Genomic DNA, 57,671 nt, shown 5'->3' on the forward strand with positions numbered 1-57,671 from the left:
GGCTTGGTCTTGCGCGCTCCACCGTGCAGGCGCGGATTGAACGGTTGGAAGAAAAGGGGATCATCGCGGGATATGCCTTGCGTCTGGGCGACGCGGCGCGCGGCGACCGGATCCGCGCTACCGTCTTGATCGCAATCGAACCGCGCTCGACCCCGGCTGTATTGGCGCGGCTCAAAACGATGCCGCAGGTCGAAACGGCCCATACGGCCTCGGGAAGATTTGACATGATCCTGCAAATTGCAGCGGCCTCGACCACTGTGCTCGACCAAAGTCTTGATGCTATTGGCGAAATCGACGGGGTCAAAAGCTCAGAAAGCCTTATCCATCTCTCGACGCGGATCAATCGGCTAGGTTAACATGTCGCCATTCTATGCCGACTGAATTCTGGACGAGGTTCCCCAATGCAAATTTCCACCTGCACGACCAAACCGATCGACGGGCAGGTCCCCGGCACCTCCGGGTTGCGCAAGAAAGTCGAGGTGTTTTCGCAGCCCGGCTACCTTGAGACCTACGTGCAGGCGATCTTTGACGCGATCGACCCCGCAGGCAAGACATTGGTGATGGGCGGCGACGGGCGGTATTTCAATCGCACCGCGATGTCGACGATCTTGCGCATGGCGGCGGCGAATGGCGTGGCGCGGGTGATCATCGGTCAGAACGGCTTGCTGTCGACACCAGCCGCCAGCCACCTGATCCGCAAACGTGCAGCCGATGGCGGGTTGATCCTGTCGGCAAGCCACAACCCCGGTGGACCCAAGGGCGATTTTGGCCTGAAATACAACGTCGCCAATGGCGGCCCCGCCCCCGAGGCCGTTACCGACGCCATCGTTGCCTGTGCAAAACAGATCACCCGCTACCAGATTGCGGATATGGCCGCCCCATCTTTGGATCGGATCGGCGAAACCACATTGGGCGATATGGAGGTCGAGGTGGTGGACCCGGTTTCGGACTACGCGGACCTGATGGAGACCTTGTTCGACTTCGACGCAATCCGCGACCTGATCGCCGGCGGGTTTACACTGTGCTTTGACGCAATGCATGCGGTGACCGGCCCCTATGCCACGGCCATTTTAGAACATCGGCTTGGCGCGAAAAAAGGCAGCGTGGTCAACGCCGAACCAAGCGAGACCTTCGGCGGCGGGCACCCCGATCCCAACCCGGTCTGGGCGAAACCGCTTTTTGATCTGATGCATAGCTCCGACGCGCCCGATTTTGGTGCAGCCTCGGATGGCGATGGGGATCGCAACATGATCGTGGGGCGGGCTGCCTATGTAACCCCTTCCGACAGCCTGGCCATTCTGGCGGCCAACGCACAGCTTGCGCCGGGCTATGCGCAGGGTCTCAAGGGCATTGCACGCTCGATGCCAACCTCGGCGGCAGCCGATCGGGTTGCCGAAGCTTTGGGGATCGAGATCTTCCGCACACCAACCGGCTGGAAGTTTTTCGGCAACTTGCTGGATGCCGGGCGCGTGACCATCTGCGGCGAAGAAAGCGCAGGCACTGGTTCCGATCACGTGCGTGAAAAAGATGGCCTGTGGGCGGTGCTGTTGTGGCTGAACATTCTGGCCGCGCGCAAGGAACCGGTCGCAGACATCCTGAGGGCGCATTGGGCTAAATATGGTCGCGACTACTATTCGCGTCACGATTTCGAGGCGATCGAAAGCGAAAAAGCCCAAGCCTTGATGGATAGACTGATTGCCGCGCTGCCCAATCTACCCGGTCAAAGCGCCGCGGGGCTGTCCGTTAAATCGGCCGAGAATTTTGCCTATACCGACCCGATCGACGGGTCAGAAAGCGTCGGTCAGGGGATCATCCTGACATTTACGACCAACGCACGCGCAATGTTGCGACTTTCCGGCACCGGCACAGAAGGGGCGACCTTGCGGGTCTATCTGGAACAATATGCCGCGCCAGACCAGCGCCACGACACTGACGCACAGACCGCCTTGGAGCACGTGATCAAGGCCACGATGTCGCTTGCAAGGGTCGAGCATTTCACAGGGCGCAGTGCTCCGGATGTGATCAGCTGACGCATAGAAAGCGAAGGTGTGCGGTGGGATTGGTTGCTTTAAGCAACTTTTGAGTTGCGAAAATGCGAGATTCAGAGCGCCCTTGCCCGTCAGGCCAGGAACCCGGCCTTTACCTCAACGCCACACGAACTAACAAAGCCCTTTAATTCTTGGCTTTTCGCCTTTCTCAAGGCATAGTTAACCTAAGTTAACGGGTGTGGATTTGCGTCTGAAGCGTGCAAGATCGCGGCCGAGGGCAAGGGGAACAAAATGAGCTTGTGCATAACACGAAAAAGAGGGCGGCACGGGTGTGCCACTACGGTAAATCTAGGGATCGCAAAAAGCATTATTGCAAGCGTGGCCTTGGCTGCAAGCGTGCAGGGCAGCCATGCAGCAGGGCCTACGTTTGAACAGATCCCAACCCTTCCGCCAGCAACCGGGCTCGCTTTTTCCGAAGCCTTTGCGGTCTCGGGCGACGGCAAGCTGGTCGTCGGGTTTTCACAATCTGCCACCGGGATCCCGCAAGCCTTCACATTCCAGAACAGCGCTTTAGCCGCACTTGACCCCAGCTTCTCGGGCACCTTCAGCGCAGCGCGCGGGGTCAGCGATGACGGATCGGTGATTGTTGGCGAGCTGACGGTCGGGGCCGGCCAACCGACAGCCTTTTACTGGACCGCGGGCTCTGGGATGGTGGCAGCACCCCCGATGCTGGGCGGCAACAGCTTTGCCAACGGTGTCAGCGGCAATGGAAAGAAAATCATCGGCACGATGGGGAACGGCTCGCTGCCGCAACGCGCGTTTGTCTGGGACCGGAAGACCGGCACCGTAACCGATATCGGCACCCTGAAAAGCGACCTGAGCGGGCTTGCGCGGGCCAACGGCGTTGACGATAGCGGGAATGTGGTCGTTGGCGGAGCCTCGGCTCGCAATGGCTTCCACGCCTTCCGCTGGACACCGACCGGCGGCATGCAGGATTTGGGCACCATCGGCGGCGTGAAAGGGTTCAGCGAAGCCCATGCCGTTAGCGGCGATGGCCTGGTGGTCGTTGGGCGCTCTGCCATTCCTGCACCGGTGGACAACCGGGCATTTCGTTGGTCAGAGGGAACCGGCATGGTGCAATTGTTGGCACCAAACGAAGCCGACCTGCGCGAAACGCGCGCGTTGGCTGTCAGCCAAGACGGCACTTACGTCGCCGGGTTCACCATTGCACAAACACCCAAACGCTTCCGCGCGATCCGATGGGACGGCGCAGGAACCGGGATGTATCTGGGCGACCTGACCCCCAACAACGATGGCAACTCGCGGGCCACCGGAATCAGCGATGATGGCAGCATCGTTGTCGGCGTGTCCGAGTTCGATGCGAGCACGAACCTTCGCGGGTTTATCTGGCGCGAGAACCGAAAGGCGCCGGGCGGCACGATGCTGGACCACGTCAACACTTTGGCACAGGTGGCGCAAGGCGCTGCCGATCAGGCCAGCGCAGCCGCAACAATCGCCAACCTTGCCCAATTCGTGCTGGGACAGGAAATCGCAGCACCATCAGGCGGTTTGGCGGGCGAAGCCCTGTCCAGCCGTGGCGAAGGCGGGCCGATGCCCATCGCGATGCGCGTTTCCATTGGGGCCAGTCGCAGCGACGATGACAACGATGCCGTCGTCGGGGGTTTGACTGCTGCAACCGCCCTGACGCCTTCGTTGACCCTTGGCGGCTATATCGGTCTTGGATCGGACAACAACACGCTTGGCAGTTTCGGGATCGATGGGAATTTCACAAGCTATGGTCTGTTTCTGCGCAACGGTGCAGTGGGTGGCGAGGGGCTGACATGGAAAGTCGCCGCAGCGCAAACGCGCGCGGATGTGGACATCACCCGATCCACGCAGCTGGCCAACACCGAAACCGGCGCCGGTTCGTCGGAGATGCGCGCTCAGGCGGCCTCGGTCGAGCTGGGATACGGCATGCGGTATGGCACCGCACATGTCACACCATTTGCCCGACTTGCACGGTCATCTGTCACCCGCGACGGATATACCGAAACCGGCAACGTCGCCTTCCCGGTGACCTACGATGATTACGAGATCACAGCAACAGTCGCGACATTGGGCGCGAATGTCGGCAAAGCCGTGTCGGACGCCGGATGGCTAAGCTTTTCGGCTGGGGTAGAGTGGGATTTGTCGCGCAACTCCGGGCCTGTAACAGGCACAAGCGATATTCCGGGCATGACAAACTTTTCCATCGCCGGTCCGATAACGGAACGTGATCGCCGCGTCTTTGCCGAAGTCCGCTATACCCACCAATTGGGCAACGGGCGCGCTTTTGATATTGGGATCGGCGCGACACAGACCCCATATTCGAAAGAGGCGACCGCCATGGCGTCGATCGGTTATCAGATGAACTTCTGACCCAACGCACCTTTGAAAAGCTACGCCCGGGCCCAGCGCTCGTGCGTTGTCTTTTGGGACCGGGCTTCCCCTTTCCGTTCGTCTTGGGTAAACGGTCTTGAACTCATACGACTTGGGACAAAACCATGGCCATGGACAAGACCTTCGACGCGGCATCTGCCGAGGCACGCATCTATCAAACCTGGGAAGACGCGGGCGCTTTCAAAGCGGGTGCAAACGCCAAACCGGGCGCGGACAGCTTCGCGATCATGATCCCGCCGCCCAACGTCACGGGCGCGCTGCATGTGGGCCATGCGTTCAACAACACCTTGCAGGACATTCTGATCCGCTGGCACCGGATGCGGGGCTTTGACACGCTGTGGCAACCTGGTCAGGACCACGCGGGCATCGCCACGCAGTTGCAGGTTGAAAAGATGCTGGCTGAGACACAGCAACCGGGCCGTCGCGAATTGGGCCGTGAGAAATTTCTTGAGAAGGTCTGGGAATGGAAGGGCAATTCCGGCTCGACCATCATCAACCAGTTGAAGCGTTTGGGCTCCACCTGTGACTGGTCGCGCAACGCGTTCACCATGGCGGGTGCGCCGGGCGATCCGCGCACGGGTCACGAGAATTCAGCCAACTTCCACGATGCCGTTCTGAAGGTCTTCGTGGATATGTATGACAAGGGCCTGATCTATCGCGGCAAGCGGCTGGTCAACTGGGACCCGCATTTTGAGACCGCGATTTCGGACCTTGAGGTCGAGAATATCGAGACGCCCGGCCACATGTGGCACTTCAAATACCCGCTGGCGGGTGGTGCGACATATACCTATGTCGAAAAGGATGAGGACGGGAATGTCACACTCAGCGAGGAGCGCGACTATATCTCGATCGCCACGACCCGGCCCGAAACCATGCTGGGTGACGGCGCGGTGGCCGTGCACCCCGATGACACGCGCTATGCGCCCATCGTGGGCAAGCTGTGCGAAATCCCCGTGGGTCCGAAAGAGCATCGCCGCCTGATCCCGATCATCACCGATGAATACCCGGATATGAATTTTGGCTCGGGTGCTGTGAAAATCACTGGCGCGCATGACTTCAACGACTATCAGGTCGCCAAACGTGGCAATATTCCGATGTATTCGCTGATGGATACACGCGGACACATGCGGGCCGATGGCCTGCCCTATGCCGAAGAAGCCGCGACCGCCCAGCGCATCGCCAATGGCGAAGAAGGGTTCGACGAGGCAAAGATTGCCGCGATGAACCTTGTCCCGGATGAGTTCCGTGGGCTGGACAGGTTTGACGCGCGCAAACTGGTGGTTGACCAGATCACAGCCGAGGGTCTGGCCGTGATGCACGACGTCACCCGGACCGAAAAGGACGAAGACGGCGTTGAGACCCAGATCACCGAGACCGTGCCCTACGTCGAGAGCAAACCAATCATGCAGCCCTTCGGCGACCGCTCGAAAGTGGTCATTGAGCCGATGCTGACCGACCAGTGGTTCGTGGATGCCGAGAAAATCGCCGGCCCCGCGCTGGACGCTGTGCGCAATGGCGACGTGAAGATCATGCCGGAAAGCGGCGAGAAGGTCTTCTTTCATTGGCTGGAAAACATCGAACCGTGGTGCATCTCGCGCCAGCTGTGGTGGGGGCATCAGGTGCCTGTTTGGTATGGCCTTGACCTGTCGGGTGAAGGCTTCTCGGACGACGAAGGCAACAACGCACTTGATCTGGTGGAAATGGGCCGTCTGCTGCTGCAACAAGACATGCTGCCCGGCCATGAACATAGCCACTGTGCCCATGACTTCGACGCGGTGACGCCGAAATTCGATGAAGTGCTTGTCACCCTGCCCACGCCCCTGAGCCATGCGCGGGTGATCGAAGTGGCGGACCGTGGAGCCGCAATTCATGCACTGGCCGAAAGCCTTGCCGCCTATGAGACCACGCAGGACCCAACCAAGCTGGTCTATCCCGTGTGGCGCGACCCCGACGTGCTCGACACATGGTTTTCGTCGGGCCTCTGGCCCTTCGGGACGCTGGGCTGGCCTCAGGACACCGACGAACTGAACCGCTTCTTCCCCGGTGACGTGCTGATCACTGGGCAGGACATCCTGTTCTTCTGGGTCGCCCGGATGATGATGATGAGCCAGGCGGTGACGGGCAAGAACCCGTTCCACACGGTCTATCTGCACGGTCTTGTCCGTGACGAGAAGGGCAAGAAGATGTCCAAGACCACCGGCAACGTGATCGACCCGCTGGAAATCATCGACGAATACGGTGCGGATGCGCTGCGGTTCACCAACACCTCCATGGCATCCATCGGCGGCGTGTTGAAGCTGTCGCGCGAACGCATCGCGGGCTATCGCAATTTCGGCACCAAGCTGTGGAATGCCGCCCGCTTTGCCGAAATGAACGACTGCAAACCGGTCGCCGGGTTCGACCCGAAAAGCCCGACCCAGACGGTGAACCGCTGGATCATCTCGGAAACTGCGCGGGTCCGCGTTGAAGTTGACGAGGCGCTGACCGCCTATCGTTTCAACGACGCCGCCAACGGGCTTTATGCCTATGTCTGGGGCAAGGTCTGCGACTGGTATGTGGAGTTCTCGAAGCCTCTGTTGAATTCGGAAGACGTGGCTGTGCTGGCCGAAACCCGTGCCACCATGGCGTGGGTGATCGACCAATGCCTGATCATGTTGCACCCGATCATGCCCTTCATCACCGAAGATCTGTGGGGGCAGATTGCCGCCCGCGACACGATGCTGATCCATGCCGACTGGCCGACCTATGGTGAAGAACTGGCCGATGGCGACGCCGCGCGCGAGATGAACTGGGTGATCTCGCTGATCGAAAACATCCGCTCGGCGCGCGCGCAGATGCATGTCCCTGCCGGCTTGAAAGTGCCGCTGATCCTGCAAGAGCTGGATGACGCAGGCCGCACCGCATGGGCGGGCAACGAGGTGATGATCAAACGCATGGCGCGGATTGACAGCATGACCGAGATGGCGGACCTGCCCAAGGGTTGCATCACCATCGCGGTGGCGGGCGGCATCTTCGCCCTGCCCTTGGCCGACATTATCGACGTCGGTGAAGAAATTGCGCGCCTTGAAAAGTCACTCGGCAAGCTTGGCAAGGAATTGGGCGGATTGCGTGGACGGTTGAACAACCCGAAATTCGCAGCAAGCGCTCCGGCAGAGGTTGTGGCCGAGGCCCGCGCCAATCTGGCCGCCCGAGAAGAGGAAGAAGCGACGCTGCTGACCGCGCTCTCCCGTCTTCAGGAAATCGGTTAAGGCCATCGGCAGCAAACTGAACATCAGGCCGGGCAAGCAGTCCGGCCTGTTTTGTTTGTGCCTTACGGCACCAGCCGTTCCACCGCGCGCATCATCCCAAGCGACTTGTCATAGACAAGCGTCAGAACGCGGCGCATCGGCGGAGAACTAACGGCCTTGCTGGCGATCTGTGGCAACCCACGGGTCGCCCCAGCCGCGGCCGCACTGGCCAGAAAAAGTCGGCGGTTCATTTTGGGCATAGCGCGCCCTCCACTCGTTAAGAACTCGTCATATTTGGGTGTTGCCGCTCGATTTTCAACCTTGTCGCCTGCGATCTGCCCTGCTCTAACACCCCTATGACCAAGACCTATGCCCGCCTGACCCCGCTTGCCGAAAGCCTTCCCGCGACCGTCCCATTTGTGGGCCCCGAAACGCAGGAACGCGCCCGTGGCCGTGCCTTCGCCGCACGTCTGGGTGCCAATGAAAACACGTTCGGCCCCTCGCCCCACGCCATCGCCGCGATGGCAGATGCCGCCAAGGATGTGTGGATGTATGGCGACCCGGAGAACTTCGAGTTGCGCACCGCACTGGCCGTGCATCATCAGATCGACGCTGACAACATCATGGTCGGTGAAGGCATTGACGGGCTGCTGGGCTATCTTGCGCGGCTGCTGGTGGGTCCGGGCGATGTGGTTGTGACGTCGCAAGGCGCATACCCGACCTTCAATTATCACGTTGCGGGCTTTGGTGGGCGGATCGAGACCGTGCCTTACAAGGACGACCATGAAGACCCCGACGCGTTGATCGCCAAGGCGACCGAAACGGGCGCGAAGCTTGTTTATCTCGCCAATCCCGACAACCCGATGGGCACATGGCACAACGCTGATACCATCCAGCGCATGATCGACAGTGTGCCGCAGGGCTGTCTGTTGATCCTTGACGAAGCCTATGTCGAGTTTGCCCCGGACGGCACGGCCCCGCGCCTTGCCCCCGATGACCCCCGTGCCATCCGTATGCGCACCTTTTCAAAGGCTTACGGCATGGCAGGGGCGCGGGTCGGGTATGCGATTGGCGGAAAAGACCTGATCACCGCGTTTCACAAAATCCGCAATCATTTCGGCATGTGTCGGATCAGCCAAGCAGGGGCGCTGGCGGCGCTTCGCGATCAGGATCACCTGTCGCAAACCATCGCCAATGTGGCTGCCGCCAGAACCCGGATAGACCAGATCGCACGCGAAAACGGCTTGACCACCCTGCCCTCTGCCACCAATTTCGTGGCCGTGGATTGTGGTCGCGACGGCGCCTTTGCCAAAGCCGTGCTGGACGCGCTGACCGATCAGGACATCTTCGTGCGCATGCCCTTCGCCGCCCCGCAAAACCGCTGCATCCGTGTGTCAGCGGGTCGCCCAGAAGATCTGGATGCTTTCGCGGCCGCCCTACCGGTCGCGCTGGAAAACGCGCGCGACTAAGCCTCGGCGATCTCGCGCGCGGCGGCATCAAGCGCACCGTGACCGTGCGGGATATCCAAGGCAATCAACCCGGACTGGATCGACGACAGCGCGCCCATCACCATTTGCGCGTTCAGATGCCCCATATGGCCCAGCCGGAAAAACCCGTCTGCGTTGGGGTCGTCTTCGGTTTGCATTCCCAGCCCGATGCCAAGCGTCACGCCGGTCTTATCCTCGGTCCAGCGCCTGAGCGCCGTCCCATGTGGCGCGCCGATCCGCAGCGACGTGACCGCGTTCGACCGATGCGCGCGATCCGCCACGTTCATCTCCAGCGGGCCATCGCAGGACCACGCCTCAAACGCGGCCCAGATCGCGCGGGCAAGATGAGCGTGGCGGGCCCAGACGGCTTGCATCCCGCCCTCCTCGGCGATCATGTCCAGTGCCTCGCGCAGACCATACAGGTGATGGGTGGGGGCCGTGCCGCCAAAAAACTGATAGAACAGTTCGGGGTTGGCGCGGTCGGTCCAATCCCAATACCGCGAAACGCGGGGCATTCCAGCCCGCACCTGCGCGGCCTTGTCGCTGAAAAAGACAAACGCCACGCCCGGCGGCACCATCAGCCCTTTTTGCGAGGCTGTCACGGCGACATCGACACCCCATGCGTCCATTTCAAACCGGTCACAGCCCATCGAAGCGATGCAGTCGACCATCAACAGCGCAGGGTGGCCGGCGGCGTCCATGGCCGCCCGCACAGACGCCACATCGTTCAGGATCGAGGTCGAGGTATCCACATGGGTCAGCAGGATGGCGCGGATGTTGCCGGTTGGGTCCGCGCGCAAAGCAGCCTCGACCCGGTCCGGATCAACAGGTGCGCGCATGCCGAAGTCTTCGACCTGCACGTCGCCCCCCAAAGCCTCGGCCATTTCGCTCCACCCATAGCCAAACCGGCCGGTGCACAGCGATAAGACCCGGTCGCCCGGCGCAAGCACGTTCGACAATGCGGCCTCCCACGCGCCGTGCCCGTTTGCGATATAGATCGCCACATTGTGCCGGGTTCGCGCCACGTCGCGCAGACCTTGGGTCAGGTCCGGCATCATCGCGACCAAGGCGCCCTCATAGATGTTCGGCCCGGGTCGGTGCATTGCGCGCAGCACGCGGTCGGGCATCACAGACGGTCCCGGTATGGCAAGATATGAGCGTCCAAAGGAGAGAGTCATGCGAGTCATCTCGTGTTATCAATCCTCCAAGCGGTAGTGCGCGCCCGCCGCCCCGTCAACTGACCGAAGATCGGGCCGTGCTTGTCTGGACTTGTCCGACAGGCTACACCGCCTCGAAACCGCCCGCGAAACCGTTGGGCCATCCACCCGGAGACACAATGTTTTCCAAGGTCTATGCCCGGATCAAACAGTGGGAACGCAGCTGGAAAAGCTCGTTTGGCACCGATATCTCGACGCCCGAGGCGCGACGGGCCGCGCGGCGTCACAACAACCTCGTGGACCATGCCTTTCTGCGCCGAATCCTGCCCAATCGCTACAAGCTGTCGGACGAGGCATGGCGGTCGAACCAACCCGACCCGGTGCATTTTCCCGCCCTTGCCAAGATCGGCATCAAAAGCGTGATCAACCTGCGCGGGCCGGACAAGTTTTCGTATTATTTGTTCGAGAAAGAGGCCTGTGCGGACTATGGTATGACCCTCTACGATCACGAACTGTTCGCCCGCGTGCTGGGCAGCGCGCAGGATTATCTTGATCTACTCGACCTGATGGACAGTGTCGAAAAGCCGATGCTCATACACTGCAAATCGGGGGCCGACCGCACCGGCATTGCAGCTGCGCTGTATCTGCTGGACCAAAAAGGGGCCAGCATCGACGCGGCACGTGCGCAACTTTCGTTGAAATATGCGCATCAACGCTGGTCAAAGGCAGGTATTCTGGATCATCTTCTAGAAGCCTACGCCACCCAAATCGAAACCGACCCTATGCCCATCCGGGACTGGCTGGCGACCCATTATGACCCCGAGGCGCTAACCGCCTCGTTCCTAGCCAAGCGGAGCAAAGGATGAGCGACCCGAAGCACCCCGACATGATCCGGTGGATCTGGAAAAGCTACATGCGGGCTTACCGGCTACCGCTGATCGCGGCGGTGTTTCTGATGTTGCTGGAAGGGCTGGCCCTTGGCGGGTTGAGCTACATGATCAAACCGATGTTCGATGTGGCGTTCTCATCGGGCAGCACATCGTCGATCATCGGTGTCGCTTTGGGCGTGGCCGGGATCTTCGTCGTTCGCGCCTTTGCCGCCTTCGGACATCGCATCTTGATGGTCCATGTTGGCCAACGCGTGGCCGCCAGGCTTCAGTCGGACATGGTGGCGCATATGCTGACATTGGACAGCAGCTTCTTTCGCGAAAACTCGCCCGGCACCCTGATGGAGCGTGTGCGCGGCGACGCCCAGGCCATCGCCAACATCTGGGAAGTGGTCCTGGCGGCTGTGGCGCGCGATGTCGTGTCGCTTCTGGCGCTGCTGGGTGTGGCGTTGTCGATTGACTGGCTATGGGTCGTTGTCGCCGTTGCGGCCGCACCGATCCTGACCATTCCGATGGGAATCCTTCAAAAACGGGTGCGCCGAACGACAACGGACAGCCGTGCTTCTGCGGCGCAGATCTCGACCCGGCTGGACGAGATCTTTCACGGCATCAACTCGATCAAACTGTCAGGCACCGAACGTCACGAACAGGGTCGCGTCGACCGCGAGATCGACCAGTTCGCGCGCACGCATTTACAAAGCCAAGCCAATCAAGGCGGCATTGTCGCGATGGTTGATATCATTGCGGCCATCGGTTTCTTTGGTGTGCTGGTGTATGGCGGCATCCAGATCAACGCAGGCGTCAAGACCGTCGGCGAATTCATGAGCTTTTTCACCGCGATGGCGTTGGTCTTTGACCCCTTGCGCAATCTGGGCAAGGTTTCGGGCGCGTGGCAGGCTGCCCTTGCCAGCTTGGAACGCATTCGACGTGTGTTCGACGAACGCCCCTCGATCCTGTCGCCAGCCAAACCCGCAGCCCTTCCGGGGTCAGCCACCAAGGCAAAGATCGAACTCCGCGATGTTTCGTTTTCTTACGGGGATACGCCGGTCCTGCGCGGTGCCAGCTTCACGGCAGAAGCCGGAAAGACGACCGCGCTTGTGGGAGCTTCGGGCGCGGGCAAAAGCACCGTCTTCAACCTTTTGACACGGTTGGCGGACGCGAAATCCGGTAAAGTTTTGATCGGCGGCGCAGACGTCACAACCTTACCGCTGGACCAGTTGCGCGGATTGTTTTCCGTGGTGAGCCAAGAGGCGTTGCTGTTTGACGAAACCCTGCGCGACAACATCCTGATGGGCCGCACCGACGTGGGCGAGAAGAAACTTGCCCATGCGCTTGAAGCCGCACATGTGGCCGATTTCCTGCCCCGCATGGAACATGGTCTGGACACCCAAGCCGGCCCGCGCGGATCAAACCTGTCAGGCGGGCAGCGCCAACGCGTCGCCATTGCCCGCGCTGTCTTGCGTGATGCGCCGGTATTGCTGCTGGACGAAGCCACGTCCGCGTTGGATGCAAAATCTGAAAAACTTGTGCAAGAGGCGCTGGACAGACTGTCCAAGGATCGCACGACATTGGTGATCGCGCACCGTCTGGCCACCGTGCGCGACGCCGACAAGATCGTTGTGATGGATCAGGGGCAAGTGGTCGATCAGGGCACCCATGACGAGCTTCTGGCCCGTGGGGGCATCTATGCCCAGCTCTATAAGTTGCAGTTTCAGGACGGGTCCGGTCGGCAAAGCCCGCAACGAGCATCGCGATCATCGCAAAAGGGCCTGAAAGCCTCTGCCACCCAGACAGAGCCTGCGCGCTGGTTCCTGAAACGGCTTTTCTTTCGAAAGCAGTTTTGAGCACTTCCCCTTGCCTCAAGCCCACCTATATTGGGGATGCGACAGGAGAGCCATATGACCACCGACACCACCCGCACCGTGTTTCGGATATCCGGACCTGACCGAGAGGCCTTTTTGCAGGGCCTCGTTTCGAACGACATAGCGAAACTCGCAAGCGGTGCAGTCTATGCGGCCCTTCTGACCCCGCAGGGCAAATATCTGGCCGACTTTTTCTTGGTGCCGGCGACTGACGCGATATTGCTGGATGTCGCCAAACCGCTCGCCGCCGCGCTGTTGCAGCGGTTGACGATGTATAAACTTCGCGCAAACGTCACGATCGAACCCACGCAGATTGAACCCGCGCGCGGGCTGGGCGACGCACCGGCGGGCGCTTTCACCGACCCGCGCCACCCCGCACTTGGCTGGCGCGCCTATGACGGGCGCGACGGGCAGCAAGGCGTTGATTGGGATCAAATTCGGGTGACCCACTGCATCCCTGAAACGGGTATCGAACTGACACCGGACAGCTATGTGCTGGAGGCCGGATTTGAACGGCTGAACGGCGTGGATTTCCACAAGGGCTGCTATGTCGGTCAAGAGGTCACGGCCCGCATGAAGCACAAGACCGAGCTGAAAAAGGGGCTGGTCACTGTCAGCGTCTCAGGCGCAGCCCCGATCGGCAGCCAGATCACCTCAGGTAGCAAGCCCGCAGGACATCTTTTCACCCAAGCAGGCGGTCACGCCATCGCCTATTTGCGGTTCGATCGCGCCGGGCCGGACATGCAGGCCGGCGACGCCAAAGTCTCATGGAGGGGCTAAGCACCGCAATTCGGATGCTACTTGGTGTCGCCATTCAGACGACACGCCCCTTGCATGGCGGCAACCTGTCCACAGTCGAATTGGTCACCTTGATCGATGGTCGCGAGATCGTCGCGAAACACGGACCTCTGGTGGCCCGTGAAGCGCGCATGCTGAAGGCGATTGCCAAGGCCGAAGCACCTGCGCCAATGGTGTTGGGTGTGGCGGGTCAGGTGCTTTTGATGGACGCCTTACCGCAAGCGCCAGCGTCAACCAAGGGCTGGACCGCCTTGGCGCGCGGATTGGGTAAACTGCATGCGACCCATGGCGACCGCTATGGATGGGCGGAGGACTATGCCTTTGGCCACGTCACCATCTCCAACCAACCCTGCGCGACTTGGCCGGAGTTTTGGGCAAATCACCGTCTGCTGCCAGCTGGCGAGAAACTTCCCCCCGCGCTGATGTCCCGGATCGAAGTGCTTGCCAAGCAGCTGCCCGAACGGTTGCCCAGCCACCCGCCCCTCGCCTTGCTGCACGGAGACCTCTGGACAGGCAACGCGCTGTTTACAAGCAACGGCGCTTATTTCATCGACCCGGCCTGTTACTTTGGGCACAACGAAGTTGATCTGGCGATGCTTCATCTTTTCGGCACGCCGCCCGCCGCATTTACTGATTGCTATGGCCCCCTGGAGGCGGACTGGCAGACACGCCGGGCCATCTATCAGCTCTGGCCCGCGCTGGTTCATTGGCGCCTGTTTGGTGCGGGCTACACCCCGATGGTGACAGGCTTGCTGGACCAGCTTGGTGTATGACCGTCACGCGTGCCGCCAACTTCCCGGCGCAAGCCCGTCCAGACACCACTCTCCGATAGAATAGCGGATCAACCGCAAGGTTGGGTGCCCGACGGCTGCCGTCATCCGACGCACTTGGCGGTTACGTCCTTCGCTGATCGTCAGCGCAATCCAACAATCGGGAACCGATTTGCGAAACCGCACAGGGGGATTGCGCGGCCAAAGGGCGGGTGGCGCATCCATGCGCACCACCTTTGCAGGTCGGGTACGCCCGTCTTTCAAATCGACACCCTCACGCAGCGCCTGCAGGGCAACATCATCGGGAATGCCTTCCACCTGCACCCAGTATGTCTTTGGCAACTTGTGCCGCGGATTGGCAATACGTGCTTGCAGCTTGCCGTCGTCGGTCAGAACCAAAAGCCCCTCGCTGTCGCGATCCAACCGACCCGCAGCATAGACACCCGGCAGGTCGATGAAATCGGACAGGGTCTGACGTTTGGTCCCTTCACTTCCCCTGTCTGTGAACTGCGACAGGGTATCGAAAGGTTTGTTGAAAAGGATCGTCGTCATCGGTGGGGTCCAACACATAAGGGCAGAGCCTGCGCCCTGCCCTTTATCATGCATCATCGCAGATTGATCAGGCGCGTTCAGCGTATTCCATGGTTTCGGTGTTCACCACGATCGCCTCGCCGGGGCCAACGAAGGGCGGCACGCTGACGCGAACGCCATTGTCCAACAAAGCCGGCTTGAAGCTGTTGGCTGCGGTTTGCCCTTTCACCACTGGTTCGGTTTCTTCGATCGTGCAGGTCACTTTCTGCGGCAGCGACGCGTTCAGTGCCTCGCTTTCATAAAACTCGACCACAATTGTCATGCCATCCTGCAAGAAGGGGCGCCGCTCGCCAAGCAAATCTGCAGGAAGCTGGATCTGGTCGTAGGTTTCGGTGTCCATGAAGATCAGCATGCCATCATCTTCGTAGAGGAATTGCTGATCTTTTTGCTCCAGCCGAACCCGTTCGACCTTGTCTGCTGACCGGAACCGCTCGTTCAGTTTGGACCCATTGCGCAAATTACGCATCTCGACCTGCGCGAAGGCACCACCCTTGCCGGGCTTCACATGATCGACTTTTACCGCAGCCCAAAGGCCACCATTGTGTTCCAGCACATTGCCGGGACGAATTTCGTTGCCGTTGATCTTGGCCATATCGGAAAACCCATAGAAAAAGGTTGAAGTTTGTTGACCCGCACCTATATCTTGGCGGTCTGCCCGTGGCAAGGCGACGAAATCCGCTCGACCTAGGCATGCACTGGACGCATAGCAGGCATGTATCGGCGGGGATACCGAATCGCGTGGAAAAGGCCATATTGGCCGTCACGCCCGCAAGAACAAGACCAAGAATAATAAAGGACCACCATGCTGGATTCCGTAGACGGCACTGCATTCAACAACGAACAAGGCAATCGCGCCCGCAAGCTTTTTGCGGCGGTGGTCCTTGCCGCGTTGGATGACGCAATTTCCGACGACAAGAAGTATGGCAATGGTCCTGATCAGATTGCCCGCTGGGCCCGGTCGCGTGACGGCCGCGAAGTGTTGAGCTGCGCCGGCATCGACCCGAACGAACGCGTCGTCAAAGGATTGATGGAGTTCGTTTCCAAAGGCGTCCGCACCTCGGTTGCGTTGAGCCGCGAAGAAAGCGAACGCCGCAACGCAGCGCAGGCCGAAGCCGCCTGACGTAGCACAGCCAAAATAGTCGAGAAAAAGCGCGCCTCACTGGGGCGCGTTTTTCGTTTGGTGGCGATATGGGTCAGTTCAGGGCTGGGCAGAAACCTCAAAAGACCATATTCAATCGGCATGACCAAAGCGATCATGATACAGGGCGCAGGCTCAAATGTCGGAAAATCCCTGCTGGTGGCTGGGATCGCGCGGGCATGCCTGAGGCGCGGCCTCTCTGTTGCGCCGTTCAAACCGCAAAACATGTCAAACAACGCTGCCGTAACAACGGATGGCGGCGAGATCGGGCGCGCTCAAGCCTTACAGGCGCGCGCTTGTGGGTTGGACCCGCAGGTGGACATGAACCCCGTGCTGCTGAAACCCGAAACCGATACCGGGGCGCAGGTCATCGTGCAAGGCAAGCGCTTTGCAACGATGAAAGCGCGCGACTATGGCAAAGCGAAAGCTGACCTGATGCCGCGCGTTTTGGAAAGCTATCGCAGGCTGGCCCGAAACCACGACCTGATCTTGGTCGAAGGGGCTGGCAGTCCGGCCGAGATCAACTTGCGGGCAGGCGATATCGCCAATATGGGCTTTGCCGAGGCTGCGGACATTCCGGTCCTTCTGGCAGGTGATATCGACCGGGGTGGCGTCATTGCCCAACTCGTTGGCACCTATGCCGTTCTGCCGCCAGACGACCGCGCACGGATCAAGGCGTTTCTCGTCAACAAGTTTCGCGGTGACCCCAGCCTGTTCACCGAGGGCGCGTCCGCCATCGCAGATCAGACCGGGTGGCGAAATATGGGCACGGTGCCGTGGTTTGCAGATGCGTGGCGATTGCCGGCAGAGGACGTGATGGACATCGCATCACGAGGCGGCGGTGCTTTCAAGGTGGCTGTGCCACGCCTGAAGCGGATCTCCAATTTCGACGACCTGGACCCCTTGGTCAATGAACCCGGTGTGACCGTGGACATCATAGCGCCCGGTCAGGCACTGCCCGGCGACGCCGATCTTGTATTGATCCCCGGTTCGAAATCCACGATTGCCGATTTGGTCGATTTTCGAGCGCAGGGCTGGCATATCGATTTGCACGCCCACATTCGCCGGGGCGGTCATGTGATGGGGATCTGTGGCGGATATCAGATGTTGGGGCGCGAGATCGTTGACCCAGAGGGGCTTGAAGGCCCGCCCGGACGCATTGATGGCCTTGGGCATCTGGATATTTCAACACGGTTGCAGCCTCGCAAAACGCTGGCGCTGACCCGCGCCCAGCACATTGCCTCTGGCGCCCCCGTCGAGGGGTATGAGATCCATCTGGGGCAGACTGAAGGTGCGGATACAGCGCGCGCTTGGCTATCTGTCAACGGGCGCCCCGAAGGAGCCTCAAGCACAGACGGACGCATCCTTGGCTGTTATCTGCATGGCCTTTTCGCATCTGACGCTTTCAGGCGAACCTACCTGCAGAGCCTTGGTGCGACCGTCAGCGACACAGCATTTGATGTGGGCATCGAAAACACGCTGGACGACCTTGCCCGCCATCTTGAGGCCCACTTGGATTTGGACGCGTTGCTTGCAATTGCCGGTTAGGTCGAGCCGTCGCTATTCGAACCCTTTCAGCGTAAAAGCCCGCGCGATTTCGCGCCGCACCAGGCTACGAACCGATCGGGTGATCTTTTCACCCACGTCGCCTTGCAGTTCTTCACGCACCAGGCGAGACACCAGAGCCTGCAAAGCCGCTTCGTCGATCACGTCCGTATCTTCATCCCGAAGATCCAGCGGGTCGACTTGCTCTGCGCCCTGCTCAGCCCCGCGGTTCGCTATTGGAACCTCCGGCAAATCGGCCTTGATCGTCTGCGCACTATAGCTCCGGAACAAGAGAGGCTTTTCCGCAAGGGGCGCTTTTTGTTCTGCCGGTTCCTCGACCGTTTCGCTAACCGTTTCGCTGTCGGTTTCAGCGTCTGTCAGTGCGGCATCTGTCAGTTCGGCGTCAGTGATTTCCAACGACGGTCCGTCGCTTTGCAAATCACGGCCCTCACCTTCAGCGCGAAGGCGGGCTGCGTGAAACTTTAGGACTTCGGCCTGCGCGGTTTCTTCACCGCCATCCGGTTCCCAGCCGCCCAAGGTCGCACTGACAGCGGCTTCCAGCTCTGCAATCCGGTTCTCCAGGCTTTCGGCTTCGCTCGCGGCAGCACCAGAGGGCGTCGCCATCTCGTCAAAGCCAGAAAGCAGCTCAGCATCATCGTATGCGCTGTCGTCATGATCTACTGCGTCTGCCGTGATCTCGTCCTGCGCATCTGCTTCAGGGGAAGCCAGCCCCCCATTCCAATGGGAAAATGTCGGAGGTTCTTCTGGCGTGTCAGATGGCTTGCGCGCGTCAAATGCAATCGGGTGCACAAGTTCCAACACGGGTGCTTTTGTTTCCGCCGCGCTGTCGTCTTGATCTTCCGACCCTGTATCATGCACACGGAACGCTGGCGTGAGCACCAGCTTTTCGCCCGTCACTGCCCGATCCCGGTCATCTGACGACGCGCTTTCGGAAATGAGGCGACGAATCGATGACAGGACATCTTCGATTTCGATGTTGGAGACCGGATCTGACATTTAAAAACTACCTGTAAAGCGACGTGTTGGACCAGTCTATCTGGCCTTCGTTAATTGAACTTTACCCAAACACGTCGCTTCACACAACTGATCCGCGCAGATCAGTCCTTTCCAAGCGCTTCCAGCAGGCTGTCCAGACGCTTGCCCTGAGGGCTAACGCGATGCACCGGCGCGCTTTGCACCGTGTTGAAATAGGCTTCGGGATCATAAGTGACAACGCCAAGCTTCAGGTGCTCGGCGGTCAACAAACCCATCGACGACAGCAACGAATAGGCAGCCAGATACTGGTTTGACTGAGCTGCGATGCGGCTTGCTTCGGCGTCCAGAAGCTCTTGCTCGGCGTTCAACACGTCCAATGTGGTGCGCGACCCCAGTGTCGCTTCTTCGCGGGCCCCGCGCAAAGCAACCCGGCTTGCGCGGATCTGACGTTCTGTCGCTTCAAGGGATGCAGCCGCAATCGCCAGTTGCGCCCAAGCATTGGCGACCCCCTGATCGACCCCAAAGCGGACCTGATACAATCCTGCCCGCGCGGCCTCTGCTTGTGCAACAGCCTTACGGTATTCAGCCGACCGCAAGCCGCCTGAGTAAATCTCGCCGCGAATGGCAACGCCGACGCTGCTGTTCACGCTATCGGTGCCTGACGGAAAGGTCGAACGGTCGGCCCATGTGGTGCGCGCCGTGCCGACAACCGACGGCTTCATCGCGGCCTTGGAAATTGCAATCGCCAGATCTGCCGCAGCAACATTGTGCTGAGCGGCCAGAATGTCCGGGTGGCGTTCACGGGCGACCGCCTTGGCGGCATCCAGTGTCTTGGCCGTCATTGGCAAGGCAGGCGGCGTGGACAATCCATTTGGCATATGGCCAATCGCGGCTTTGTATTCCTCACGGGCGATTGCTAGACTACCCTGAGCAGACGCCGCGCCGGACCGGGCAGCTGCAAGGCGCGCCTGTGCCAGCGCCACATCGGTCTGGGTGACCTCGCCCACTTCAAAGCGATCATTCGCAGCGCGCAATTCCTGTGTCAGAACGCGCACCGAATTGCCTTGCAATTGCACGTTTTCCGCAGCCGAGCGCACATCCAGAAAGGCTTTGACAGCGCGCAGCAAGATCTGTTGCTCAACACCGACAAGGCTTTCGCGCGTCGCAAGCACGACCTCTTTCGCCGCTTCGACCGCCATCTTCCCGCGACCAAAGTTGAAAATGAGGATCTCTGCGGTCAACGTCGCGGACGTTTCCCAATAGTCATCATTCGATACAAGTGATGTCGGATCAGTCCAGCCATGCTGGATTGCATATGACAAAACGGGCCGCAGACGGGATCGCGCGATCGCAACGTCTTCGTCCGTCGCACGCAACAGGGCCTGGTTTTGCTGCAGCAAACCGCTGTGCTTGTAGGCCGAGGCCATCGCGTCAGACAGGCTTTCCGCCATCACTGCGGGAACATGAACAACCGAAAGCACCGCCGCCATGGCCACGCCTGTAAGTTTGCGTTTGATACCAATGGTCATCTTTTTCCCTTTTCCTAACCCGCGTCGCCGTTCCGGCAAGAGCATTTTAACAGCTTTACAATACGAAGCCCCGTGGCGCTTCGAACCCGGCGATCAGCGGTGCGCCTGCGCTAAACCCGTGGCGCCAAACCATGGCCCCATCTATCTTATAGCCGATTTTCACCGTTCCAAGCATCCCCTCTGCGAAGATGCAGGTCATGCGACCACCATCCTTCAATTGGTCGGTCAGAACATCCGGCACGGCTTCGACCGCACCTTGGATCATGATCACGTCATATGGTCCGTTCTTGGCATTGCCTGCCGTAAGCGGACCGGCAATGACCGCCACGTTGTCCACGCCATGCTCGGACAGGGTGGATTGCGCTTCGGCAGCCATCGCTTCGTCTTCTTCCACGGCCACGACGAAATCGGCCAGACGGGCAATCACCGCCGAGCTGTAGCCAAGCCCGCACCCAAGATCGAGCACCAATTCATCTGCCTGTATATCCACAGCATCCAGCATCTTGGCCAGCGTGCGCGGCTCCAGCATTACGCGACCTCCGCCCAGGTCGACATTCTCGCCCATATATGCCGCTTCACGCTTGGAATCCGGCACATAATCTTCGCGCGGAACGGACAACATGGCGTCAAGGATCGGGAACTTGGTCACATCCGAAGGGCGAACCTGCGTGTCCACCATCTTTGTGCGGCGCATGGCAAAATTGGTCATAGCTAGCCTATCTTATCTGAAACGTCGGGCTTCTCTTGCCATAGTTAGCCTATAGCGGCAATCCCGCAAGGAAATATGTGCAATTTCGATCGCGACCGGGCGCCGCAGCTACCCTAAATGAAACGACCACTGCGCCCCTGTCAGTTCCGGGCTGGACAAGTCCCTGCCATTGGCGCTAGAGAAGCCCAACACCACGGATGGCGAGTTGGCGGAGTGGTGACGCAGCGGATTGCAAATCCGTGTACACCGGTTCGATTCCGGTACTCGCCTCCATCCCCATCCAGAAGAAATCTTTATTGTTTGGCACCGCAAAGGCAGCGCATGCGCGATCGCCTCTGACGTCACGAAGCGCCAAATTGGCGGGACATCAGTGGATCGCCGAGAGGCACATCGCTTTCCTCGCATGTTTTTGGTTTACCTGAGCTGTCAAAATGGGAAACAATGACATCTGGGCCTTGCCCGCGTTTACCTTGCTCTATTGGTGTCGCGATCGGTGGGTCAGGCAACACAGGAAAAGAGCGCACTCGGGCCGAATCCAGCACGCGAAACTGCAGACCGGACCGGCTTTGATAATAGCGAATGAGACATTCAATTTGACCCAAGTTATTCCGAAAGAACCATTTGCGCCGCTGGAGACAGGTGGTGCGCTGCACGACACCTCGTCGCACAGCTTAGCGCTTGCCCTGCCTTGTTCGAAAGGTCGCCTGACTTGAAACCGCCCAAAAAATTAAGCAAACGCACGTTCGAGACGATCGGTTGGCGAGAAAACGTTGGCTTGCCGGATTTCGGGATCAGCCGCGTCAAAGCCAAGATTGATACGGGCGCACGCACATCCGCGCTGCATGCCGAAGAACAGCAGCGCTTTTTTCGGGACGATCAGGAATGGGTCCGCTTTCTGACACCCGTAAACGGCAAGCGAAAACTGTCGCAGGTTGAAGCCCAATTGCTGGGCGAACGGGAAATCAAAAACACCGGCGGAATTCCAGAGCGTCGATTGATCGTGCGAACGACCCTGTTACTTGGGCGTCATTGCTGGCACATTGAAGTATCGCTTGCAGACCGAAAGAAAATGGAGTTCGACTTGATCCTCGGGCGGACGGCCATTCGCGGTCGCCATGTCCTTGTGGATCCGGGCAGTTCCTTTCTTGCCGGGCCGCCCCGGATGCGCGATGCAATCGGCAAATCCGCCGAAACGCCTTAGGCGCCACAACAACAAAGCCAAAAGGCATCACGCCAGAGGTTCAGGGAGAAACCGATGAAACTCGCAATGCTGGCCGTTAATTCAAAGCTTTACACCCATCAGCGCCTGAAAGAGGCCGCGGAAGCACGGGGGCATTCACTGGACATCATCAACACGCTGCGTTGCTATATGAACATCGCGTCACGGCGACCAGACGTGTATTACGAGGGTGAAAAGCTGCCAGCCTACGATGCAATCATTCCGCGCATCGGTGCGTCAGTGACGTTTTACGGCATGGCGGTGTTGCGACAGTTTGAGATGCAGGGCGTCTTTCCGCTGAACGAATCCGTTGCCATCGGCCGATCGCGAGACAAGCTCAGGTCCATGCAGCTTTTGGCACGTGAAGGTGTCGGCTTGCCGGTGACCACCTTCGCCAACGACCCCAAGCAGACCGAACAGGTGCTTAAGCTTGCTGGTGACGCCCCATTGGTGATCAAGCTTCTGGAAGGCACACAAGGGATCGGCGTTGTCTTGGCTGACACCAATCGATCCGCCAAATCGGTGATCGAAGCGTTTCGGGGTGCCAATGTTCACGTCCTGGTGCAGGAATTCATCAAAGAAGCCGGCGGCACCGACATTCGGGCGCTTGTGGTTGGCGGAAAGGTCATCGCAGCAATGCAACGCACAGGCGCCGAGGGGGATTTCCGGTCGAACTTGCATCGTGGCGGCTCGGCTAAGGCGATCAAGATTTCACCGGAAGAACGGTTAACTGCGGTTCGATCCGCCAAGTCAATGGGCCTGAATGTCTGTGGCGTGGACATGCTGCGGTCAAATCACGGCCCGGTGGTAATGGAGGTCAATTCCTCGCCGGGGCTTGAGGGCGTCGAAAAGGCGACCGGTATCGACGTGGCGGACAAGATCATCGAGTATCTTGAAAAGAACGCCAAGCCAAACAAAACAAGGACGCGGGGCAAAGGCTGATGCTGAAGGTCGCGCCTTTTGAAATTGGCACCCACCAGATCGCTGCGGGCACGCGCGAAACCGTAGACCTGCCGGTCAGCGTTCTGTCGGACCACACACCGGTCACCATGTCGGTTCATGTGGTTCATGGGCGCAGACCCGGCCCCACGCTGTTTGTCAGCGCAGCGGTGCATGGCGACGAGGTGATCGGCGTCGAGATCGCGCGCCGTTTGATGCAGGCGCGTATGCTGGGCAATATCCGAGGCACGATCCTGATCGCGCCGATCGTCAACACGTTCGGGTTTCTCAACCATTCGCGATATTTGCCCGATCGTCGCGATTTGAACCGGTCCTTTCCAGGCAGCGCGCGCGGGTCACTTGCCAGCCGCTTGGCCCATTTGTTCATGAAAGAAATTGTCGCCCGGTCGGATTTCGGCATCGACCTGCACTCGGCCGCGATACACCGCACCAACTTGCCCCAAATTCGCGTCTCGCCCGCTGACCCTGACACATTGGCCCTTGCCGAGGCTTTTGGCGCGCCAGTGATCCTAACCGCCCCGTTACGCGAAGGGTCGATGCGGCAGGCCGCGCTGGACCATGGCGTGAGTATGTTGCTTTACGAAGCGGGCGAAGGGCTGCGATTCGATGAATTTGCCGTGCGCGCGGGCGTGCGCGGTATTCTTAGGGTAATGCATGCGCTGGACATGATCCCCGTCAAGGGGGTCAGCAAGTCTAAGACTGACAGCGCCTATTCCACGTCCAGCAGCTGGGTGCGCGCACCGGCAGGCGGCTTGATCCGGATGTTCAGATCCACCGGGGAGGCGGTTGATGAAGGCGACGTTTTGGGGATCGTCTCCAACCCGTTCGGGGATGTCGAACACGAGGTCATCGCCCCGATCGCCGGGCTGATCATCGGGCGCACCAACCTTCCTGTCGTGAATGAAGGCGACGGCGTGTTTCACATCGCCAAGGTTCAGAAACGCAACGCCACGGCCGATGCGGTCGATGATATGGCCGCGCAGCTTAGCGCCGATCCTTTGTTCGATGAGGATGAGATTATCTGAGCCAGTGGCGACAATCCTTCGCCAGCTTTCGGTGTTTGCGACAGGGTGACCCCCGCGCGGACATGATCGCAGACAAGAAAAAGGCCCCTGCGACCTTGTCGCGGGGGCCTTTGTTTTGTCGTCTCGCAGGGCGGCTCAGTTCGATGCGATATAGAACGGCAGATCCTTGGACGCGTTTTGATACCAAGCCACGACTTTCTTGCGCTCTTCTTCCTCCATGAAGGACACGTTCGCGGGCGGCATTGCCACCGTTACCCCGGCCTGAATATAGATCTGACGCGCGGCGCGGGTGATGTCACCGGCGGTTTCCAGATGAATGCCCTTGGGCGCCCGGCGGATGCCGTCATAAAAGACTTCGCGCGCATGACACATAGAGCAGCGGCCCAGGACAATGTCCTGGACCTCTTCAAACCCTTCGGCGTTCGCGAAGATCTGCTCGGTTTTGCTCAGCGGGCGGGCTTCGGCCTCTTCCAGCGTGTCATTCTCCAACGGTGCGGTCGACAGCCACATGATCATGATGAACAAAACCGCCGTCACCAACCACGTCCACTTGGGGTCACTTGTGCCCGCGTGGTTCGAGTTGAAGTAGTGGCGGATCGACACGCCCATCAGGAACACAAGGGCTGCAATGATCCAGTTGTATTCCGAGGCGAACGCCAGCGGATAGTGGTTCGACAGCATCAAGAAGATGACCGGCAGCGTCAGATAGTTGTTATGGGTCGAGCGCAGCTTGGCGATCTTGCCATATTTGGCGTCCGGCGTGCGGCCTTCTTGCAGGTCTTTCACCACGATGCGCTGGTTGGGCATGATGATGAAGAACACGTTCGCGGTCATGATCGTCGCGGTGAAGGCGCCAAGGTGCAGCATCGTCGCCCGGCCCGTGAAGATCTGGTTATAGCCATATCCCATTGCCACCAGCAAAACGAACAGCAGAACCATCAGAACCGTGGGGTTTTCGGCCAGCGTCGATTTGCACAACCGGTCATAGACAATCCAACCGATCGACAAGGACACAGCCGAGATCGCGATACCTTGCCACAGCGCCAGATCTGCTTTCTGGGCGTCGATCAGGTAAAGTTCGCCGCCAACCCAGTAAACGATCATCAAAAGGGCCGCACCCGACAACCAAGTCGTATAGCTTTCCCATTTGAACCAGATCAGATGTTCCGGCATGTTTTCCGGGGCCACAAGGAATTTGCGGATGTGGTAGAACCCGCCCCCATGAACTTGCCATTCTTCGCCATGGGCGCCGACAGGCAAATCCGGAGCTTTGCGCAGCCCAAGGTCAAGGGCGACGAAGTAAAAGGACGAGCCAATCCAGGCCATGGCAGTGATGACGTGCAACCAACGGACCGCAAAGGCCAGCCAGTCCCACATGATAGCAAGATCTTGCATGGGGTGTTCCTCCTACATTTTTTCCAAAGCTAGTGCATGACAGGATTATCGTGTATTAGGGAAAAAACCCAAGCTGCTTCAAAAAAAAACGAAGAATAGAATGGCCTATCTGGACAATATTCGGACCTTTGTCCGCGTTTATGAACTGGAAAACATGTCGGCGGCTGCGCGCGACTTGCGGATTTCCGCAGCCGTCGCATCGTCGCGCATTTCGCAACTGGAAGACCATCTGGATGTCAGGCTTTTTCAGCGCACAACGCGCCAGCTGAACCCGACCGAGCAAGGCAACACCTTCTATAAGGGCGCCATCAAGATCCTCGAAGCGGTGGACGAAGCCGAGGCAGACATCAGCGACATCACCCGGTCGCCCCGCGGAACGCTATATGTGGCCGCGCCGCTTGGGGTCGGTCAGAAATTCATCGCGCCTGCCGTGCCGAAGTTCCACGAGGCCTACCCCTTGATCAATATCCGCTTGCGCCTGTCTGACCGTAAGCTTGATTTGGCTGCCGAAGGGTTGGACGCTGCCTTTTTTCTGGGCGTGCCGGAGGATAGCAACCTGCGCATTCGCAAGGTGACGGATTGCCCGCGTGTCCTTTGCGCTTCGCCTGATTATATCAAGCGCCATGGACAGCCAACCAGCAGCGACGAGCTGAAAACAGACATGCATGTCTGCCTGAACCTGCGCTATCCGGGCGCGCCGGAATTCCAATGGCCCTTGCAAGCGCCTGATGGGGTCAAACGGGTCACGGTCTCGGGTCCATTCGAATCGGATCATGGCGAGATCCTGACCGGCTGGGCTTTGGCGGGGCACGGGATTGTCCTCAAGCCGCAGTTCGAAGTGTCAGATCACCTTGCCGCTGGCCGTTTGGTCACGGTTCTGGACAAAGAGCCGCCGCTTCCAATCCAGATGGCCTGTCTTTACATGCACAGACGCAGGCAAGACCCGAAGGCCCGCCTGTTCATCGATTTCATGGTCGATCATATTCTGGCGTCTATGCCGGACTAAGGCGAAACGCCTTAGCTGCCGCGATAGGTCGAATAGCCAAACGGCGACAGCAAAAGCGGCACGTGGTAATGCGCAGGCTCGGACATCCCAAAACGCAGCGGAACCACATCAAGGAACCGGGGTTCTTCAGGCGGGGTGCCTATAGCATCCAGATACGCACCCGTATGGAATACAAGCTCATATGTTCCGATGGCAAACTCACCAGCGGGCAAAATTTGTTCGTCCGTGCGGCCATCATCATTGGTCTTCAGGCTACGCAGGTGGGTGCGTGTCTCACCCTCGATCCGATACAGGTCGATCTCAAGCCCCTCAGCCGGGCAACCTCGGGCCGTGTCCAGAACGTGCGTTGTCAGATATCCGGTCATTTCGCGTCTCCTTCTGATTTGGCTCATTAATGTCGCGCGCTTGGTTATCAATACATAGAGAACTGTCAAAAAGCTCTTTCAAAAAAAATATGAAAGTTGCAGTGATTGTTTTGCGCTATAAGAAAACTGAAATTCAAGGAGACTCGCGTTGACCCGCTACACTCGTGACATGCGTGGCTACGGCCCAACACCACCTAATCCGCAATGGCCGGGCAATGCCAAGGTCGCGGTTCAATTCGTGTTGAATTACGAAGAAGGCGCGGAAAACTGCGTGCTTCACGGCGATGACGCGTCCGAGGCCTTCTTGTCCGACATTCCCGGTGCCGCCCCGTGGCCCGGCAAACGTCACTGGAACATGGAATCGATGTATGAATACGGCGCGCGCGCCGGGTTCTGGCGTCTGCACCGTCTGTTCACTGGCGCCGATATTCCGCTGACCATCTATGGCGTCGCCCGCGCGTTGTCGCGCAGCCCTGAACAGCTTCAGGCGATGAAGGATGCGGGCTGGGAGATTGCCAGCCACGGTCTGAAGTGGATCGAACACAAAGACATGCCCGAGGATGCCGAGCGCGCCTCGATCGAAGAAGCAATCAGCCTGCATACCGAAGTTGTCGGTGAACGGCCGCGCGGCTGGTATACGGGCCGGTGTTCGGAAAACACCGTGCGACTGGCCGCTGAAGAAGGTGGGTTTGCCTATGTGTCGGATACGTATGACGACGATTTGCCCTATTGGATGGAAGTCGGCGACCGTGATCAGCTGATCATTCCTTATACGTTAGAGGCCAACGATATGCGGTTCGCCACCGCCCCCGGCTGGGTGACAGGTGACGATTTCGGCCGCTATCTGACCGACGCGTTTGACACGCTCTATGCCGAAGGTGAAGCTGGGCGTCCTGCCATGATGACGGTCGGTCTGCACTGCCGCCTTGTGGGTCGCCCCGGCAAGATCGCCGGATTGAAGCGGTTCATTGACCACATTCAGGCCCATGACGGCGTCTGGACCCCGCGCCGCATCGACATTGCCGACCATTGGGCCAAGACCCATCCACCCAAACGGTTCGAACGCCCCAGTCAGATGGACAAGGCGCGGTTCGTGTCGCTGTATGGCTCGATCTTTGAGCATTCCCCCTGGATCGCCGAACGCGCCTTCGATCTGGAACTGGGACCGGCCCATGACAGCGCTGCGGGCGTGCACAACGCCCTGTCGCGCGCATTCCGTGTCGCGTCCGAAGAAGAGCGCCTTGGCGTTCTGACCGCGCACCCTGACTTGGCCGGGAAACTTGCCGCGGCGGGCGAGCTGACAGCCGAAAGCACCTCGGAACAAGCCGGGGCTGGTCTGGACTTCCTGACCAACGAAGAACGCGAAACATTTACCAAGCTGAACGACGAATATGTTGCAAAACATGGGTTCCCGTTCATCATCGCTGTGCGTGATCACGACAAGGCTTCGATCTTGGCTAACTTCAATGAACGGATCGACAACGACCGCGATACGGAATTCGCGGAAGCCTGCCGTCAGGTTGAACGCATCGCGCAATTCCGCCTGAAGGATCTGCTTCCGTGACTGAATTGCTTTCCACGCAGCCGCTGACATCAGCCGCGTTCGCCCCATACGGCGACGTGATCGAGGTCGAAGGCACGCCAGACAAGATCATCAACCAGGGCATGTGCGGTCGTCACCATGACCTTGCCCGGATGGATTTTGGCGATGGCCAAGCCGGCATCAGCCTGTTTGACGCCAAGGCGCGCCAGTTTCCACATGTGGTCGATATGGTCGAACGCCACCCGGACGGAAGTCAGGCCTTCGTGCCTGTATCAAAGGTGCCGATGCTTGTGGTTGTTGCCGATGATCAGGACGGCACTCCCGTTAATCTTAAGGCCTTCGTGTCGCAACCGGGCCAATCCATCAACTTGCTCAGGGGCGTGTGGCACGGTGTGCTCGCCCCAATCGAACAGCCAGGCCAGTTCATCGTTGTCGACCGGATCGGCGATGGCGCGAACCTGGAAGAGTATTGGTTCGACGACCCCTACGTCGTCGAATCCATAGCCTGATGCTCTTGCCCTAGAAGCTGGACATCAAAACAGTCAAACGGGAGGAAACCATGGCTGACAATTCTATTGGGACGGCAGAACAACTGCGCGATCCTAACTTTACCCCACCCCTACACAAGGCGATCCCGCTGGGCATCCAGCACGTCTTGGCGATGTTTGTATCAAACGTCACGCCCGCGATCATCGTGGCCGGTGCTGCCGGTTTCGGATTTGGGTCCAATTCACCCGATTTCCCGGAACTGCTGTATCTGATCCAGATGTCGATGCTGTTTGCTGGCATCGCGACGTTGCTTCAGACGATCACGCTGGGCCCGATTGGTGCAGCACTGCCCATCGTTCAAGGGACGTCGTTTGCGTTTCTGCCGATCATGATCCCGCTGGTTGCAGGCAAAGGCGTTGACGCGCTGGCGGCCCTGTTCACCGGCGTCATCATCGGCGGTATCTTCCATGCCATCATCGGGACATTTGTTGGCAGACTGCGCTTTGCCCTGCCCCCGCTTGTTACCGGCCTTGTCGTAACCATGATCGGTCTGGCGCTTGTGAAGGTTGGCATTCAGTATGCCGCTGGCGGTGTTCCCGCGATTGGCACCCCTGAATATGGCTCGCTTCTGAACTGGTCTGCGGCGTTGATCGTGATCTTCGTGACCCTTGGCCTGAAGTTCTTCACCAAAGGTATGTTGTCGATTTCGGCTGTGCTGATTGGTCTGGTCGTTGGGTACATCTATTCGATCATGGTTGGCATGTTGTCGATTGAAGCCATCACCGGATCGTGGAGCCGCGCCAGCGCCTTTGCCCTGCCGATGCCCTTCAAATACGGCTTCGAGCTGTCTGCCGCGGCGGTTATCGGCTTCTGCCTGATGGCCTTCATCTCGGCGATCGAAACGGTTGGCGACGTGTCGGGGATCACCAAAGGTGGTGCTGGCCGTGAAGCGACCGACAAGGAAATCCAGGGCGCGACCTACGCCGATGGTGTCGGCACGGCCGTTGCCGGTTGTTTCGGCGCGTTCCCCAACACCTCGTTCAGCCAGAACGTGGGCCTGATCGCCATGACCGGCGTGATGAGCCGCCACGTTGTGACCTGTGGCGCGATCTTCCTGATCATCTGCGGGCTGGTTCCGAAAGTCGGCGGCGTCATCCGCACCGTTCCGATTGAAGTTCTGGGCGGCGGCGTGATCGTGATGTTCGGCATGGTTGTGGCCGCCGGTATCTCGATGCTGTCGGATGTGGACTGGAACCGCCGCAACATGGTGATCTTCGCGATTGCCCTGTCCATCGGTCTGGGTTTGCAACTGGAGCCGGGCGCGCTTCAGCATATGCCTGATACAGCGCGTATCCTGCTGACCTCGGGCCTGCTGCCCGCAGCCCTGATCGCGATTGTCCTGAACCTGATCCTGCCGCACGAACTGGCGGATGAGGCAACCGAAGAAGTCTCCGGCGGTATGGCCGGACATGGACATGGTTCGATCGCGCGCGACGACCACGTATAACCAACATTCCGACGCCCCGCTCCGGGGCGTCGGACCAACCCAAAGTAGTGTCTAGATTTATAGAAATCCGCGGCCGCCGCCATCCATCGCCGCGATGTTTCTGACCCGCGTTCCCCGTATCCGACCGGACAAAATCAAGAAACTGTGTGGGCAAAGCCCACGCGATAGATCACTATCGCTTAATGAAAAGCACAAAACGGAGACCCCTCCATGGTTGATTTGCCCAATGATATCGATCCAATTGAATCTCGCGAATGGCAGGAAGCGATTGAAGACGTCATCGCCAGGGACGGCCCCGACCGCGCCCATTTCCTGCTGGATAAATCGGTTCAACAAGCCCGTGCGGCCGGCGCGAACCTTCCGTTTTCGGCCACCACGCCATATCAGAACACCATCCCGTCTGATGATGAGATCGAGATCCCCGGCGATCTGGACATGGAATGGCGCATCCGCACCATCAACCGCTGGAACGCCATGGCGACGGTCGTCCGCCGCAACAAGGAATCGTCGGAATACGGCGGGCATATCGCCTCGTTCGCATCCTCGGCGGTCATGTATGACATCGGGCTGAACCACTTCTGGCGCTCGAAATCTGCCATTCACGGCGGCGACCTTGTGTTTTTCCAAGGCCACGTGATCCCCGGTATCTATGCGCGCTCCTTCATGGAAGGCCGCATTTCCGAAGAGCAGTTGGAAAACTTCCGCTCCGAGGTCGATGGCGGCGGTCTTTCGTCCTATCCGCACCCATGGCTGATGCCCGATTACTGGCAATTTCCGACCGTCTCGATGGGTCTTGGCCCGCTGATGGCGATCTATCAGGCGCGGTTCATGAAATACATGCACAACCGCGGCCATATCGACATGGCTGACCGCAAGGTCTGGGTCTTCCTTGGCGATGGCGAGATGGACGAACCCGAAAGCCGCGGCGCGATTGATTTGGCCGCCCGCGAAGGGCTGGACAACCTGATCTTCGTCGTGAACTGCAACCTGCAACGGTTGGATGGCCCCGTGCGCGGCAACTCCAAAATCGTGCAGGAGCTGGAAGGCGACTTCCGCGGCGCAGGCTGGAATGTCATCAAACTGCTTTGGGGCAAAGGCTGGGACGAGTTGCTTGAAAAAGACACCTCGGGCCGTCTGCGTCAGTTGATGGATGAAACCGTCGACGGTGACTATCAGACCTTCAAATCCAAGAATGGTGCTTACATCCGCAAGCATTTCTTCGGCAAATACCCTGAAACGGCGGCGCTGGTTGAAGACTGGACCGATGACCAGATATGGGCGCTGCGCCGGGGCGGGCATGATCCGCAAAAGGTTTATACGGCCTTCAAACGCGCCTCGGACAACAAGGGCCAGCCCACCTGCCTGTTGGTGAAAACCGTCAAAGGTTACGGCATGGGCACCGGTGGCGAAGGCATGAACACCTCGCACCAGCAAAAGAAACTGGCTGTGGACCAGCTGCGTGCCTTCCGCGACCGTTTCGACATCCCCGTCAGCGACGAGGACTTGCCAAACGCCCCGTTCGTCAAACTGAACAATGCGCAAAAAGCCTATCTGGCGGATCAGCGCAAGAAGCTGGGCGGAGAGTTCCCCAAGCGTCACTGGCGCGACACCCCGAAGCTGGAAATCCCCGGCCTGGACAAGTTCGCCGCCCAGTTCAAGGGCACGGGCGAGCGCGAAATCTCGACCACCATGGCGTTTGTGCGCATTCTGACCACGCTTCTGCGGGACAAGAATATCGGCAAGAACATCGTTCCGATTGTGCCGGATGAAAGTCGCACATTTGGGATGGAGGGTTTGTTCCGGTCCGTCGGGATTTATAACCCCGAAGGGCAGAACTATACGCCCGAAGACGCCGATCAGATGATGTATTACAAGGAAAGCATCAACGGTCAGGTGCTTCAGGAAGGCATCAACGAAGCTGGCGCTATGGCCGATTGGATCGCGGCGGCGACGTCTTATTCCAATCACGGCGTGCCGATGATCCCGTTCTTCATCTACTATTCGATGTTCGGGTTCCAGCGGATCGGCGATCTGGCCTGGGCCGCAGGCGACAGCCGCGCGCGTGGCTTCATGCTGGGCGGCACCGCCGGACGCACCACGCTGAACGGCGAAGGCTTGCAGCACGAAGACGGTCACAGCCACATTCTGGCCGGCACCATCCCGAACTGCATCACCTATGACCCGACCTTCCAATACGAGGTGGCGGTGATCGTTCATAACGGGTTGCAACGGATGTATGTCGATCAGGAGGACGTGTATTTCTATCTGACCCTGATGAACGAAAACTATTCGCACCCCGACATGCCAATGGGCGTCGAGGACGAGATCATCAAGGGGCTTTACCGCCTGCAAGAGGTCAAGAAGCCCGGCAAGAAGCACGTGACCCTGATGGGGTCGGGCACCATTTTGGTGCAGGCAATCAAGGCCGCCGAAATGCTGAAAGAAGATTTCGGCGTCACGGCAGAAATCTGGTCGGCAACCTCGTTCAACGAATTGGCGCGCGACTGTCAGGATGCGGCCCGCTGGAACCGACTGAACCCGCTTTCCGACCCGCGCGAGCCTTTCGTGACCCAACAGCTGTCGAAGGCCAAAGGTCCGATCATCGCGGCGACCGACTACATGAAAAACTTCGCGGAACAGATCCGGTCTTGTGCACCGGGTCGCTATACGGTGCTGGGCACAGACGGCTTTGGCCGCTCGGACAGCCGTGTGAACCTGCGCCGCTTCTTTGAAGTGGACGCAAACCACATCGCCGCCGCCGCCATGGTGGACCTTTACCGCGACGGCAACGTCACGAAGAAACAGCTGCAAGATGCGCTTTCCAAATATGACATCGACGGCAACAAACCCAACCCGCGTTTGGTGTGAACGGACAGACAGGAGATTATACAATGACGATCGAAGTAAAAGTTCCCGACATCGGTGATTTTTCCGACGTGCCCGTTGTGACCGTTCTGGTCAGCGTTGGTGACGTGATTGCCGAAGAAGACCCAATTGTTGAATTGGAAAGCGACAAGGCGACGTTGGAAGTTCCTTCCCCCGCTGCTGGCAAAGTGGTCGAGATCAAAGTGGCCGAAGGCGACAACGTGTCCGAAGGCTCGCTTATTCTTCTGCTGGAAGGCGAAGGCGCTGCTCCGGCTGACGAGGCAGCACCAGCGGCCCCTGCTCCGGCTGCTCCGACCGCCGCTGCACCACAAGCCGCACCTGCACCAGCTGCCGCCCCGGCGGCTGTCACCGATGCCGGTTTTGGCAAGGCCCATGCCAGCCCGTCGGTGCGCGCCTTTGCCCGCCAGCTTGATATTGATCTGTCCAAGCTGAACGGCACGGGTCGCAAAGGTCGCATCCTGCGTGAAGACGTGACTGGCTTCCTGAAGACTCAGTCCGCACCTGCTGGTTCGAGTGCCGCGGCCAGCGGCGGCATGGGCATTCCGCCGATGCCAGCCGTTGATTTCAGCAAGTTCGGCCCCGTCGAAGATGTCGAAATGCCACGGATTAAAAAGCTCAGCGGCCCCGCGCTGCACCGTGCATGGCTGAACATTCCCCATGTTACTGTCGACGAAGAGGCCGACATCACCGAGCTGGACGCCTATCGCAAAGAACTGGATACGGCAGCCAAGGAACAAGGCTATCGCGTGACGCTTCTATCCTTCGTGATTAAGGCCAGCGTCTCGGCCCTGAAGGACCATTGGGAGGTCAACTCGTCAATCCATCCCGATGGTGACAAGCTGATCAAGAAGAACTTCTATAACATCGGCTTTGCAGCAGACACGCCGCAGGGCCTGATGGTTCCGGTCGTGAAAGACGCAGACCGCAAAGGTATCATCGAGATATCGAAGGAACTGGGCAGCCTGTCCGCCGCAGCCCGTGACGGCAAGTTGAAAGCCGCCGATATGTCCGGTGCTACCTTCACAATCTCGTCTCTGGGCGGCATTGGCGGCACCGGCTTTACGCCGATTGTCAACGCGCCAGAGGTGGCCATTCTGGGCCTGACGCGGGCCAAAATCTCGCCGGTCTGGGACAAAGCCAGCGAAAGCTTTGTGCCGCGTCTGATGCAGCCGCTTAGCCTGTCGTTTGATCACCGCGCGATTGATGGTGCGCTTGGCGCGCGCTTCAACGCAACACTGAAACACCTGCTCGGCGATGTGCGCCGGCTGATGCTGTAAGGGGAACGAAGACATGGATGTAAAAGTTCCTGATATTGGCGATTTCTCGGACATTCCGGTCATCGGCATTCTTGTGGCCGTGGGTGACACGGTTGCGGTCGAAGACCCGCTGTTAGAGTTGGAAAGCGACAAAGCCACGATGGAAGTGCCCTCGCCCGCCGCAGGTGTGGTGAAGGAAATCAAAGTGGCCGAAGGCGACACGGTGTCCGAAGGCTCGGTCATCATGGTGCTGGACGCAGCCGACGCGGGTGACGCGCCTGCCGAAGCAACGGCGGCCGCACAGGACGCCGCCGCCCCTGCCCCAGCCGCTATTGCGGCGACAGGCACGGCAACCGGCCCCGGTGATATTCACGGCGAAGTGGTTGTTCTGGGCTCTGGCCCCGGTGGCTATACCGCCGCCTTCCGCGCTGCTGACCTTGGCAAAAAGGTCGTGCTGATCGAAAAAGACAGCTCGCTTGGCGGGGTCTGCCTGAACGTGGGTTGTATCCCATCGAAGGCATTGCTGCACGCCGCCAAGGTCATCACCGAGGCGGAAGAGATGGGCGAGCACGGCATCACCTTCTCAAAACCCAAGGTGGACCTTAAGAAGCTTCTCGACTGGAAATCTTCGGTCGTGACCGGGCTGACGGGTGGTCTGTCCGGGCTGGCCAAGGGCCGCAAGGTTCAGGTCGTGAACGGCTATGGCCGCTTCTCTGGCCCGAACATGATCGAGGTGCAGACCGATGACGGCATCACCAAAGTCAGCTTCGATCAATGCGTGATCGCGGCGGGTTCCGAACCCGTCACCCTGCCCTTCATCCCGCATGACGACCCACGTGTGATCGATTCAACTGGCGCGTTGGAGCTTGAAGACGTGCCGAAGCGCCTGTTGGTGCTTGGCGGTGGGATCATCGGCTTGGAAATGGCCACGGTCTATGATGCGCTGGGGTCGAAAGTGACCATTGTTGAGTTCATGGATCAGATCATTCCGGGCGCCGACAAAGACATCGTGAAGCCTTTGCACAAGCGGATCGAGGGGCGCTATGAAGCGATCCTGACCAAGACGAAAGTCACTGCGGTCGAGGCGCAGAAGAAGGGCCTGAAGGTCACGATGGAAGGCCCGGACGGCGAGAAAACCGACACGTTCGACAAGGTGTTGGTCGCGGTTGGACGCAAGCCCAACGGGAAAATGGTCGACGCCGAAAAAGCTGGTGTTGCCGTGGACGAACGCGGCTTCATCAACGTGGACAACCAGCAGCGCACCGGTGTGCCACATATCTTCGCCATCGGCGATGTGGTCGGCCAACCGATGCTGGCGCACAAAGCGGTGCACGAAGGCAAGGTCGCCGCAGAAGTCGCGGCTGGTGAAAAGCGCTTCTTTGACGCGCGCGTCATCCCGTCTGTCGCCTATACCGACCCCGAAGTGGCATGGGTTGGCCTGACGGAAACCGAGGCCAAGGCGCAGGGTATCAAGGTCGGCAAGGGCAGCTTCCCGTGGGCAGCCTCGGGCAGGTCACTGTCGCTGGGACGCTCTGAAGGGATCACCAAATTGCTCTTTGACGAGGCTGATGATCGGGTGATCGGCGCGGGCATCGTCGGCCCCAACGCGGGCGACCTGATCGCCGAAGTCGCGCTGGCGATCGAGATGGGCGCGGATGCGGTCGATCTGGGTCACACCATCCACCCGCACCCGACCCTGTCGGAAACTGTGAACTTTGCCGCCGAGATGTTCGAAGGCACGATCACCGACCTGATCCCGCCGAAGAAACGCAAGAAGTGATAGGTGGCCCGAACCGGGCCCGCAGAACGGACAAGGCGCGCCCATCGTGGCGCGCCTTTTCCTTTGTTGCAGCCCTTACCCCAGCCCCCTAAGAATGGGGCAACCCAAAGACGAGCATCCTTCATGCAAGACTTCATCATCCTTGCCATCGCGGCCTATGCGGCGGGTGTTTTGAACACCATCGCCGGTGGCGGCACCTTCCTGACCCTGCCCGCATTGGTCTTTACCGGCGTGCCAGTTGTGGCCGCGAACGCCACCAGCGCCGTTGCGGTTTTTCCCGGCTATCTGGGCGGCGCGATGGGGTTCTTGCCTGAGCTTAAAAGCTTTGACCGCAAACTGATGGTTAAACTGACATTGGTCACACTCGCGGGCGGGGTTGTCGGGGCGGGACTTCTGCTGATCTCGTCCGACAAGGCGTTCTCGGCCGTGGTGCCGTTTCTGCTGCTCGCGGCGACGTTGGTCTTTCTGTTTGGCAATCAGTTGCGCGACTGGAGCGCCAAGCACAGACGATCCGTCACCCCCTATGGCGCGGTCGGGCTGTTCTTGATCAGCATCTATGGCGGCTATTTCAACGGCGGGTTGGGGATCGTCCTTCTGGCGCTGTTCTCGCTTTGGGGCATGTCCAACATCCACCAGATGAACGGGCTGAAAAACGGGCTGTCCTTCGCGCTGTCCGCCATTTCTGTCGCGATCTTCGCGGTGGCGGGGCTGGTCGCCTGGCCGCAGGCGCTGGTGATGATGGTGGCGTCCACCATTGGCGGCTATACCGGTGCCCCCGTCGCCCGCGCGATCCCGGTGCCGGTCCTGCGCCTGATCATCGCCATTATCGGCTTCTCGATGAGCGCCGTTTTCTTTTATCGCTTCCTCGCGGCCTGACCCGTTAGGGCATCACGCTATGCAAGAATAATAGACCCGGCAGCCAGCCGGTCAGAACGCCCGTGGCAAAGGTCGTCGCGACCGTCAGCTTGCGGATGTTCCAGCCCAACCCCAGTTCCAGGAAATAGATAAACCACAACCCCGACCACGCTGCCCAGTTTGCCGCCATCCACATGCCCCAAAGGGATGGGGGCGCAGCCACGAAAGCCATGGGCAGAACGGTGATTGCGACGAACAGGCTGAACCAGCCAAGCCCGCGCCCGTCACTGCCGGACGCCCGGTTATAGGCGACCCACCCATAGGTGATCGCAAACAGCAGCGTCATCGCCGCGTCGCGCATCCCGGTCTGATCCGTCGCCCCGATGGCCAAGCCCAACGCGATAGAGGTCGAAATCGCCGCGACAGCCACATTGATCACGATGATCTCGCGATCTTCAATCCGACCCGCCAGCCAGATGCTGTTCAGCACCAGCACCGCGCCGACATAAAGCAAGGTGATCCCCAGCAACATGCGTTTTTCCTTTGCCAACAAGAAAGGGAAGGGACAAAGCCCCTTCCCCAATTTTACCAGCTTGTCAGATCAGTGGATCAGTGACCACCATCTGATTGCTTAGCGGCCTGCACCAGCTCTTCCTCTGACACGTCCTTGGTGCCGTTAAGCACGATGTTCAACACAACCGAGGCAATCGCCGCCAGAAGAATACCCGAGTGGATCAGCGGCTCGATCGAGTGCGGCAACCACATGGTGAACTGCGGCGCGATCAGGGGGATCATCCCCATGCCCAGCGAAATGGCGACGATCAGACCGTTGTAACGGTTGGTCTTGAAGTCAACGCCACCCAGAATGCGCACGCCAGTTGCGGCAACCATGCCGAACATCACCAGACCAGCACCGCCAAGAACGGCAACCGGCAGGGCTTCGACCAGCGCGCCCATTTTGGGCACCAGACCCAGCACGATCATGATCGCACCACCGGCCACACAGACATAGCGGCTACGGATGCCGGTCACGCCGACAAGGCCCACATTCTGACTGAAGGATGTATAGGGGAAGGTGTTGAACACCCCACCGATCAGCGTGCCCAGACCGTCTGTCCGAAGGCCAGCCGACAGCGACGGGCGTTCGATCTTCTTGTTGCACATCTCGCCCAAGGCCAGGAACATACCGGTCGATTCAATCATCACAACGATCATGACAAGCGTCATGGTCAGGATCATGATCGGATCGAAGATCGGCAAGCCGAAACGGAAAGGTGTGATCAGGGCAAACCAGCCCGCATGGCCGACACTGTCAAAATTCATCATCCCGATCGAGGCCGCAAAGACCGCGCCCACGATAATGCCCAGCAGGACCGAGATATTGGCAAGGAAGCCGGTTGCGAACTTCATCACAAGCACGATGGTCAACAGCACAAGGCCCGAGATCATCATGTTTTGCGGGGTGGCGTATTTCACGTTATCCACAGTCGGGGCCAGCTTCAGCCCGTTGGGGATTTCCGGCACAACGCCCGCGCCCAGCTCTTTCACTTGGTTCAGCCAGTCAATGTGGGACGGGTCCATGACCGAAGGGGCGGTGGGGCCGACAGGCAGACCGAAGATCCAGTTGATCCCAACGCGCATCAAGGTAACACCGATTACAAGGATGATCGTGCCTGTGACAACGGGTGGGAAGAATCGCAACATGCGACTGACCAGTGGCGCGATCAGCATCGCGATGATACCGGCGCCAATAATGGCCCCGAAGATCATTCGCGCCCCATCAACGCCGGGGTTTGCCACGGCGATCGACACCATGGGGCCGACCGACGCAAAGGTCACGCCCATCATGACGGGCATCTTGATGCCAAACCATTTGGACGCGCCCAGCGATTGGATGATGGTCACGACGCCACACACAAAAAGGTCGGCCGAGATTAGAAAGGCCACTTGTTCAGGGTTAAGTTTCAGAACGCGGCCAACAATCAGCGGCACGGCGATGGCCCCGGCATACATCACAAGAACGTGCTGTAGTCCGAGCGTGAAAAGTTTCGCGGGCGGCAGTTTCTCGTCAACTGCGTCCACGTCTGTAGTAAGTGCTGACACTTTGGTTATCCTCCTCCAATGTGTGTTTATGGCCGTGAGGTCGGAACGCTCCTACGGCGATCCTCGACCTACAACCCGATGCTCAGCCGTAGCTGGACACCGCAGATCCCGCCAATGCAGCGGTGTTCAAAATTCCCCTTACGGTGATCGAGGGCGTCACGATATGCACCCGATTTCCCATTCCCATCAGGATAGGGCCAACTTCCAGCCCCCCCGCGACCGACTTCAAAATATTGCGTGTGGCCCCTGCGGCATCCGTGTTGGCAAAGACCAGCACGTTTGCTTTGCCCGTCAGTCGCCCACCGGGGAACAGACGTTCGCGCAGGTCCGGGTCAAGGGCCGCGTCGGTGTGCATCTCGCCTTCGTATTCGAAGTTCAGATCCTGAGCGTCAAGAATGTCCAGAGCCCCGCGCATCGCACGACCCGAGGCACTGTCAAGGTTGCCAAACTGCGAGCCCGAACACAGCGCAATCCGCGGTGTGATCCCAAACCGCTGAACGTGACGTGCAGCGGCAACCACGGTTTCTGACAATTGTTGCGCAGTGGGCTCGATGTTGACATGCGTGTCGGCCACGAACATTGGGCCTTGATCAAGGATGACCAAAGACAGCGCGCCGACCGGATGCAATTCACCCTCGGCCAGCAGCTGTGTGGCATAGTTCAGGTGCCAACGAAACTCGCCAAAAGTGCCACAAACCATGCTGTCGGCATCGCCGCGACGCACCATCACAGCCGCGATCGCCGTGGTGTTGGTGCGCAGTATGGCTTTCGCCAGATCGGGCGTGACGCCTTTGCGCGCCAGAACACTATGATAGGTTTCCCAATAGTCGCGATAGCGCGGGTCGTTTTCCGGGTTCACAAGCTCAAAGTCCTTGCCCGGACGAATTTTCAACCCTTCGCGGTCCAATCGCGCCTCGACCACTTCGGGACGCCCAATCAGGATCGGCGTATCGACCCCTTCTTCGACCATCGACTGGGCGGCGCGCAACACGCGTTCATCTTCACCCTCGGCAAACACGATCCGGCGCTTGGCGGCACGGGCGGCATCGAACACACGGCGCATGATGGAATAGGACCGGAAGACCTCGCCCTGAAGCGTCGTCTTGTATTCGTCCAGATCAAGCGCGCGCGTGGCCACGCCTGACGCGATCGCGGCGCGTGCGACCGCTGTGGCAATCGTCGGCAGAAGGCGCGGGTCAAACGGTTTCGGGATCAGGTATTCCGGCCCAAAGGTCAGACGCTCGCCGCGATAGGCGACACCCACTTCCGCCGAGGTGGTTTCGCGCGCAAGGCTCGCAATTGCTTCAACGCAGGCCAGTTTCATCTCGTCATTGATTTCGGTCGCGCCACTGTCCAGCGCTCCGCGGAAGATGAACGGGAAACACAGCACGTTGTTGACCTGATTGGGGTAATCCGACCGACCCGTGGCGATCAGTGCGCCGGGGGCAACCTCGCGGGCGACCTCGGGCATGATCTCGGGTGTGGGATTCGCCAGCGCAAAGATGATCGGATCATCCGCCATTTTCGCGACCATCTCTTTGGTCAGCAAACCGGGGCCAGAGACACCAAGAAACAGGTCCGCCCCGACCATCGCATCATCGGTTGTGCGCATGTCGGTGTCGCGGGCGAATTCCTGCTTTTGCGTGTTCAGATCGGTGCGGCCCGTGTGCACCACGCCCTTGCTGTCCAGCATGGTGATGTGCTCTTTCTTGACACCCATCACCATCAGCATTTTCAGACAGGCAATGCCAGCAGCACCCGCGCCAAGGGCCACAACCTTAATCTTGGCCACATCCTTTTTCGCCACGATCAGCGCGTTGAACGCCGCCGCCGAAGCCACAATCGCCGTGCCGTGCTGGTCGTCGTGGAACACCGGAATGTTCATCTTCTGCTTGCACAGCTCCTCCACCAGAAAGCAGTCGGGCGCTTTGATGTCTTCAAGGTTAACCGCGCCAAAGGTGGGTTCCAGCTTGGCAACAATCTCGGCCAGCTTTTCGGGGTCGGTTTCGTTGACCTCGATATCAAAGCAATCAATGCCCGCGAATTTCTTGAACAGAACCGCCTTGCCTTCCATCACGGGCTTGGACGCTTGCGCGCCGATATTGCCCAGACCCAGAACGGCCGTTCCGTTCGAGATCACAGCAACCAGATTGCCTTTTGACGTATAGCGCGCGGCATCCGCCGGGTTCTTTTCGATCTCAAGGCAGGCATCCGCCACGCCGGGGCTGTAGGCATTCGAAAGGTCGCGTCCAGTGGCCATCGGCTTGGTGGCGCGGATCTCAAGTTTTCCGGGGCGTGGAAACTCGTGGTAATCCAAAGCTTCCTGACGTTTGTCGTCGCTTTTGTTGTCCAGTGCCATGTTCTGTTCCTCCTCCAAGGTGCGGGCCGCTGGGGCACCGCGTTCAGCATGCTGTGGGTTTGCGCCACGTGTTGTCATGCCGATACTAACCGCAAACGGTTCGGTCGTGTTGTCCGGTCATCCGGTAGGGGGTCGCCGACGGCCCGGCGACCTGAAAATGCTTAGAAATCGACCTCGATCGCGATGCCTTTCTCGATGGCCAGATCGACCACCTTTGAGGCGACGGCGAGGTCTTGCAGGCCAACGCCGGTGCCGTCAAACAGCGTCACTTCGTCGTCCGCGCTGCGGCCGGGATGGTCGCCATTGATGACCGCGCCAATTTCCGAGATGTCAGCCTGTTTCAGCGACCCGTTGGCAACCGCGTGCTGCGCTTCGCCAATGCTGATCGACTGCGCGATTTCGTCGGTAAAGACCGTGGCGCGCGCGACAAGGGCGGCTTCAACCTCTTGCTTGCCCTTGGTGTCGGTGCCCATGCAGGCAACATGCGTGCCCGGTTTGACCTGCGCGTCTTTCAGGATCGCCACTTGGCTGGACACGATCGTCACGATCACATCCGCCTGCGCGCCCAGTTCATCAAGGCTGACGCTTTCAAACGGCAGACCCAACTCGCCCGCAACCTTCTCAAGCGAGGCCAGTTTTTCGGGCGTCCGATTCCACGCGACGACTCTTTCAAAGTTGCGCTGCTCGGCCACGGCTTGCAGCTGGAACGTGGCTTGGTGCCCTGCCCCGATCATGCCCAGAACCTTGCTGTCCTTGCGCGCCAGATGCGCGACCGACACGGCAGCCGCAGCAGCGGTGCGCAGGGCGGTCAACAGGTTGCCACCGACGACGGCGCGGCATTTGCCGGTGTCGGCGTCGAACAGAAACACCGTTGACTGGTGGTTTGTCAGCCCTTTTTCGGCATTGCCGGGCCAGTAACCGCCTGATTTCAGACCAAGATTCAGCGCCGCCCGGTCGAACCCGGATTTGAACCCGTAAAGGGCATCGGCGTGACCAATCGCTTCACGGATCACCGGGAAGTTATAGGCCGACCCGCCCGCCATCGAGGCAAACACCTGTTCAACCGCATCAAAGTTGTCTTTGCGCGTCACAAGGGCGGCGATTTCTTTTTCGGGAACGATAAACATGTTCATTAATCCTAGAGAAATCGGTGGGACCAGACCCGGCCCCACCAGTTCAGGGAGGTTGTCTTAGTAAGCTTTGCCGCGCGCCGATACGGGCCAGACGGTTTCAACTTTGCCGCCCCGCACGCCCACATACCAATCATGCACGTTGCAGGTCGGGTCACAGTGACCGGGCACCAGCTTCAGCTTGTCGTTCACCTTCAACACGCCGTTCGGGTCGGCAACCACGCCGTGTTCGTCCGAGCATTTCAGGTATTCGACATCGTCACGGCCATAGATAAACGGCAGACCGCTATCGACTGATTGCGCTTTCAAGCCGGCGTCCACGATTGCCTTGTCAGCTTTCGAGTGGCTCATCACGGTGGTCAGGATGAACAGCGCGTTCTCCCATTCACCATCGTCGATGCGCTTGCCGTCCTTGTCGAGGATACGACCGTAATCGGCATCCATGAACGCGTAGGATCCGCATTGCAGCTCGTTATACACGTTCGAGGCACTCTCAAAGTAATACGACCCGGTGCCGCCACCGCCAACGATGTCACACTCCAGACCGTTGCTTTTCAGACCTTGAACCGCGTCGGCAACCTGCGCGATGGCCGCGTCCAGCTTTTCCTTGCGATCTTCATACAGGTCCATGTGCTGCATCGCGCCCTGATAGGCTTGGATGCCGGCGAATTTCAGGTTCGGGGCCGCGTCGATCAGCTTGGCGATGTTCACCACGTCTTGCGTGGTGTTGACGCCGCAACGACCTGCGCCGCAGTCAATCTCGACCAGCGCTTCAAGCACTGTGCCCGCCGCTACTGCGGCATCTGACAGCGCTTTGACGTTCTCGGGGTCATCTACACAGACCAGAACGCGCGCGCCCAGTTTCGGCATTTCAGCCAGACGTTTGATCTTGGCCGGTTCCGTCACTTGGTTCGACACCATCACGTCCTTGATGCCGCCACGGGCAAAAACTTCAGCCTCAGAGACCTTCTGGCAGCATACGCCAACAGCCGCGCCAAGGTCTTGTTGCAGCTTCAGCACGTCCACGGATTTGTGCATCTTGCCGTGGGCGCGGTGACGCATCCCGTGCGCTTTGGCATAGTCGCCCATCTTCTTGATGTTACGCTCAAGCGCATCAAGGTCCAGGATCAGACATGGCGTTTGGATATCCGCCTCGTCCATGCCGGGTTTGGCGGGAATGTCGAAACCCACGTCGAACTTCGAAAAATCAGTCGGTGCATTCATTGTTCAGTCTCCCAATCAGGTGTTCAGCCACGGCAGTTTGTCCAGATCGACATTGCCGCCAGTGATGATGATGCCAACACGTTTGCCTTTGAACGTGTCGGGGTTTTTCAGGATCGTGGCCAGAGGCACGGCGGAGGATGGTTCCATCACAACGCGCAGGTGCTTCCAGGTGATTTTCATCGCCTCGATGATCTCGGGGTCGGACGCAGTATAGATGTCGGACACGTGGTTTGACACGAAATGCCACGTCAAATCCTTCAAGGGCACCAGCAAACCATCGGCGATGGTCTTGGGCGCGTCGTCGGCAATGATATGCCCCGCCTTGAAGCTGCGATAGGCATCGTCCGCCTGTTCCGGTTCCGCCGCGATGATCTTGGTTTCCGGCGCAAGGTTGGACAGGGTCAGGCAGGTGCCTGAAATCATGCCACCACCACCGATGGGGGCAACGACGTAATCCAGCCCATCGACCTGCTCGATCAGCTCTTTCGAGCATGTCCCCTGCCCCGCAATCACACGCGGGTCATTGTAGGGATGCACGAAATCGCCACCGGTTTCGGCCTGCACCTTGGCGAAAGTTTCCTCGCGCGAGGTCGTCGACGGCTCACATTCGGTGATATTGCCGCCATAACGGCGCACGGTGTCTTTCTTGGCCTGCGGCGCGGTGTGCGGCATGACCACGTTGCACGGAATACCGCGCAACATGGCTGCATAGCTGAGGCACGAGGCATGGTTGCCCGACGAATGCGTCGCCACACCCTTCTTCGCCTGTTCCTCATCCAACCCAAACACCGCGTTCGAGGCACCGCGCACCTTGAATGCGCCCGGCGTCTGGAAGTTCTCGCACTTGAAGAACAGTTTGGCGCCCGTCAGCTCGTCCAGATAATCCGACGTGCGAACTGGAGTCCGAAGAATATGTGGCTTGATGCGCTCATGAGCGACAAGCATGTCTGCAAGCGTTGGGATATACATTGTCGTGGTATCCTTCCCGATTAAACAGCGTTGTTGCGATAGTATTCCTGCGCCGCGGCAACACCCGAGCCCAGTTTGATATCTAGACCCAGATCAACCATCACCATTTCGGCGGTGCCGATCCCTGACAGTGTCATAACATCGGTCAGGCTGCCAAGGTGGCCGATACGGAACACCTTGCCGGCGACCTCGCCCAGTCCAACACCGAAAGCGACGCCGTATTTGTTGGCCGCATGGGTGACGATATCCGTGGCGTTGAAGCCTTCGGGCGTTTTGATCGCGCTGACGGTGTCAGACTGCACGTCTTTCGATACCGCGCAAAGCTCAAGACCCCAAGCGTTGACCGCCTGACGCACACCTTCCGCGATGCGGTGGTGACGGGCAAAGACGTTTTCCAGACCTTCATCAAGGATCATCTTGCACGCTTCGTTCAGACCATTCAACAGACCGACCGCAGGCGTATATGGATAGGCGTTGTTCGCATAGCCATTGCCCATGTCACGCACGTCAAAGAAGGTGCGCGGCAGCGTGGCGGTTTCCAGTGCGGCCATGGCTTTCGGCGAGAAGCCGACAATCGCCAGACCGGCGGGTAGCATAAAGCCTTTCTGCGATCCAGTGACGGCGATATCCACGCCCCATTCGTCCATGCGGAAATCCATCGACGCGATCGAGCTGACACCATCAACGAACAGCATCGCCGGGTGGTTTGCGGCGTCCAGAGCCTTACGCACGGCGGCAATATCCGACCGAACACCGGTTGCGGTTTCGTTATGTGTGGCCAGAACTACCTTGATCTCGTGGTTCTTGTCCGCTTTCAGAATGTCGGCGTATTTGTCGGCAGGCAGCCCGGCACCCCAAGGGGTTTCGACGATCTGCACGTCCAACCCGTGACGCTGACACATATCAATCCAGCGGTGGCTGAACATACCGTTGCGCGCGGCCAGAACCTTGTCGGCTGCGGAAAGCGTGTTGGTCAGCGCGGTTTCCCAGCCACCTGTGCCAGTCGACGGGAAGATGAAAATCTTGGCCGTCTCGCTTTTCAAAATCTGCTTCACACCCGCTAGGGCCGGATGCAGGATTTGCCCGAACAAGGGCGAGCGGTGATCCAGTGTCGGCATGTCGACAGCCTTGCGCAGGCTTTCGGGCATGTTGGTCGGACCTGGAATGAATACGGGGTTCTGGAAGCTCATGATTCTGCCCTCCTATTGGCGGTTTCAACAACAGTAACCAAGGGGTCGATCCGGTGATATATTTTTGAAAAAGTATTTCATTATTGGGTTAATCATGTTATTAGCAATTATTATCAATGGTTTGACTTTTTCACTAATCGAGCACGACTTTCAATATTTTCCAGAAGGTCTTGTTCGTTTTGTTCGAAGGGAATGAAAATGGAAGCCCCCAAACGGCGGATGGGTCGCCCGAAAAGCTTTAATCCCAATGAAAAGCAGACCACCATTCTGGCCTTGGATCGGGCTTTGGATGTGCTGGATACGTTGGCCCATGCAAACGGCATGACCTTGTCCCAACTGTCATCGCATCTGGACCAATCCCCGGCAACGATGCACCGGGTTCTTGCAACTTTGCATGCCAGAAATTTCGTTGAAATGGATCAGCGCACCCAGACCTGGCACATCGGATCGGCCGCGTTCCGTATAGGATCGGCCTTTTTGCGCCGCAGCAGCATCGTGGAACGCAGCCGCCCCATCATGCGCGAATTGATGGAGGCAACAGGCGAGACCTCGAACCTTGGGATCGAACGAAACGGCGACGTGATGTTCATCAGTCAGGTTGAAACGCACGAATCCATCCGCGCGTTTTTTCCGCCCGGCACCCTGTCGCCCATGCACGCCTCCGGCATCGGCAAGGCGTTGCTGAGCTGTTATTCGGACCACCGCGCGGACCAGTATTTCCGCACGGCCAGCCTGACTCAGTTTACTGGCAAGACGATCACACTGCCCTCTGCCCTGAAAGAAGAGATGAAAGGCATCCGCGAAAAAGGCTGGGCGTTCGATGACGAGGAAAAGGCCGAAGGTATGCGCTGCATCGCCGCCCCGATCCGGGACATCTATGGCGAGGCGGTGGCGGGCATTTCGATTTCCGGCCCCACCCACCGGATACCGGAAAGCGAGGTCGAGAGGATCGGCGCATTGGTGGCCGACGCGGCTGCGCGGGTGTCGCGCGGCCTTGGGTCGCCTTAGATCTTGGGCGCGTTCAGGGTCATGTGCCGGTTCACGTCTTTATAAAGCAGATACCGGAACGGCCCCGGCCCACCCGCGTAACAGGCCTGCGGGCAGAAGGCGCGCAGCCACATGTAATCCCCGGCCTCAACCTCGACCCAATCCTGGTTCAGGCGATAGACGGCTTTGCCCTCAAGCACATACAGCCCGTGTTCCATCACGTGGGTTTCCGCGAAGGGAATGACGCCGCCCGGCTGGAACGTGACAATCGTCACATGCATGTCATGGCGCAGATCGTTGGGGTCCACAAAGCGGCTGGTCGCCCAAGCGCCATCCGTATCCGGCATGGCCGTTGGGGTGATGTCGTTTTCATTGGTGACGAACGCCTCTGGCGCGTCCAACCCATCGACCGCCTGATACTGCTTACGAATCCAGTGGAAACGCACCGGTGCCTTGCCATTATTGCGCAACGACCACTTGGTCTGCGGCGGCAAAAAAGCATATCCGCCCTCGCCCATCTCGTGCGCAGTGCCATCAATCGTCAGGGTCATGGACCCTTCGACGACAAACAACACCGCCTCGACACCGTCTTCGGTTTCGGGCCGTTCGCTACCACCACCCGGCAACACCTCGGCGATGTATTGCGAGAACGTCTCGGCAAACCCCGACAGCGGGCGCGACAGCACCCAGAACCGCGCATCGTCCCAGAACGGCAGAAGGCTCGTCACGATGTCGCTATAGGTCCCCTTTGGGATAACGGCATAAGCTTCGGTGAACATCGCCCGATCTGTCAAAAGCTGGGTCTGGGGGGGCAATCCTCCGTGCGGTGCATAATAGGTGGAGTTGGTCATGATCGGGCCCTCTGATATAAACTCATCTTTCATACAATCTGTTTGCAGTCACCAAACCAACCTTTTTCGTTTCCGATATTAATTGAAGGATTGATTGGTTTTTTTTGATAAATGGTGCCGCGCAGCCAATCGCGGCATCGCCCGAGACGTCGCACCCGCCATGCGGCACGAAGACCTCAGACCCGGAAAGCCCTTGCCGCTGCGTCCGGCTTGCCGTTATCTGCTCTTCGACCATGAGACACTTGCTGATTGCCAAACCCCTTGCCCGCGCCACCCCATCTGCATGTCGGCAGGTGCTTTGCGCAATCACACTGGCCTTGTCGTGGGCGGGTGCGCTGCCCGCGACCGCCGACCAGCTGACCGTATTCGCAGCCTCAAGCCTGAAGGGAGCACTTGACGAAATCGCCACCCAGTTCGAGGGCGAAACAGGGCACAAGGTCACGCTCTCCTATGCGGGGTCATCGGTTTTGGCGCGGCAGATCACGCTAGGTGCGCCGGCTGATCTGTTCGTGTCTGCCAACCAAGACTGGATGGATGTCTTGCAAGCCGCAGGTGTGCTTGTCGATGGCACGCGCAATGATGCCGTGGGCAACACGCTTGTCATGGTGGCGCCCGCAACCGAAACCGACCCGGCCACGTTCGACCTGAAAGCGGAGGGCGCGTTGATCGCACGTCTTGGCGACGGTCGGCTGGCCATGGGCTTGGTCAATGCTGTGCCCGCAGGAATTTATGGCAAGGCCGCGCTTGACCATTTCGGACTGTGGGACACCGTTGCCCCGCGTGTGGCGCAGTCGGACAATGTGCGTGCAGCGCTGGCGCTTGTGGCACTGGGGCAAGCCCCGCTTGGCATCGTCTATGCAAGCGACGCGAGGGCCGACGCCCGCGTGCAGATCATTTACGCGTTTCCTGAAGGCAGCCACCCACCGATCCGTTACCCTGCCGCAGCCATTGTCGGTGGGAACACGCCGCTGGCAGAGCAGTTTCTGGACCGCTTGGCCTTGCCCACGGCACGCGCCGTTTTCGATGCGCACGACTTTGCAACACTGGAGCCATCGTGATGTCTTGGCTTGGGGCAGAGGAATGGCAGGCCGTCGCATTGTCGCTGAAGGTCGCCTTTTGGGCCATGACATTGTCGCTGCCCTTGGCGATTTTCGTGGCCTACGCACTTGCTCGCTGGCAGTTCGCTGGCAAACAGATCGTGAATGGGCTGGTGCATCTGCCTTTGATCCTTCCGCCGGTGGTCACCGGCTATCTGTTGCTGCTGACCTTCGGTGTGACCGGTCCGGTTGGTCGCGGTCTGGACCTGATCGGTATCAATTTCGCCTTTCGATGGACGGGGGCCGCTTTGGCCGCAGCCATCATGGGCTTTCCATTGATGGTGCGTGCCATACGCCTGTCGATCGAGGCCGTTGATACCCGTCTCGAAGACGCAGCCGCGACACTGGGGGCAAACCGGTTGATGGTTTTTGCAACTGTCACCCTGCCGCTCGCGCTGCCCGGTATCCTTACGGGGGCCATCCTTGGTTTTGCCAAGGCGATGGGAGAGTTCGGCGCCACCATCACCTTCGTCTCCAACATTCCCGGCCAAACGCAAACCCTGCCTTCGGCCATTTATGCCTTCTTGCAGGTTCCCGGCGGGGAAAGCGCGGCGGCGCGGCTGGTGGTGATCTCGATCGTGATCGCCATGACCGCGCTTGTCTTGTCCGAGGTGCTTGCCCGCCGCGTTGCCAACCGGATGGAGGGCACATGACACCTGCTGCACTTTCCGTTCACCTTCAAAAAGAAATGGCCGGGTTTGCCCTTGATATCGGCTTTGACGCGCCCTCAGGGCTGACGGTGTTGTTTGGGGCCTCGGGGTCAGGCAAGACATCCGTGATCGACGCGGTCGCCGGGCTAAACCGGGCGGCGTCAGGGCGCGTCGCACTGGGCGATACGGTGCTGATGGACAGCGCCACTGGGCTGCATGTGCCGACCCATTTGCGGCGGCTTGGGTATATCTTTCAGGATGCCCGCCTGTTCCCCCATATGACCGTTCGACGAAACCTGAACTTTGCGCGCACGGTATCGCGTGCCCCGGCGGACCCGACAGAGTTTGACCGGGTGGTCGATATGCTCGGCCTGTCGCATCTGCTTGCCCGCCGGCCGGCCCGTTTGTCTGGCGGAGAAAAGCAACGGGTGGCAATCGGTCGCGCGTTGCTGGCCCGCCCGAAGCTGATCTTGGCTGATGAACCGCTGGCCGCGCTGGATGACGCACGCAAGGCCGAAATCTTACCGTATTTCGAACGGTTGCGGGACGAAAGCGATGTGCCGATCCTTTACGTCACGCATTCCGCGCCCGAGGTCGCACGGCTGGCCACCACCGTCGTCGCGCTGGATGCGGGTCGAGTGATCCGCCAAGGCTCCGCCGCCGAGGTGCTTGGTGATCCCAGCTTTGCCCCCGGCGGGGATCGCGCCATGGGAGCCGTGATCGAAGCGCGGGTGAAAACGCATCATGATGACGGGTTGACCGAGCTTGACGCGGGCGGCCTGCCACTGCTTTTGCCCCATGTGGCCCAGTCGCCCGGTAACAGGTTGCGTCTGCGCATCGCAGCGCAAGACGTGATCTTGTCAAAGACCCGGCCCGAAGGAATGTCGGCTCTGAACATTCTGCCCGGCACCATTGCTGACATTCGCATGGGCGACGGGCCGGGGGCTGTCGTTTCACTGGACACAGCCGCCGGGCGGGTGTTGGCGCGGTTGACCAAACGCTCGGTTCATTCATTGGAATTGCGGCAGGGATCAGAGGTGTTCGCTGTGGTGAAATCAGTCGCCGTCGCGCCGGGCGATGTCAGCGGACCAGCCCGTTAAAGCTTGTCGCGCAAGGAAAACCAGAACATCGCGGCCACCAGCAAGGGCCAGCGCATCGCGACACCGCCGGGAAAACGTGGCGTGGGCACCGACGCCATCATATCGAAGCGTTCCGCCTGACCGGCAATCGCTTCAGCCGCCAATTTGCCGCCCAGCGTCGCCATCGAAACCCCATGCCCAGAATAACCAGAGGCTGTAAGAACATTGCCTTGAAGCCGTGCAAAATGTGGCATCCGGTTCAGCGTGATCCCAAGCGTTCCGCCCCATGCATAGTCGATCCTGGTGTCTTTTAGCTGCGGATAGATCTCTAACATCGGCTTTGACACCAACTTGACGATGTCTTTCGGGAAGCGGTAGCCATAGCTTTCTGCGCCGCCAAACAGCATCCGGTTGTCTTCTGAAAGGCGGAAATAGTTGATCACGAACTTGCTGTCCGCAACGGCATGACCTTCGCGGATCAGCTCTTTGGCAAAGCCTTCGTCTAGCGGTTCTGTGGCAAGGATGTAGTTGTTGATTGGCATAACGCGGGCCGCGACATGTGGTTCGGCATGACCCAAATACCCATTGCACGCCCAAAGCACATGTTTGGCCGATACTTTTGCGCCGTCCGTTTCCACCCGCACAGTAGGGCCGTCGGTCACCTTGGTCACGCGGCTGACCTCGTGAATCCGGGCGCCTTTTGCCGTGGCAGCCCGCGCAAGACCGAAGGCATAGCGCAGCGGGTGAATGTGCCCCGCCCCCATATCCAACGTGCCGCCGTGATACGCCTTTGAACCGCAAAGGTGGCGCATTTCTTCCCGGTCGACGGCGCGGATCAGGTCATAATCATAGTCTTCATTCAGCTTGCGGGCATAGGCGTGATTGTGTGGCACGAACCGCGCACGGTGGTCAGCATGAAGGATGCCGTCCACATAATTGGCATCAGGGGCGTGGGCGGCGACTAGATCGCGGACAAGCTGCACGCTTTCCAGCGCCAGATCCCAAAGCTTGCGCGCATCGTCCTTGCCGACCATCTCCTCCAGTTCATCCTGTTCAAGGCGCTGGCCCGTGCCAACCTGACCGCCATTGCGACCCGAGGCACCGAAACCAACGCGGTGCGCTTCCAACAGCAGCACATCAAAGCCACGCTCGGCCAGATGCAGCGCGGCAGACAGCCCGGTAAACCCGCCCCCGATAACGCAGACATCACATGCCAGATCGCCCTGCGCCGCCGGGTATGGACCCGGTGCATCGGCGGTCGCGCTATACCACGACGCCGGGTAGGCGCCGACCTTGTCGTTGGCGGTCAGAATGTCCATCAGTGTCCCCTGAAGTGGAAAAAGCCGGCACAGAGGCCGGCCTTGCCCGGATCAATCAGCCTGCGACCAGCAAGCCCTTTTGCTTCACGATCTCATACGCCTCATCCAGCGATTTGCGCGCGCGTTCGATCAACGTATCAATTTCGTCCGGTGTGATGACCAGCGGCGGCGAAATGATCATCCGATCGCCCACGTGGCGCATGATCAGGTTGTTGGCAAAACACCGTTCACGGGTGATGTATCCAACCGTGCCGGCATCTGCGGCGAACGGCGCGCGGATCGCCTTGTCGGGGGTTAGCGCAAGCGACGCCATCAGCCCGACGATTTTGGTCTCGCCCACAAAGGGATGATCTGCCAAGGCGTTCCATTTTTCGGCCAAATACGGAGCCGCCACATCACGCACATGCTCGACAACGCCTTCTTCTTCCAGAATTCGCAGGTTTTCCAACGCGACAGCACAAGCGACCGGATGGCCGGAGTAGGTGTAGCCGTGGTTAAACTCGGTCGCGGCCAAAACCTCTGCGACCTTGTCCGACACGATCGACGCGCCGATCGGGATGTAACCAGAGCTAAGACCCTTGGCGACGGTCATAATGTCAGGCTTGATGTCCAACGTTTGGCTGCCGAACCAGTTGCCAGTGCGCCCAAAGCCGGTGATTACCTCGTCTGCGATCAGCAATATGTCGTATTTCTTGCAGATGCGTTGAATTTCGGCCCAATATCCGTCGGGCGCGACGATCACGCCGCCAGCGCCTTGGACCGGTTCGCCGATAAAGGCTGCGACCTTTTCAGGGCCAACTTCCTTGATCTTGGCTTCCAGTTGCTGGGCACGCTCCAGACCGAACGCCTCCGGCTTCGTATCGCCGCCCTCTGCATACCAATGCGGCTGGTCGATGAATTCGATGCCGGGGATCGGCAAACCGCCCTGCCCGTGCATCCCTTTCATGCCCCCCAGCGATGTGCCGCCGATGGTTGAACCGTGATAGGCATTCCAGCGCGAGATGATCACGTCGCGCTCGGGCTGGCCCTTTTCGGCCCAATAGGTGCGCACCATGCGAATATTGGTGTCATTGGCGTCCGAGCCGCCATTGGCATAGAAAACGTGGTTCAAGTCGCCCGGCGCAAGTTCGGCCAGTTTCTGGGCCAGCGCGATGGCGGGCACATGCGTTGTCTGGAAAAATGTATTGTAATAGGGCAGCTCGCGCATCTGGCGCGCGGCGACATCGGCCAGTTCCTCTCGGCCATAACCGATATTCACACACCACAGACCCGCCATGGCATCAAGAACCTGCTCACCTTCACTGTCCTTCAGCCAAATGCCATCAGCGGATGCGATCACGCGCGCACCCTTCTTCTTCAACTCTCCATCCGAGGTGAAGGGGTGCATATGGTGGGCGGCATCGATGGCCTGAAGTTCAGCCGTGGGCAGATGATTTGTGATCTTGTTCATGTCAGGACCTCCTGGAAACTGTCGAAAGCGGGGATGACAGGCATGGAATCATACGATGCCGCAGCCCTACGAAAAGCTGGCCCCAGAATATGATCAAAAATCGGAGTGTCAACGTCCAGAGAAGAATCTGATCAAATCTTTTCGGCCATCAGCGTTTCACGAACTTGGGCGATTCCCTGTTCGATATCGCCACGGATCGCGGCTGCGACTGCATCGGCGTCACCAGCCTTGATCGCCTCCATTGCCTCTGCGTGCTTGTCGGGCAGGTTCGCGGTGCCATAGCGCCCCAGCACCACCCGCAAGGACGGCCCGGCGCGCAGCCAAAGCATGTTGGCAATCGAAGAAAGCACTTCGGTTTCGGCCTGATCATACAGAAACGCATGAAAGCGGTAATTGTTTTCAAGATAGCCGCGCACATCGCCACGATCGATCGCCGCATTCAGGTGGTCATCATAGTCCGCCAGCCGCGCCAATGCGTCGCTTGTGATCTTGATTGTTGCCTTTCTTGCCAATTCAGGCTCGATACAAAGCCGTGCAAACGCGATTTCATCCCACTGAGCCATATCGGGTTCAGGCACGGACACACGGCGATTTCCCTTGAAGACCAGCGCACCTTCGGATGTGAGCCGCCGAATAGCTTCGCGCACCGGTGTCATGCCAACACCTAGCGTGCCAACAAGTCCTTGAATGGTGACGGGCTGCCCCGGTGCAAGTTCTCCGAAAAGAATCATCTCGCGAAGTTTGCGGTAAACACGCTGGTGATCGGGCAGCTTCACAGGTTTCTCGGCCATGTGACCTCCGTCTGACACAAATGTTTTGCCTATTGTGGCACGAAAGATAATCTTTGGAAGCAAACTACTACGTCTCGAAAAATATTACCATATTGCGCGATGGGCTTTTTTTTGATCAAATGTAGCCAATCGAGGGTCAAACCTCAAAATCAGGGAGAACCAAACATGAAGAAGACTTGGGTAACGTTCGGCATCGCCGCCGCACTGGGGGCAAGCGCCGCCATGGCCGAAGAAGTGCGCGTCTATAACTGGTCCGACTATATCGACGAAGATCTGCTGGCGAAATTTGAAGAAGAGACCGGGATTGATCTGGTCTATGACGTATTCGATTCAAACGAAGTTCTGGAAACCAAGATGCTGGCCGGTGGTTCAGGGTATGATGTGGTTGTGCCGACCGCTGACTTCCTGCAACGCCAAATCACCGCAGGCGCATTCCAGAAACTCGACAAGTCAAAGCTGCCGAACATCGCCAACATGTGGGACGTGATTGAAGCGCGCACCGCACAATACGACCCCGGCAATGAGTATTCGATCAACTATATGTGGGGCACGACGGGGCTTGGGATCAACGTTGGCAAGGTGAAGGAAATCCTTGGGGACGACGCGCCAATCGACAGCATGGAACTGGTGCTAAACCCTGAGAACATGGAGAAACTGGCGGAATGCGGTGTGCATTTCCTGGACGCCCCCACCGAGATCATCCCGATGGCATTGAAATATCTGGGTGAAAATCCTGACAGCGCCGACCCGGACGTAATTGCAAAGGTTGAACCTGTCCTGCTGGCGGTCCGCCCTTATATTCAAAAGTTCCACAGTTCAGAATATATCAACGCGCTGGCCAACGGTGATATCTGTGTCGCTGTCGGATGGTCTGGTGATGTGCTGCAAGCACGTGACCGCGCAGCAGAAGCCGATAATGGCGTCGAGATTGCGTATAACGCGTTTACCGAAGGGTCGCTGATGTGGTTTGACCAGATGGCAATCCCGACCGACGCGCCAAATCCGGACGCGGCGCACACATTCCTGAACTTCATCATGGATGCGGAAAACATGGCCGCAGCGTCGAATTACGTCTATTACGCGAATGGCAACAAAGCCTCGCAAGAGTTTCTTGTAGAGGACGTAATTGGCGACCCGGCGATCTATCCGGGTGAAGAGACTGTAAAGAACCTCTATACTAAATCGCCTTATGAATCGAAGGTGCAGCGCGTGTTGACGCGTATGTGGACCAAGATCAAATCGGGCACCTAAGCCCTAGCCTTTGCGCCTCCCGCATGGATTGCTCCTGCGGGGGGCGCCACCTTTTCCCCTCCCGAGGTTATCATGTCTGACGCCGCCACCGCACCGGTCTCTGTTTTCGCACCATGGGAAGACACCCAGGCCAAGCCTTTGATCCAGTTCCAGAATGTCACCAAACGCTGGGGTGACTTCACTGCGATTGACGACCTTTCCATCGACATCTATGCGCAGGAATTCTTCGCGCTTTTGGGCCCGTCTGGCTGTGGCAAAACCACGATGATGCGGATGCTTGCCGGATTTGAAACGCCAACCGAGGGAAAGATTCTGATCGACGGGCAGGACGTGGCTCATATCCCGCCAAACAAGCGCGCCGTGAACATGATGTTTCAAAGCTATGCGCTGTTTCCGCACCTGTCGGTGGCTGAGAACATCGCGTTCGGCTTGAAACGCGACAAACAGCCAAAAGACAAGATCGAAGCGCGTGTCGAGGAAATGCTGTCTCTTGTCCAATTGAACAAATTCGCCAACCGCAAACCGCATCAAATCTCGGGCGGTCAACGCCAGCGCGTCGCGCTTGCGCGGTCACTGGCGAAAGCTCCGAAACTGCTGCTCTTGGACGAACCGCTTGGCGCGCTGGACAAAAAGCTGCGCCAAGACACCCAGTTTGAACTGATGGACATTCAGGAAAAGACCGGCACCACCTTCGTGATCGTGACCCACGACCAGGAAGAGGCGATGACCGTCGCCAGCCGGATCGCTGTGATGGATCATGGCAAAATCATTCAGGTGGATACGCCTTCGAAGATTTATGAAGAACCGAAATCCATCTATGTGGCAGACTTCATTGGCGACGTGAACCTGATCAGGGGCAATGTGACCAAGACCAGCGAAGGGCATGCGTCCATCAGTTGGGCCGAAGGGCAATCAGAACTCACAGGTATCGCACGCAGCGAAATAGAAGCAGGCGCGGTTGCGACCTTGGCGGTGCGGCCCGAAAAACTCAGCATCTATACCTCACGCCCCAAGGACCAGACGAACGTGATCAAGGGCAAGGTTCTGGACATCGCCTATCTTGGCAACATGTCCACTTATGTGATCGAGACTGCCTCGGGTGAAACGATCAAGGCGCAGGTCGCCAACACAAGACGCATCCAACGCCGCCAGATCACGTGGGAAGAAAAGGTCTGGCTTAGCTTCACCGACACGGCCGGCGTGGTGTTGAACCAATGAAACGCTTTGGCCTGATCTCTGTTCCCTATCTGTGGCTTCTCGCCCTGTTTCTGGTGCCGTTCCTGATCGTGCTGAAAATCAGCCTGTCAGACACCGCACTGGCCATTCCGCCCTACACCCCGACGCTTGATATCTCGCAAGGGTGGGAAGGCATCAAGGCCTGGTGGACTGCGCTTGATCTGGAAAATTACTTCTGGCTCGCCTCGGACGATCTTTACTGGAAGGCGTATCTGTCCAGCCTGAAGATCGCAATCATCTCGACCATCCTAACGCTGATGGTCGGTTATCCCATCGCCTATGGGATGAGCCGCGCGCCGGACGAATGGCGCCCGACCCTGATGATGTTGATCATCCTGCCATTCTGGACCAGCTTCCTGATCCGCGTTTATTCGTGGAAAGCGATCCTGTCGAACGAGGGGCTGTTGAACCAGCTTCTGATGTATCTGGGCGTTATTCAGGAACCGCTGGTCATCCTGAACACCAACCTCGCCGTCTATATCGGCATCGTTTACACCTATTTGCCATTCATGGTCCTACCGATCTATTCGGCGCTGGAACGGCTGGACGAAAGCCTGCTGGAAGCGGCCGAGGATC

49 protein-coding genes and 1 tRNA gene (2 of these 50 cut by a window edge) are annotated in these 57,671 nt (G+C 59.0%); 30 read left to right on the forward strand and 20 right to left on the reverse strand.

Translation table 11 applies throughout. The annotated features are described in order from the left end of the window. From ACXYMP_RS08835 to ACXYMP_RS08850, 4 genes are all read left to right on the forward strand, one after another. Positions 1 to 356, forward strand: the 3' portion of a protein-coding gene (locus ACXYMP_RS08835; RefSeq protein WP_458905725.1) for an Lrp/AsnC family transcriptional regulator. 76 nt of this gene lie to the left of the window's left edge; the window shows 356 of its 432 coding nt (coding positions 77-432); its start codon lies beyond the left edge, outside the window; its stop codon occupies positions 354 to 356. A gap of 45 nt (positions 357 to 401) precedes the next feature. Then, complete coding sequence (locus ACXYMP_RS08840; RefSeq protein WP_458905727.1) at positions 402 to 2,030, forward strand: alpha-D-glucose phosphate-specific phosphoglucomutase; 1,629 nt, start codon at positions 402 to 404, stop codon at positions 2,028 to 2,030. Between the two features lie 336 nt (positions 2,031 to 2,366). After that, a complete protein-coding gene (locus ACXYMP_RS08845) occupies positions 2,367 to 4,406 on the forward strand; it encodes an autotransporter domain-containing protein (protein ID WP_458905729.1) in 2,040 nt (679 codons plus the stop codon). A gap of 125 nt (positions 4,407 to 4,531) precedes the next feature. Then, the gene (locus ACXYMP_RS08850) at positions 4,532 to 7,675 is read left to right on the forward strand and encodes a valine--tRNA ligase (protein ID WP_458905731.1); all 3,144 of its coding nucleotides are present in this window, start codon (positions 4,532 to 4,534) and stop codon (positions 7,673 to 7,675) included. A 62-nt stretch (positions 7,676 to 7,737) separates the two neighbouring features. Here ACXYMP_RS08850 and ACXYMP_RS08855 read toward each other — a convergent pair whose 3' ends face one another. Beyond that, the gene (locus tag ACXYMP_RS08855) at positions 7,738 to 7,905 is read right to left on the reverse strand and encodes a Tat pathway signal protein (protein WP_458905733.1); all 168 of its coding nucleotides are present in this window, start codon (positions 7,903 to 7,905) and stop codon (positions 7,738 to 7,740) included. A 105-nt stretch (positions 7,906 to 8,010) separates the two neighbouring features. Between ACXYMP_RS08855 and ACXYMP_RS08860 the strand changes: the two genes are divergently transcribed. Beyond that, positions 8,011 to 9,123, forward strand: a complete 1,113-nt coding sequence (locus tag ACXYMP_RS08860; protein ID WP_458905735.1) for a pyridoxal phosphate-dependent aminotransferase — start codon at positions 8,011 to 8,013, stop codon at positions 9,121 to 9,123. Here the strand turns inward: ACXYMP_RS08860 and ACXYMP_RS08865 are convergent. Next, entirely contained in the window at positions 9,120 to 10,319 is a 1,200-nt protein-coding gene (locus ACXYMP_RS08865) for a pyridoxal-phosphate-dependent aminotransferase family protein (protein ID WP_458905737.1), read from the reverse strand. The genes ACXYMP_RS08860 and ACXYMP_RS08865 overlap by 4 nt on opposite strands. 158 nt (positions 10,320 to 10,477) lie before the next feature. Between ACXYMP_RS08865 and ACXYMP_RS08870 the strand changes: the two genes are divergently transcribed. Genes ACXYMP_RS08870 through ACXYMP_RS08885 form a run of 4 tightly spaced genes read left to right on the forward strand, consistent with a single transcriptional unit; the run spans position 10,478 to position 14,618 of the window. Beyond that, positions 10,478 to 11,164, forward strand: coding sequence for a tyrosine-protein phosphatase (locus ACXYMP_RS08870; protein WP_458905739.1), 687 nt, complete (start codon positions 10,478 to 10,480; stop codon positions 11,162 to 11,164). Continuing rightward, positions 11,161 to 13,029 carry an ABC transporter ATP-binding protein gene (locus ACXYMP_RS08875; RefSeq protein WP_458905741.1) on the forward strand — a complete coding sequence of 623 codons (1,869 nt, stop codon included), beginning with the start codon at positions 11,161 to 11,163 and terminating at the stop codon, positions 13,027 to 13,029. Before ACXYMP_RS08870 ends, ACXYMP_RS08875 begins: the two co-directional genes overlap by 4 nt. A gap of 54 nt (positions 13,030 to 13,083) precedes the next feature. After that, the gene (ygfZ, locus tag ACXYMP_RS08880) at positions 13,084 to 13,827 is read left to right on the forward strand and encodes a CAF17-like 4Fe-4S cluster assembly/insertion protein YgfZ (RefSeq protein WP_298565540.1); all 744 of its coding nucleotides are present in this window, start codon (positions 13,084 to 13,086) and stop codon (positions 13,825 to 13,827) included. A gap of 14 nt (positions 13,828 to 13,841) precedes the next feature. Beyond that, positions 13,842 to 14,618 (forward strand): fructosamine kinase family protein, encoded by a 777-nt coding sequence (locus ACXYMP_RS08885; protein ID WP_298565539.1) that lies wholly within the window; start codon positions 13,842 to 13,844, stop codon positions 14,616 to 14,618. A 3-nt stretch (positions 14,619 to 14,621) separates the two neighbouring features. Here ACXYMP_RS08885 and ACXYMP_RS08890 read toward each other — a convergent pair whose 3' ends face one another. Both ACXYMP_RS08890 and efp read right to left on the reverse strand, forming a co-directional pair. Beyond that, on the reverse strand, positions 14,622 to 15,167 hold the full coding sequence (locus ACXYMP_RS08890) for an rRNA large subunit pseudouridine synthase E (RefSeq protein ID WP_298565537.1): 546 nt from the start codon (positions 15,165 to 15,167) through the stop codon (positions 14,622 to 14,624). A 67-nt stretch (positions 15,168 to 15,234) separates the two neighbouring features. Beyond that, positions 15,235 to 15,798, reverse strand: coding sequence for an elongation factor P (efp, locus tag ACXYMP_RS08895; RefSeq protein WP_298565535.1), 564 nt, complete (start codon positions 15,796 to 15,798; stop codon positions 15,235 to 15,237). Between the two features lie 210 nt (positions 15,799 to 16,008). Between efp and ACXYMP_RS08900 the strand changes: the two genes are divergently transcribed. After that, positions 16,009 to 16,326 carry a DUF6280 family protein gene (locus ACXYMP_RS08900; RefSeq protein ID WP_298565534.1) on the forward strand — a complete coding sequence of 106 codons (318 nt, stop codon included), beginning with the start codon at positions 16,009 to 16,011 and terminating at the stop codon, positions 16,324 to 16,326. Between the two features lie 120 nt (positions 16,327 to 16,446). Next, entirely contained in the window at positions 16,447 to 17,892 is a 1,446-nt protein-coding gene (locus ACXYMP_RS08905) for a cobyric acid synthase (protein WP_458905746.1), read from the forward strand. A 12-nt stretch (positions 17,893 to 17,904) separates the two neighbouring features. Here the strand turns inward: ACXYMP_RS08905 and ACXYMP_RS08910 are convergent, their stop codons facing one another. From ACXYMP_RS08910 to ACXYMP_RS08920, 3 genes are all read right to left on the reverse strand, one after another. Beyond that, positions 17,905 to 18,906, reverse strand: coding sequence for a hypothetical protein (locus tag ACXYMP_RS08910; RefSeq protein ID WP_458905748.1), 1,002 nt, complete (start codon positions 18,904 to 18,906; stop codon positions 17,905 to 17,907). A 101-nt stretch (positions 18,907 to 19,007) separates the two neighbouring features. Continuing rightward, positions 19,008 to 20,414 carry a TolC family outer membrane protein gene (locus ACXYMP_RS08915; protein WP_298565528.1) on the reverse strand — a complete coding sequence of 469 codons (1,407 nt, stop codon included), beginning with the start codon at positions 20,412 to 20,414 and terminating at the stop codon, positions 19,008 to 19,010. A 55-nt stretch (positions 20,415 to 20,469) separates the two neighbouring features. Next, positions 20,470 to 21,123: a protein-L-isoaspartate O-methyltransferase family protein gene (locus ACXYMP_RS08920; RefSeq protein WP_458905750.1), complete on the reverse strand. Its 654-nt coding sequence runs from the start codon at positions 21,121 to 21,123 to the stop codon at positions 20,470 to 20,472. 199 nt (positions 21,124 to 21,322) lie between these two features. On the opposite strand from ACXYMP_RS08920, the gene ACXYMP_RS08925 reads away from it, so the two are divergent. From ACXYMP_RS08925 to ACXYMP_RS08940, 4 genes are all read left to right on the forward strand, one after another. Then, positions 21,323 to 21,396: transfer RNA gene (locus ACXYMP_RS08925), tRNA-Cys, on the forward strand. Between the two features lie 436 nt (positions 21,397 to 21,832). Further along, positions 21,833 to 22,324, forward strand: a complete 492-nt coding sequence (locus ACXYMP_RS08930) for an ATP-dependent zinc protease family protein (protein ID WP_298565435.1) — start codon at positions 21,833 to 21,835, stop codon at positions 22,322 to 22,324. 54 nt (positions 22,325 to 22,378) lie between these two features. Then, on the forward strand, positions 22,379 to 23,284 hold the full coding sequence (gene rimK, locus ACXYMP_RS08935) for a 30S ribosomal protein S6--L-glutamate ligase (RefSeq protein WP_298565433.1): 906 nt from the start codon (positions 22,379 to 22,381) through the stop codon (positions 23,282 to 23,284). Further along, a complete protein-coding gene (locus ACXYMP_RS08940; RefSeq protein ID WP_458905753.1) occupies positions 23,284 to 24,327 on the forward strand; it encodes a succinylglutamate desuccinylase/aspartoacylase family protein in 1,044 nt (347 codons plus the stop codon). The genes rimK and ACXYMP_RS08940 overlap by 1 nt, the downstream gene beginning before the upstream one ends. Before the next feature lie 135 nt (positions 24,328 to 24,462). Here the strand turns inward: ACXYMP_RS08940 and ACXYMP_RS08945 are convergent, their stop codons facing one another. Next, on the reverse strand, positions 24,463 to 25,722 hold the full coding sequence (locus ACXYMP_RS08945) for a urate hydroxylase PuuD (RefSeq protein ID WP_298565429.1): 1,260 nt from the start codon (positions 25,720 to 25,722) through the stop codon (positions 24,463 to 24,465). 100 nt (positions 25,723 to 25,822) lie between these two features. Here ACXYMP_RS08945 and ACXYMP_RS08950 point away from each other — a divergent pair, with 100 nt between their 5' ends. Beyond that, positions 25,823 to 26,728 carry a LysR family transcriptional regulator gene (locus tag ACXYMP_RS08950; protein ID WP_458905755.1) on the forward strand — a complete coding sequence of 302 codons (906 nt, stop codon included), beginning with the start codon at positions 25,823 to 25,825 and terminating at the stop codon, positions 26,726 to 26,728. A gap of 11 nt (positions 26,729 to 26,739) precedes the next feature. Here ACXYMP_RS08950 and uraH read toward each other — a convergent pair whose 3' ends face one another. Further along, positions 26,740 to 27,093 carry a hydroxyisourate hydrolase gene (uraH, locus tag ACXYMP_RS08955; RefSeq protein ID WP_298565426.1) on the reverse strand — a complete coding sequence of 118 codons (354 nt, stop codon included), beginning with the start codon at positions 27,091 to 27,093 and terminating at the stop codon, positions 26,740 to 26,742. Between the two features lie 148 nt (positions 27,094 to 27,241). Between uraH and puuE the strand changes: the two genes are divergently transcribed. The 7 genes from puuE to ACXYMP_RS08990 all read left to right on the forward strand — a co-directional run bounded on the left by puuE (position 27,242) and on the right by ACXYMP_RS08990 (position 37,430). Beyond that, positions 27,242 to 28,657 carry an allantoinase PuuE gene (gene puuE, locus ACXYMP_RS08960; RefSeq protein ID WP_458905758.1) on the forward strand — a complete coding sequence of 472 codons (1,416 nt, stop codon included), beginning with the start codon at positions 27,242 to 27,244 and terminating at the stop codon, positions 28,655 to 28,657. Further along, complete coding sequence (locus ACXYMP_RS08965) at positions 28,654 to 29,145, forward strand: ureidoglycolate lyase (protein ID WP_298565423.1); 492 nt, start codon at positions 28,654 to 28,656, stop codon at positions 29,143 to 29,145. The genes puuE and ACXYMP_RS08965 overlap by 4 nt, the downstream gene beginning before the upstream one ends. 50 nt (positions 29,146 to 29,195) lie before the next feature. Further along, entirely contained in the window at positions 29,196 to 30,632 is a 1,437-nt protein-coding gene (locus tag ACXYMP_RS08970; RefSeq protein ID WP_458905760.1) for a uracil-xanthine permease family protein, read from the forward strand. Between the two features lie 210 nt (positions 30,633 to 30,842). After that, the gene (gene aceE / locus ACXYMP_RS08975; protein ID WP_458905762.1) at positions 30,843 to 33,500 is read left to right on the forward strand and encodes a pyruvate dehydrogenase (acetyl-transferring), homodimeric type; all 2,658 of its coding nucleotides are present in this window, start codon (positions 30,843 to 30,845) and stop codon (positions 33,498 to 33,500) included. A gap of 23 nt (positions 33,501 to 33,523) precedes the next feature. Then, positions 33,524 to 34,795: a 2-oxo acid dehydrogenase subunit E2 gene (locus ACXYMP_RS08980; protein ID WP_458905764.1), complete on the forward strand. Its 1,272-nt coding sequence runs from the start codon at positions 33,524 to 33,526 to the stop codon at positions 34,793 to 34,795. A 13-nt stretch (positions 34,796 to 34,808) separates the two neighbouring features. Further along, positions 34,809 to 36,554, forward strand: a complete 1,746-nt coding sequence (gene lpdA, locus ACXYMP_RS08985; protein ID WP_298565415.1) for a dihydrolipoyl dehydrogenase — start codon at positions 34,809 to 34,811, stop codon at positions 36,552 to 36,554. Between the two features lie 123 nt (positions 36,555 to 36,677). Beyond that, on the forward strand, positions 36,678 to 37,430 hold the full coding sequence (locus ACXYMP_RS08990) for a sulfite exporter TauE/SafE family protein (protein WP_458905766.1): 753 nt from the start codon (positions 36,678 to 36,680) through the stop codon (positions 37,428 to 37,430). Between the two features lie 4 nt (positions 37,431 to 37,434). Here ACXYMP_RS08990 and ACXYMP_RS08995 read toward each other — a convergent pair whose 3' ends face one another. The 7 genes from ACXYMP_RS08995 to bhcA form a co-directional block, all read right to left on the reverse strand. Continuing rightward, a complete protein-coding gene (locus tag ACXYMP_RS08995; RefSeq protein ID WP_458905768.1) occupies positions 37,435 to 37,941 on the reverse strand; it encodes an AmiS/UreI family transporter in 507 nt (168 codons plus the stop codon). A 77-nt stretch (positions 37,942 to 38,018) separates the two neighbouring features. Beyond that, positions 38,019 to 39,512: a nucleobase:cation symporter-2 family protein gene (locus ACXYMP_RS09000; RefSeq protein ID WP_298565409.1), complete on the reverse strand. Its 1,494-nt coding sequence runs from the start codon at positions 39,510 to 39,512 to the stop codon at positions 38,019 to 38,021. Between the two features lie 82 nt (positions 39,513 to 39,594). Further along, positions 39,595 to 41,871: an NADP-dependent malic enzyme gene (locus ACXYMP_RS09005; protein ID WP_458905771.1), complete on the reverse strand. Its 2,277-nt coding sequence runs from the start codon at positions 41,869 to 41,871 to the stop codon at positions 39,595 to 39,597. Between the two features lie 161 nt (positions 41,872 to 42,032). Continuing rightward, entirely contained in the window at positions 42,033 to 42,998 is a 966-nt protein-coding gene (gene bhcD / locus ACXYMP_RS09010) for an iminosuccinate reductase BhcD (RefSeq protein ID WP_458905773.1), read from the reverse strand. A gap of 63 nt (positions 42,999 to 43,061) precedes the next feature. Next, the gene (gene bhcC, locus ACXYMP_RS09015; RefSeq protein WP_458905775.1) at positions 43,062 to 44,225 is read right to left on the reverse strand and encodes a 3-hydroxy-D-aspartate aldolase BhcC; all 1,164 of its coding nucleotides are present in this window, start codon (positions 44,223 to 44,225) and stop codon (positions 43,062 to 43,064) included. Between the two features lie 15 nt (positions 44,226 to 44,240). After that, the gene (gene bhcB, locus ACXYMP_RS09020) at positions 44,241 to 45,194 is read right to left on the reverse strand and encodes a beta-hydroxyaspartate dehydratase BhcB (protein ID WP_458905777.1); all 954 of its coding nucleotides are present in this window, start codon (positions 45,192 to 45,194) and stop codon (positions 44,241 to 44,243) included. Between the two features lie 20 nt (positions 45,195 to 45,214). After that, on the reverse strand, positions 45,215 to 46,384 hold the full coding sequence (gene bhcA, locus ACXYMP_RS09025) for an L-aspartate--glyoxylate aminotransferase BhcA (protein ID WP_458905779.1): 1,170 nt from the start codon (positions 46,382 to 46,384) through the stop codon (positions 45,215 to 45,217). Positions 46,385 to 46,582: 198 nt separating this feature from the next. Here bhcA and bhcR point away from each other — a divergent pair, with 198 nt between their 5' ends. Further along, positions 46,583 to 47,392 carry an HTH-type transcriptional regulator BhcR gene (gene bhcR / locus ACXYMP_RS09030; RefSeq protein WP_298565396.1) on the forward strand — a complete coding sequence of 270 codons (810 nt, stop codon included), beginning with the start codon at positions 46,583 to 46,585 and terminating at the stop codon, positions 47,390 to 47,392. On the opposite strand, the gene ACXYMP_RS09035 is transcribed toward bhcR, so the two are convergent. Continuing rightward, a complete protein-coding gene (locus ACXYMP_RS09035; RefSeq protein WP_298565394.1) occupies positions 47,389 to 48,222 on the reverse strand; it encodes a bifunctional allantoicase/(S)-ureidoglycine aminohydrolase in 834 nt (277 codons plus the stop codon). The two genes, bhcR and ACXYMP_RS09035, sit on opposite strands and share 4 nt — an antisense overlap. A 233-nt stretch (positions 48,223 to 48,455) precedes the next feature. On the opposite strand from ACXYMP_RS09035, the gene modA reads away from it, so the two are divergent. The 3 genes from modA to modC are packed head-to-tail and all read left to right on the forward strand — an operon-like array spanning position 48,456 to position 51,069. Beyond that, positions 48,456 to 49,280: a molybdate ABC transporter substrate-binding protein gene (gene modA, locus ACXYMP_RS09040; protein ID WP_458905782.1), complete on the forward strand. Its 825-nt coding sequence runs from the start codon at positions 48,456 to 48,458 to the stop codon at positions 49,278 to 49,280. Beyond that, positions 49,280 to 49,972 carry a molybdate ABC transporter permease subunit gene (modB, locus tag ACXYMP_RS09045; RefSeq protein ID WP_458905784.1) on the forward strand — a complete coding sequence of 231 codons (693 nt, stop codon included), beginning with the start codon at positions 49,280 to 49,282 and terminating at the stop codon, positions 49,970 to 49,972. The genes modA and modB overlap by 1 nt, the downstream gene beginning before the upstream one ends. Then, complete coding sequence (modC, locus tag ACXYMP_RS09050) at positions 49,969 to 51,069, forward strand: molybdenum ABC transporter ATP-binding protein (protein ID WP_458905786.1); 1,101 nt, start codon at positions 49,969 to 49,971, stop codon at positions 51,067 to 51,069. The genes modB and modC overlap by 4 nt, the downstream gene beginning before the upstream one ends. On the opposite strand, the gene ACXYMP_RS09055 is transcribed toward modC, so the two are convergent. From ACXYMP_RS09055 to ACXYMP_RS09065, 3 genes are all read right to left on the reverse strand, one after another. Next, complete coding sequence (locus ACXYMP_RS09055) at positions 51,066 to 52,367, reverse strand: NAD(P)/FAD-dependent oxidoreductase (RefSeq protein ID WP_458905788.1); 1,302 nt, start codon at positions 52,365 to 52,367, stop codon at positions 51,066 to 51,068. The two genes, modC and ACXYMP_RS09055, sit on opposite strands and share 4 nt — an antisense overlap. Positions 52,368 to 52,422: 55 nt before the next feature. Next, positions 52,423 to 53,817 carry an aspartate aminotransferase family protein gene (locus ACXYMP_RS09060; protein WP_458905790.1) on the reverse strand — a complete coding sequence of 465 codons (1,395 nt, stop codon included), beginning with the start codon at positions 53,815 to 53,817 and terminating at the stop codon, positions 52,423 to 52,425. 131 nt (positions 53,818 to 53,948) lie between these two features. Further along, positions 53,949 to 54,608, reverse strand: coding sequence for a GntR family transcriptional regulator (locus ACXYMP_RS09065; RefSeq protein ID WP_458905792.1), 660 nt, complete (start codon positions 54,606 to 54,608; stop codon positions 53,949 to 53,951). Between the two features lie 165 nt (positions 54,609 to 54,773). Here ACXYMP_RS09065 and ACXYMP_RS09070 point away from each other — a divergent pair, with 165 nt between their 5' ends. From ACXYMP_RS09070 to ACXYMP_RS09080, 3 genes are all read left to right on the forward strand, one after another. After that, a complete protein-coding gene (locus tag ACXYMP_RS09070; RefSeq protein WP_458905794.1) occupies positions 54,774 to 55,859 on the forward strand; it encodes a polyamine ABC transporter substrate-binding protein in 1,086 nt (361 codons plus the stop codon). Positions 55,860 to 55,931: 72 nt separating this feature from the next. Further along, positions 55,932 to 57,077, forward strand: coding sequence for an ABC transporter ATP-binding protein (locus ACXYMP_RS09075; RefSeq protein WP_458905796.1), 1,146 nt, complete (start codon positions 55,932 to 55,934; stop codon positions 57,075 to 57,077). Beyond that, positions 57,074 to 57,671, forward strand: partial view of an ABC transporter permease subunit gene (locus ACXYMP_RS09080; RefSeq protein WP_458905798.1) — the 5' portion only. 293 nt of this gene lie beyond the right edge of the window; the window shows 598 of its 891 coding nt (coding positions 1-598); it begins with the start codon at positions 57,074 to 57,076; the stop codon falls past the right edge of the window. The genes ACXYMP_RS09075 and ACXYMP_RS09080 overlap by 4 nt, the downstream gene beginning before the upstream one ends.

This window comes from Aliiroseovarius sp. CAU 1755, assembly GCF_054482655.1.

Coding starts and splice junctions, on each gene's coding strand:
- ACXYMP_RS08865 (WP_458905737.1), bottom strand. CDS start 10,319: ATGACTCTCTCCTTTGGACGCTCATATCTTGCCATACCGGGACCGTCT.
- ACXYMP_RS09060 (WP_458905790.1), bottom strand. CDS start 53,817: ATGAACAAGATCACAAATCATCTGCCCACGGCTGAACTTCAGGCCATC.
- bhcC (WP_458905775.1), bottom strand. CDS start 44,225: ATGAATGCACCGACTGATTTTTCGAAGTTCGACGTGGGTTTCGACATT.
- ACXYMP_RS08980 (WP_458905764.1), top strand. CDS start 33,524: ATGACGATCGAAGTAAAAGTTCCCGACATCGGTGATTTTTCCGACGTG.
- ACXYMP_RS08945 (WP_298565429.1), bottom strand. CDS start 25,722: ATGCAAGATCTTGCTATCATGTGGGACTGGCTGGCCTTTGCGGTCCGT.
- ACXYMP_RS09055 (WP_458905788.1), bottom strand. CDS start 52,367: ATGGACATTCTGACCGCCAACGACAAGGTCGGCGCCTACCCGGCGTCG.
- bhcR (WP_298565396.1), top strand. CDS start 46,583: ATGGAAGCCCCCAAACGGCGGATGGGTCGCCCGAAAAGCTTTAATCCC.
- ACXYMP_RS08900 (WP_298565534.1), top strand. CDS start 16,009: ATGCTGGATTCCGTAGACGGCACTGCATTCAACAACGAACAAGGCAAT.
- lpdA (WP_298565415.1), top strand. CDS start 34,809: ATGGATGTAAAAGTTCCTGATATTGGCGATTTCTCGGACATTCCGGTC.
- bhcB (WP_458905777.1), bottom strand. CDS start 45,194: ATGTATATCCCAACGCTTGCAGACATGCTTGTCGCTCATGAGCGCATC.
- ACXYMP_RS08995 (WP_458905768.1), bottom strand. CDS start 37,941: ATGTTGCTGGGGATCACCTTGCTTTATGTCGGCGCGGTGCTGGTGCTG.
- ACXYMP_RS08920 (WP_458905750.1), bottom strand. CDS start 21,123: ATGACCAATTTTGCCATGCGCCGCACAAAGATGGTGGACACGCAGGTT.
- modA (WP_458905782.1), top strand. CDS start 48,456: ATGAGACACTTGCTGATTGCCAAACCCCTTGCCCGCGCCACCCCATCT.
- rimK (WP_298565433.1), top strand. CDS start 22,379: ATGAAACTCGCAATGCTGGCCGTTAATTCAAAGCTTTACACCCATCAG.
- ACXYMP_RS09075 (WP_458905796.1), top strand. CDS start 55,932: ATGTCTGACGCCGCCACCGCACCGGTCTCTGTTTTCGCACCATGGGAA.
- ACXYMP_RS08905 (WP_458905746.1), top strand. CDS start 16,447: ATGACCAAAGCGATCATGATACAGGGCGCAGGCTCAAATGTCGGAAAA.
- ACXYMP_RS08885 (WP_298565539.1), top strand. CDS start 13,842: ATGCTACTTGGTGTCGCCATTCAGACGACACGCCCCTTGCATGGCGGC.
- ACXYMP_RS08890 (WP_298565537.1), bottom strand. CDS start 15,167: ATGACGACGATCCTTTTCAACAAACCTTTCGATACCCTGTCGCAGTTC.
- uraH (WP_298565426.1), bottom strand. CDS start 27,093: ATGACCGGATATCTGACAACGCACGTTCTGGACACGGCCCGAGGTTGC.
- ACXYMP_RS09035 (WP_298565394.1), bottom strand. CDS start 48,222: ATGACCAACTCCACCTATTATGCACCGCACGGAGGATTGCCCCCCCAG.
- ACXYMP_RS09005 (WP_458905771.1), bottom strand. CDS start 41,871: ATGGCACTGGACAACAAAAGCGACGACAAACGTCAGGAAGCTTTGGAT.
- efp (WP_298565535.1), bottom strand. CDS start 15,798: ATGGCCAAGATCAACGGCAACGAAATTCGTCCCGGCAATGTGCTGGAA.
- ACXYMP_RS08875 (WP_458905741.1), top strand. CDS start 11,161: ATGAGCGACCCGAAGCACCCCGACATGATCCGGTGGATCTGGAAAAGC.
- aceE (WP_458905762.1), top strand. CDS start 30,843: ATGGTTGATTTGCCCAATGATATCGATCCAATTGAATCTCGCGAATGG.
- modC (WP_458905786.1), top strand. CDS start 49,969: ATGACACCTGCTGCACTTTCCGTTCACCTTCAAAAAGAAATGGCCGGG.
- ACXYMP_RS08940 (WP_458905753.1), top strand. CDS start 23,284: ATGCTGAAGGTCGCGCCTTTTGAAATTGGCACCCACCAGATCGCTGCG.
- ACXYMP_RS08915 (WP_298565528.1), bottom strand. CDS start 20,414: ATGACCATTGGTATCAAACGCAAACTTACAGGCGTGGCCATGGCGGCG.
- ACXYMP_RS09065 (WP_458905792.1), bottom strand. CDS start 54,608: ATGGCCGAGAAACCTGTGAAGCTGCCCGATCACCAGCGTGTTTACCGC.
- ACXYMP_RS09070 (WP_458905794.1), top strand. CDS start 54,774: ATGAAGAAGACTTGGGTAACGTTCGGCATCGCCGCCGCACTGGGGGCA.
- modB (WP_458905784.1), top strand. CDS start 49,280: ATGTCTTGGCTTGGGGCAGAGGAATGGCAGGCCGTCGCATTGTCGCTG.
- ACXYMP_RS08910 (WP_458905748.1), bottom strand. CDS start 18,906: ATGTCAGATCCGGTCTCCAACATCGAAATCGAAGATGTCCTGTCATCG.
- ACXYMP_RS08840 (WP_458905727.1), top strand. CDS start 402: ATGCAAATTTCCACCTGCACGACCAAACCGATCGACGGGCAGGTCCCC.
- ACXYMP_RS08850 (WP_458905731.1), top strand. CDS start 4,532: ATGGCCATGGACAAGACCTTCGACGCGGCATCTGCCGAGGCACGCATC.
- ACXYMP_RS08970 (WP_458905760.1), top strand. CDS start 29,196: ATGGCTGACAATTCTATTGGGACGGCAGAACAACTGCGCGATCCTAAC.
- ACXYMP_RS08870 (WP_458905739.1), top strand. CDS start 10,478: ATGTTTTCCAAGGTCTATGCCCGGATCAAACAGTGGGAACGCAGCTGG.
- ACXYMP_RS08990 (WP_458905766.1), top strand. CDS start 36,678: ATGCAAGACTTCATCATCCTTGCCATCGCGGCCTATGCGGCGGGTGTT.
- bhcD (WP_458905773.1), bottom strand. CDS start 42,998: ATGTTTATCGTTCCCGAAAAAGAAATCGCCGCCCTTGTGACGCGCAAA.
- ygfZ (WP_298565540.1), top strand. CDS start 13,084: ATGACCACCGACACCACCCGCACCGTGTTTCGGATATCCGGACCTGAC.
- bhcA (WP_458905779.1), bottom strand. CDS start 46,384: ATGAGCTTCCAGAACCCCGTATTCATTCCAGGTCCGACCAACATGCCC.
- ACXYMP_RS08950 (WP_458905755.1), top strand. CDS start 25,823: ATGGCCTATCTGGACAATATTCGGACCTTTGTCCGCGTTTATGAACTG.
- ACXYMP_RS08855 (WP_458905733.1), bottom strand. CDS start 7,905: ATGAACCGCCGACTTTTTCTGGCCAGTGCGGCCGCGGCTGGGGCGACC.
- ACXYMP_RS08860 (WP_458905735.1), top strand. CDS start 8,011: ATGACCAAGACCTATGCCCGCCTGACCCCGCTTGCCGAAAGCCTTCCC.